This window comes from Leptospira ainazelensis, assembly GCF_016918785.1.
Classification (GTDB): domain Bacteria; phylum Spirochaetota; class Leptospiria; order Leptospirales; family Leptospiraceae; genus Leptospira; species Leptospira ainazelensis.
In genome coordinates, this window is record NZ_JAFFPT010000036.1 from 1 (window position 1) to 56,409 (window position 56,409).

Genomic DNA, 56,409 nt, shown 5'->3' on the forward strand with positions numbered 1-56,409 from the left:
TCCTCCGTTTTGCAACTTCGAGAAAAGTAGGAACTCCTCCGTTTTGCAACTTCGAGAAAAGTAGGAACTCCTCCGTTTTGCAACTTCGAGAAAAGTAGGAACTCCTCCGTTTTACGACTTCGAGAAAAGTAGGAACTCCTCCGTTTTACGACTTCGAGAAAAGTAGGAACTCCTCCGTTTTGCAACTTCGAGAAAAGTAGGAACTCTAACAAAACATCATCCGGATAGAAGATGTCGACCAGTTAGAAAAAAATCGATTCGAATCAGCTTTCGGGACTAAAGACTTATCTCTACTTCAAAAAAGAGGACTCATGAAGAAATTGAAAAAATACGATTTAGAATTTGGAATCTTTTTTGCATTCCTCTTTTTTGGAACCTTTTTTCTCTTATCCTTTCATAAACCTTTTTTAAACTGGGCCTTTTTAAGACATCAAAATCTTCTGAGCTGGTATATCAGACCGATCTTCCTCATCCCTCTTTGTTATTTTTCTTATCTCAGGAGTTTCGGAGGGATCTCGCTTACCTTTTTTTTGCTTCTCACGAGTATGTTTTGGTTTCCGATCCCGGACCAAGTCGGACCTTCCGTAAAAGAATTTCTATCGTTTGAACTTTCTTGGCTTCAAGGAGAATGGAATTTTGAAAAGATTCTTTTGAGTTTTTTTCCTCCGGCTTTACTTTTCGTTTTATCTTTTGCTTTTTGGAAAAAGAATCTCTGGGCCGGTCTGGGAATCCTCGTTCTGATCCCATTCTTAAAAATAACTTGGAGTATCTTCTATGGAGGTGCATCGGGCGCTTCCATCCTCAAACCGGCAATATTCGGCCTCGTAGTTACACTTGCGGGTTTGATTCTTTTATTTTTCAAAAACAAAAAGAATTCGAAAAGAGAATCTTTATGAACGAAGAATAGGAATTTTGTCGAAAAGACAAGTTCGCCTTGCAACTTCGAAAAAGTAGGAACTCCCCGTTTTGCAACTTCGAAAAAGTAGGAACTCCCCGTTTTGCAACTTCGAAAAAGTAGGAACTCCCCGTTTTGCAACTTCGAAAAAGTAGGAACTCCCCGTTTTACGACTTCGAGAAAAGTAGGAACTCCCCGCTCCCAATCACAAACCGATTGCAAAAAAAGAGAAACCTCACAAACTGCAAAGACAAGACAATGAGAACTTTTTCCTTTTTCCAAAACTCGGAACGAACTGCCTCCTACAACCTTGCCATCGAAGAGGCGATCGGACTTCATCTCGTCTCATCCGGATACGGAGCCGGGCTTCGAATTTGGAAAAACCCATTCTCCATCGTAGTGGGACTTTCGGAAAAACCGGAAGAAACGGTCTTACCGGAAATTCTCAATCCATTCTTAGAATCGGAGAAGAATGCGGGAAAAGAATCCCTTCTCAAAAACAAAAAGATTTTTCGAAAAAATTCTTCTCCGGCGATCGTAAGAAGGGCCAGCGGCGGCGGAACCGTGGTTCATCATCCGGAAGAGAATCTCAACTTCACATTCTTCATTTCCTTGGATGTAAAACCGGAACTCTACAAGGTAAAAGAGTCCTACGATTATTTTTTGAGCCTTGTCATCGCATCCCTAAAAAAACAAACGTTAGACGCTTCTTTCCGAGGAAAATCGGATCTCGCGGTGATCGATCAAGGATTGGAAAAAAAAATCTCCGGAAACGCACAATTCCGAAAAAGAGGAGCCGTCGTTCATCACGGGACGTTGATCCTAAAACCATCCCTTATAGAAAGAGTTTCAGGACTTCTCAAACATCCTCCCGAAGAACCGGAATACAGGAAGAATCGAAAACACTCTGACTTTGTGACCGCCCTTCCCGAACATTTTTCGACCCTAAAATTTGGCCAAGACCTATCTCATGTATTTGCCGAATCCCTGGGCCTTTCCAGAATGGACACAGAGAAGGATCTCCGATTTACAAAATTGATTCTCCGAGAAGCAAAAACGCTCCTCGAGAACAAGTATTCGAGGATGGATTTCATCCTCAGAGACTGATCGGGTTCCATTCTACTTCATTAATCCGTTAGAAAAGAAGGCCACGATGCAGTTTCTTCCGAAAGCAGATCCAGAAATCTATGCAGCGATCAAAAAAGAGGACGAAAGACAGGAAAATAACCTGGAAATGATCGCCTCTGAGAATTTTGTTTCCAGACCGGTTCTGGAAGCTTACACTTCCACTCTCACCAATAAATACGCGGAAGGATATCCGGGAAAAAGATACTACAACGGATGTGTCAATGCAGACGCGGTCGAAACTCTCGCCATTGAAAGAGCCAAAAAACTCTTCGGCGCGGAATACGCAAATGTGCAGCCGCACTCGGGCGCCCAAGCAAATATGGCAGTCTTCTTGGCTTGTTTAGAACCCGGAGATTCTTTCCTCGGAATGAATCTCGCACACGGCGGTCACTTGACCCACGGTTCTCCCGTGAATATCAGCGGCCGTTATTACAAACCGATTCCGTACGGAGTGGATCCAAAAACGGAAACGATCGACTACGATGAAATCGCAAAACTCGCGAGAGAACACAAACCGAAGTTGATCGTTGCCGGCGCTTCCGCTTACGCGAGAATCATCGACTTCGCAAAGTTCGCCGAGATCGCAAAAGAAGTCGGAGCCAAACTCATGGCAGACATCGCCCATATCTCGGGACTCGTTTCCACCGGATATCATCCTTCTCCCGTCGGTCTCTTCGACTATGTTACGACTACGACTCATAAAACTCTAAGAGGACCGAGAGGCGGACTCATTCTTTCTACATTAGAAAATGAGAAAGTACTCAACTCTCGCGTTTTTCCCGGAATCCAAGGCGGACCTCTGATGCACGTCATCGCGGCAAAAGCCGTGGCCTTCAAAGAAGCGCTTCAACCCGAATACAAAACCTATATCGAAACCGTATTAGAAAATGCTAAAACTCTCGCCGAGGTTTTCGTAAAACGCGGGTATCGTGTCGTGAGCGGAGGAACCGACAATCACCTCGTTCTCCTGGACGTTTCCGTAAAAGGACTTACCGGCGCACAAGCCGCAGACGGACTGGATGAAGTCGGAGTCACCGTAAACAAAAACGCAATTCCTTTTGATAAGAATCCTCCGGCAGTCGCTTCGGGAATTCGCCTGGGAACTCCGGCTCTTACGACTCGCGGGCTCAAACCGGCGGACATCGAAGTTGTTGGAAATCTGATCTGCGATTTTCTCGACAATCCGAACGACGAGAAGAATCGAACCAAAGTAAAGGGTGGAGTCAAAGAAGTGACCCAAAAATTTCCTATGGATCGATTCCGTCTGGATTGAAAAAACTTTTCTCTTCGCTTGAGAACTAAAAAAAGGCGCTCATCCTCGGGCGTCTTTTTTTAGTTTAGGCCCGTTTCAGGACGTTTCCGGACTTTCTTTTTTGTGGGATTTCCAAGCCTTCTCGATCATACAAAAACGTGAGAGTTCCTACAAATTACGTCTCATCCTTTTCTTTGTGGGATTTCCAAGCCTTCTCCATCATCCAAAAATGTGAGAGTTCCTACGAATTACGTCTCATCCTTTTCTTTGCGGATTTCCAAGCCTTCTCCATCATACAAAAACGTGAGAGTTCCCACAGATTACGTCTCATCCTTTTTTTGCGGACTTCCAAGCCTTCTCCATCATACAAAAAACGTGAGAGTTCCCACAAATTACGTCTCATCCTTTTTTTGCGGATTTCCAAGCCTTCTCCATCATACAAAAACGTGAGAGTTCCTACATTTTTAGATTTTCGAAAAGTCCTGATTTACATTCGGAGATCAAAAAAGTTTTTTTCTCGGAAACAAACTTTCAGTCCCGACAATTCTTTTTCGAAAAAGAATCTCTTTGTCGGAACAACGACAAAATCGAATCTATGAAAACAAAATTCTTAAGAATTTTTTGTTTTAAGATTTTCGGCGGAAACTGATTTTCCCTTTGGAATCGAAAACCAAACGCGGCTTCCTTTCCCCCATTCACTTTCGACTCCGATCTTCCCGTTGTTCTTTTCAATAAATTCTTTACAAATAATCAAACCAAGACCGGAACCCGGTTCATTCTTTGTGCCGGAAGAGGAGAACCTTTCATCCAAACTAAAAAGTCGAACTCGATGAGATTCCGAAATTCCGATCCCTGTATCGATCACCGAAATCAGAGTAGAATCCTCCGATTCTTCCAATTGAATCGTGATCGACCCTCCGGATTCCGTAAACTTAATCGCGTTTCCGATCAAATTTCTCAAAACGAGTTGAATCATGGAAGGATCCGCAAACGCCAAAAAATCTTTGCCGGGTTCTAAAATGAGTTGAATCTCTTTTTGTAAGGCTTGGTTAAAAAGAAGTTCTTTTGTATCTTCGATGGATTTGCGGATCGAAAAATGTTCCCTCTGAATTTTGATCTCCCCTTTTTGATTTTCAGCCCAAAAAAGAAGGTCTTGCAAAAGTCGATACGTTTTGTGAATCGAAGAACGAACCTGTTCAAGGGTTTCATGATTCAGATCGTCCGGACTTCGGATCACGTCTTGAAACAAAAGATGAATGGTTCCGATCGGACCTCGAAGATCATGAGAAATGATCGCTAAAAATTTGTCCTTTGTCCGATTCGCTTCCCTCGACTTTGTTTCGCTGATTTTAAGATTTCGGTTGAGATAACCGATGTAAGAAGCGATCAGAACGACGACGATCGAAAACAAAAGTATCCCGAAAAGAGTTCCATACAACCAACCTGGGTATGTTTTCGGATTCGGATCGTAAACAAAAGATTCCAGATCCAGACCCGGTTTGAGCATTCCTTGTTCTTCATAAATTTCGGCGATATGTTTCCAACGATACAAATTCATGTGACCGATTTCTACGATATCGGGTTGAAGAATTTTCATCTTCTCTGCTTCAAAACGAAGGTGTTCGATAGAATGACGTTTGCTGTATTTATGATAAATGAGTTGAACGATTTCTTCCGGATTCTTCTTTGCGTATTCCCAACCTTTCATACTCGCGCTTCGAAACGTTTCTACTTCTTCCGGAAAGTCTTCGATTCTTTTTTCCGTGGTAAAAAGAATGTCGCTGTAAAAATCGATCCCCGCCGCTCTTGGTGAAAAGATAAGATAAGGAATTCTATTTTTTTCCAAAGCAAAGGGTTCGTCGCTGAGATAAACCGAAATTGCGGAAACCTTCCCGTCCTTTAGATCTTCGATATGAAAAGAATGCGGTTGGACAAAAATTTTGCTCGCGTTGATCCCCTCTCTTTCGAAATAAGCAAAGAGCTCCGCGGAATGAGGTTCGATCATCACAGTCTTTCCTACCAACTCATGAAGAGTTCGTATCTCGGAATCTTTTCTAACCAGCAGGGACAAAGGAGAATGTTGAAAGATCGCAGCAAGAGCGATCACCGGTTTTTTTTGTTCCCTCATCAGGAGAAGGTCGGTGGTCCCCACTCCGTAATCCGCGTTGCCGTTTAAGACTTGATTGATCGGTTCTTCGTTGAAGTTGGATTCTAAAACCTCGACTTCGAATCCCTGATCACGATAAAATCCTTTTTCAATCGCGGCGTAGTAACCTGCGAATTGAAACTGATGTCTCCATTTTAGCTGCAGTTTGATTTTTTTTAAAGGTCGCGAATTTTCAGCTTCGGAACGGAGCGAAGAAATCGCGAGGATAAGAATCAAAAATCCCGTAAACAAAAGTCCGCGCCTTTGCAGACGTGTTATCACTTCGGCAAAAGCGTATCGAATCTGTTTCATTCTCAAGCGATTTAGTTTCATTTATATTACCGCTCAAAGGGCCCAAATCAGGATAAAAATTCCGAATCGAGAAACAAGATTATTTTTGAGAATCGCTTTCGGATCAACAAATTTTATCCCAAAGAAAGGAGAACAAGATAGAAGTTTCGCAAAAAAGAGAACTCAACTTTCGGTCCAAGGATTTTAAAATATATTCTGTTTTTATTATATTCTCTTCATTCTCCGTTTTTAGTACAAAAGGTTTTTTAAAAAACTCAACCGTTTGAAATCGATTCAAAACAAAAAGACGGCGAAGTCCTGAAAAAATCATCAATTCGATCCTAACGGGAGAAAAAGGTTCTGTTCGCATTCTGAATTCCGCAGTAAAACAAAGATTCCGAACTTATAAGACATATTTTCGAATTATCATTTTCTTTATCCTACATTTTGCTTTACAAATTTATACTTATCATTAGAATAGTATTTATGTTTTTGGAAACGACAGCACTTCCGCCTTCCAGTGCAAACCTCTATCAACCGGTTCTTTCCTGGAATCGAAAGGGTTTGAGTATGCTTACGGGAATGTCCGGAATTTATCGTCTCGCGCTTCAATGGGAATACGTTTTTGCGGTTTCGGGTTTTAAAGTTTTCAATCTCGATTGTGCGATTCGTTTTAATCCGTTCGTAATCACGGAAGAAACGAGAAGGAGACGGATTCCTCCCGAATCCTTGCTCGAAAATATTTTAGTTCAAAGGGCGTTTACACCGTATCAGATCTTGGATGCGTTAAAAGCCGTCGCGACAAAAAGATCGCCGGATACGATCTACTTTCTTTTGGCTCCTTGCAAACAATTTTTCGACGGAGACGTTCAGGAGGAAGAAGGAAGATTTTTGTTGGATAAGATGCTCTTGATCCTGGAAAAAATTCATTCTTTGGATATTCCGATTCTTGTGATCGAATCTATGAAATACAAACACCCTACTTTTCAAAATTTCTTTCCAAAATTGGCGGCCGCCTCTTCGGATCTCTGGGAACTTAAAATCGAAAATCAACTCTCCTATCTCAAAGTAAGAAAAAAGTCTCCTCCTTCGATCGAATCCTTTGAAGAAAATACGGAGATTTAGAGGAAGTTTATGGGCAGAACCGTCACGCCGTATTCGAGACAAATGCAACAGGTAGAATCGGGGCTTCTCGAGTTTCGACGCGGGCTTCGTAAACCGGATCAAGAAGTTTTTGACGATTTGATACGAACTGCGAAGTTACAAGTGCAGGCCGGAGTTATGGCATCGGCTCCTTATCCGATCGATACGATGCTTCTAACCATGATGATCGATCTTAAAAAAGAAATACAAAAACTAAAACAGGAACTGAATACGACCAAGGTATTAAAAGGAGATGGCTGAACTACACTGGATCGAAGGAACTCTATTCGATATTTATCATATAGAAGATAAGATCCATCTGTGGGTTCTGGATAAAAATGGAGAATCCTCCCTTTTTTACGATTTTTATCAACCCGTCATCTATGCCAGAGGAGAAGAATCCATCCTCAAAAAACTGGTACAAAGACTCTACGAACTCAAAGCGCTCGCGGACATTCCGGTTTACGAAGAAAAAATACTCTTCTACGAAAACCAAACGGTTCCCGTTTTAAAACTTACGATCTCGCGTCCTTCCGTTTTGTCGAAGGTTTCGCGAAAACTCTACGCACTCTACGGAAAATTCGATATCTTTCATTCGGACATCGAAGTGCCGACGAGTTATCTCGTGGAAAAAAAATTATTCCCTTTGTGCAAATTAAAACTCTCTTACACGGAAAAAAAAGACGGTAAAAAAATCCAAGAGATACAAACTCTGGATAAAATCGAAAACTTGGACTATGAAGTTCCTAAGTTCAAAATTCTTTCTATGACACTTTCTCAGAGTCATAGAATCGAGATGAAAAAAAATTCTCTCATCTTCAAAAACGCCGACAACTCCTGGGAATTTCCCGGTTCCGATCCCAAGGAACTTTTATATCGGATCGATCGACTCCTCAAACAGGAAGATCCCGATATTATACTTTCCTCATACGGAGATCAGATCATCTTTCCATATCTTTTTTCACAAGCTCAAAAGTTTAAAATTTTTCCTGCCTTTGATAGAGACGGCGTTAGTCCCATCCGAAGAAACATTCAGACCAAAGGTACGAGTTTTAACACATACGGTACGATCGTATTCCGCGCGCCTTCCTACCCTCTTTTTGGACGCTGGCATATCGACTCCGAAAACAGCTTTGTTCACAAGGAAGCCGATCTTTTGGGAATTGTCGAATTGGCAAGGCTCTCTCGACTTCCGATTCAAAAGATGGCGAGAGCTTCGACTGGAAAGGCCCTGACCGCAATTGAAACCGACGTGGCGTTGAGAAGAGGTTATCTAGTTCCTTGGCAAAAAAGCGCGATCGAATCTCCAAAGACGGCTCTTCAACTTTTAGAAGCGGACAAAGGCGGACTTGTATTCCAACCGGATATTACGTTCGGAATGACGGCGGAGAACGTAGCACAACTCGACTTTGCACAGATGTATCCGAGTATTATGGTTCTTCACAACATCTCTCCCGAATGTGTGAACTGTTCCTGCTGCGAAAACGATCCTACAACCCCGGTCGTTCCCGGATTAGGATACAAAATCTGCAATCGACGAGACGGGATCGTTTCCGAGGCTTTAAAACACGTTTTAGAGCGGAGAGAATATTATAAATATGTGGTAAAGAATACTAACGATCAAAGGAAACTTTTAGAATGCGGACTCAAACAATCCAGCTTAAAGTGGATGCTCGTAACTTCCTTCGGATATCTCGGTTATAGAAACGCGAAGTTCGGCAGACTGGAAAGTCATGAAAGCGTAAACGCATTTGCGAGGGAAAAACTTCTAACCGCAAAAGAAATTTCGGAAGAAAGAGGTTATGTTTTTCTTCATGCGATCACTGACAGTCTTTTTATACGCAAAGAGGATTCTTCCTCTTTCTCACAAGACGAATTGAGTTCTCTCTGCGCCGAAATCACCGCGAAAACTTCGGTTAAAATCGACGTGGACGGAATTTATACATGGCTTTTATTTCCTTCTTCGAGTCAGGATCCAAAGATGCCCGTCGCCAATCGGTATATGGGCAGATTTGCTTCGGGAAACTTAAAGTGCAGAGGAATCGGTTCGAGAAGAAAAGACATTCCTATTTTTATCAGAAACGCTCAAAAGGAAATGTTGGAGTGGATGCGGGGAAAAGTCACGATTCGGGAATTGATCGACTCCGAGAAGGAAATTTTGCAAATTTTCGACCGTTATGATTACCAACTCAGATCCGAACAAGTTTCTCTGGAAGAACTTTTAGTTCGAAGATCGACTTCGAAGGATCTGGAAGAATACGAAGTACACGGAGCCGCTTCTCTTTCCCTTCTCCATCTCAAAGAATTGGGTATCGAAGTGCAAGCCGGTGAAAAAATCCGTTACTTAGTACTCAACCGAAATTCGAAAAGCAAAGACCGATGGTATCTTCCCGAAGAAGCGCTTCCGATTTTTAAACAGAAGAATAAAAAAATCCACTGGGACAAACCGTTCTATCGTAAACTTCTGACTAACGTCTTTCGGGAAATCTGGTCGGAATTTGCCTCTTTTAAAGACTTCAATTCACTGATAGACGAACAAAGATGGCTTCCCTTTGAAGATCGTTATTGGGAAGAATATCAAAACTTCTTAATGGAAAAAAGGATAATCGCCTGAATATTTCGTAAGACTAATCCTCCTGAATTTCTCATTAACTTTATTTTTTTTAATGCGAAACTCGATTCTTATATTTTAACGTATGAGAGAAGGAATCCATCCTACACTTTCAAAGACGATCAACGTGCCTCCGATAAAAAATCCGGCAAGAAAGAACCGATAACTCCACCGAATAAATCGATATTTCGTAAAGTAGATACTCCTTCCCATCTGATAGATGTCAAAAGAGATCGCTTTGTAGAGAGAGGCGTCCGTTTCCAAAGAAGACTCCATATTCTTAAAAAAAGTTTCTTCGTCGTCGTTCGCAAAATCGCCGAAAAACAGCGGATTTTTTCTTTTTACTTTTGACTGATTTGAAAACGGCATCACCGCAAAAATCGCCAAAGATGCAGCGACCGCGATAAAAGCCATCAAGATGATCATTCCGGTTACGTATGTTCCACGCTGAAGAAATCCGAGCGCTAAAGAAAGAATCACAAAGGACGCGGCGATCAAGATATTCGCCTTTTGATCCGCCATGAGACTCAGTTGCACATGGTGTTGATGAACGGTTCTAAGTAGATAATCGACGGAGGATCTGGCTTTCGTTGTGGAAAAGTATTCTGGCTGCATTTGGGGATATCTAAAGTCAAGGTCGGAGACCCGGGCGAATTCGAAAATCAGTTTCCAAAGAGAAGGAGCGAATTTTTATCTTTGGATTATCCCAAAAAAGGAAAAAAGTCTGCCGCTATTCACCACAACAACAGCAGATACCAAAATGGAGAAGCTTTGAATGAAAATTTTTAGCTAAGAGAACAAAAACGAAATAGAATAGTAATATCCCGATCCGAGTTCCGGCTCCGTAAAAGAGAAAGAGTTGGTATCCATAGAAGTTTCGCATTTCCCCAAATGTGAAACTTCTATGGATCCAAAATCCGAATTCTCCGGAGATTTTCTTAGACAAATTATAAACCCGAAATTCTTCGGATTCAGTAACTTAAATAACAAGATTCACTTCAAAAGTTTGATAGTTATAAGAATTGAATTTCCTCGTTGTCCAAAAAACCTCGTTCAAAATCGACTCTTAATATCTTATCATAAAAACTAATAGAAACAAATTCCGTCGTTCCTTAAGAAGGCGTCCTATTCCTCAAAGAAGACTCTTCAATCCGAATCTAAATCCCGGAAAGGTAAACACGACTGACTGGCACCTGACTTTTCTCCTCGTCCTTCATATAAGCCACGTGAGAACCGCCGCTAAAATATTCTATATGCGCCAAATATTCCATATTGATTATATATTGCTTATGGACTCTTCTAAATTTTCCGAAAGACAGCCTGGGTTCGATATCCTTAAGAGTTCCGATCACTTCGATTCCGTCGTCTACGGTATGAAGAACCGAATGTTTTCCGTTGGAGGAAATGTAGACGATGTTGGAAAATGTAACAAATACATTACGATCAACACCTTTAAATTTGGTTCCATAATCGTGAATGGAAGTTTCTCGAACCGATGAAATCTTATTATAGGCCCTGTCTAACGCCTTTACCAATCTTTCCGGAATGATCGGTTTCGTAACGTAGTCAAGATTTCCGTAATCGAAAGCCACTTTTGCATTTTCTTCGTGACCGGTAACGGAAATCGTTTCCGGGGGTTCGTTCAATTCCTTAAGAAGGTCGAATCCGTTAGTATCCGGAAGTTCGATATCAAGAAGCAAAAGATCGACCTTATTCTCGGATAAAAAAAGCAAAGTTTCCGAGCCATTGTCAAAAGATCCCACGACCTCGAATTTACCGTGGTTCTCGACTTCTCTTTTTATAAATGCATTTACTGCGGAATCATCTTCGACAATCACAGTTTTATAAAGTTTCCCCATTACGATTTGCCCTAACGTTTCGTCTTTAGAAGATCTCTGTTCTAGATTTATTAAATCGAACAGATTGTCTATTCGTTTAATAAAACAAGCCCGAGTTTCATTCCCCGTTTCCCCCCTTTCATTCCTTAGGGCAAAAATGACTCAAAAAAAATGAACGAGGTTGTAGCCCATTTATAAACCAACAAATCGCTTTATATACAGAACCGAGCTTTCAAAAAAAGATTCCGAATTTCATTCCCTAATTTTTATGTTTCATTCCCGCGTTAAAACCGCTCCTTCTTTCGCCTAAAAAGCGGTCAAATATTACTTTTAATCTCGTAATTTTCTGAAACGTTTCACGTCGAATACAAATAAATTTACAAGTTATATTATGCTTTATTAATATAACTATTTCCGGAGGATTTTGGTGGATCACAACAATTACAAAACAAAAAACGAAAATTCACCGATCAAAATACTCGGAAGAGTATCCAAGTTTCGATTTGCAAGAGTAACGTTGATTTTTTGCATCACTTTTCTCTTTCAATTCTGCCTCATGGACGATCCCAAAGGCGGCATGTTGCTTTTTTCTCTACTTCGAGACAAAGAAAACACGGCAGCAACGGATTCTCCATCGCCGCCGCATACGCCTGCCGTATCTGCCGCTTCCGTTCACAGTATCGTAATAGAACCAAGTACGACGCCGAACGAATACATAGGAGGCACGATTCAGTTTCGAGCCTATCATTATATCAACGGAGTTATGAATTCGGAAGTTACGGAGAGCGTAGATTGGACCTCTTCCAATGCAACCGTCCTAAGCGTATCAAATACTCCCGGAACCAAAGGCCTTGCGACCAAGGCGGCAATCGGATCGAGTGACGTCGAAGTTCTACCTATTGCGGCCTTGATTGCAACGTTACCGTCGTCCTTTGCAAACGAAAAGGCGATAGCAACCATTGCGGCCGTTCCGGACACTACGCAGCCCACGATTACTTCCTTTACCCCGATCAACGGCTCGTCCGGATTTCAACCACTTCTGACATTTGCAATCGACTTGTATTTCAGCGAAGCTATGGACACTAGTTTAACGCCTGCTCTGACCATAGAAGATAGAATTGCAACCAGCACCTTTGTTGCAATTCCCGGTTTCAGTTTTACTCACACTTGGGTTTCAAGCACACATTTGACAATTAGGCTCTCTCCTTTGCCCGATAACTTTTCTTTTCGCTGGACATTGTCGAACACGAGTTTGAGAGACCTCGCTGGAAATGCTCTGAATGCGAGCTATTCGGCTACGAGCGGAACTCTTGCGGAACTTTCCGACTATCCTCTATCCGATACAGGCCAAACCGGTTGCTGGGATACTGCCGGAAATCCCGTTACATGTGTTGGTAGCGGAATGGATGCTTCGATCATAGGGCAGGCGCCTTCCGCCACCTTTGTTGGACCGAGTTTAAACTCCGGTTACCTCAACGATCCGATTACCTTTCACGGATTGACGAACAAAACCTGGGCCTCCTGCGTAAACGGTCAGGTTTGGAACGGCAGCAACTGCACCGGAACCGGAAGTGCGAGCACCTACGGTGCGTTAACCGCAACCTGGGGACAGGCGGTTCAAAGATGCCGTGACTATAACAATCTGAATTCCGGAGCCGGTTATGCGGGTAAAAAAGGTTGGAGATTACCGACGATCAAGGAGATTCAATCCCTCTTCGACTATTCTTACTTTGGAGATGACTACTTGATCAACCCTGCCTTCTTTCCTAATACCATTGATGGGAACACGAACTACTGGTCTTCCACGGTTCGCGCTTCGAGTGCAAACAAGGACAAGGCCTTTAAAGTAAATATATACGCCGGAAAAACCCAGAACGTAGACAAATCTTCAGCAATGTATCATTATTGCGTTACGAGTGAGTGAGGAAATATGAATAAAATAAAATCATTAATCGTTTTGGGTTTTCTTTTTTGGGCTGCCACCGCGGGATTTTCGATCGGGCCTTTCAACCCGGGAGGAACTCCGGGAACGATCGTCGATACGTCCACTGGTTTGACCTGGACTCAGTGTAGTATGGGACAAACGACGACTGCCCCCTGCACCGGAACGCCGACTACGAGCACTTGGAGTGCGGCGCTGAATTACTGCAACACCCTAACAACGGGGGGGCTTGTCTGGAGGCTTCCGAACATCAAGGAAATTTATACGATCCTAAACTTTGCATTCGAAGCGCCTTCCATCAGCACCGGCTCGTTTCCCAACACTCCGAGCGCGAGCGACTCGTATTATTGGACTTCGACTACCCACCCTTCTCCGGATGGTTCCGGCGGACGTAACAGGGCGATGATTGTGGATTTTAGAGAAGGTGGAAGCGACGATGACCTAAAGACAGGCTTACACTATGTTCGTTGTGTAACCGGTCCTTAAAATAAGACTATTCACAAAGGAGATCGTTTCGATTTCTCTGAAGATCCAATCGACCAAAGGGGCCGTGAATCCCATTTTCCGAATTCTGATTCAAACGACTTCGCTCTGTTTTATTTTCTTTTGTCGAGAATCATTTGCCGATACGATTCTATTGAAAGATCATACGACCTTGATCGGCAAGGTTGTCGAATACAAAGAGCGCAGCGTTCGAGTTTCGAACGCTTACGGAATTAGGGAAATTCTTTCGAATCAGATCGTCAGCATCGAAATCGGCTTCAGCGGGATACGAACGATTCTCAAAACGAAATCCGATCCCGAGTTTTACAATCGTATCTTGATACATTCCGAATCCGAAGGGAAATTCACGTTTTATGATAAGAATAAATCGGATCTATTCATCGTAGACTTTAAAGATATCGAATCCTTAGAATATACGTTCCCTTTCGATAAAAAGAAATTTAAGAATGTAGTCGGCGGATATAAGGTCGACGTATTCCTCGAACAAGGCAAAAAAGAATCAGGGATTCTTTCTGAGATCGGATCAAACAAAACTATCCTGATCTCAAACTCGAAAACAATTTCGATCTCCAATTCGATAATTTCAAAAATCGTATACAACTCGAAAGACGTTCAACACGAAAACAAAGAGTATTTTAAACATTACAATATCAAACTTTACGATTTTATTGTTCCAGGTTTATACCAAATCCGGACGGGACGAAAATTCACAGGAACACTCTTGTTGTTTTCCACGTTAGTTTCAGCAATGGCTTCCCAATACGAATATGAAAGGGGAAAAAAAGAACTCAATAAACAGAGGGAGTTCAACGAGCGTAGTATTTTATTCGGAGAAGAATTGGGTTTATTAGGCGCGGATTTCAGTTACGAAGCCTACTACGAGCATAAAAATAACAATCGGTCCTTATTGATTCTTACTTCCTTATTTTATATGATCAATCTTTTCGATCTATGGACCTGGAGACCGATTTCGACAAATCAAAAAGACTCCGGTTTCAGCGTTCTTCCGTCCTTCAGTTTTCCTATCGTTGCTGATCGTTTACATTCGACAGCCGAAACAAACGCACAGATCCAATTTCAATGGAAATTTTAATCGCTCAAAGGGGCGCGGTTTCCTTAAGATAAAATATTCCGATTCCATCTCAGATTCGAAAGCTAAAAACTCTATGATCGGTATTTTCATTTTTTGACTTGAGTCGCACCGTTCGGTTCACCGCTTTTATGGACCATGGACTGCTACGAATAAAACGTCAGATACACGGATTCCTGCTTGGAAAACAGAAACTTAAATACTACTAATTCATTGAATACAGACAACGCATCATATTCCTCTAATAAACACTTTCCTTCCTTTCTCTTACGGAGGACTCGTTATAAAATGAAATTTCCGTCTTAAAGCCGTTTCCGATCTCGCTATGAATTCTCAATTCCGCGTCCAAACAAATCTCGTTCAGTCTTCTTCTTAGGTAAAAAAAAGTTCCCTTCGTAAAGTCGTCGACAATCGCGGCTCCGGGACCGTTGTCCTTTACGACAATCCGAATATGATCGGAATGGGTTTTACCGATTTCCACTTCGATCAAGATCGATTCTTTCGATTTCAGAACCGCGTGTTTTACGGAATTTTCTACGAGTGTCTGGATCAAAAACGGCGGGATATACACTTCGCCGATTTCGACGTCCACTTCCTTTCTAAGAATGATACGAAAAGGAGCCTTCGCTTTGGTTTTGACGAGATCGAAATACGAAAGGGTAAAATCCAGCTCCTCACGAAGCGAGACACGATCCTCCCCTGCAAATCGAAAAGAATATCGAAGCATATTTGCAAGACTATCCAAATAATCGATAGCTCCTTCGCTATCGTTCTCCATGCGGATTCTTAAAGTCATCAGGGAATTAAACAAGAAATGCGGAGTCATTCTTAGATTATAAACTTGTGAACCGATAAAACCTTTCTTTTCTTTCGGTAAACGAATCGTCGGTTCGGTTTGGAAATCCAAATCCGCTTGAGTTTTTTCAATCAATAATCGTCTGCAAAAAAGACAAACACCTAAATACTGGGAATATAGAATAAAAACGATAGCGAATATTCTTATTTTAGAATATGTATCCAAAGGATGGGTTACGGGAATATAAAGACCATAACCCAAGAGCGAACAAAAAACGCAGCTTAAAAGAAGAAGACCTCTATAATCGGATAACAAGAAAAATAATGTTTTATTTTTTCCCATTGAAACCATGTTCCAAACTGTGCTTTATACAAGCATTGAGAAAAAAATAAGAAGATTTGAAAATCGCAGTCTTACATTCCCCATTCGATAGCGTTCATTCCGTATTTCACCCGGTTTAATCCGCGCATCATTGGGGTTCATTCTCCCCGACTATTTAATACTTGGCTTTTGCGACGCTTTCATTAGGTTCATATCTCTGGCCTGCCCGATATACGATGCAAAACCAATATTCAGAAACCGATTCGAATTTATGTATCGATACCGATGAGTCGAAGGAAGTCCTTTCTTGGAGCGAGTATCGACATTACAGAATCCGAATCGATTCTTCCCTAAGAATTAAAAACGGAATCGATTTTTTCCTTTTGGATCTTTCGGGCAAAGAGATCGATCTTCTTCGATTTAAAAAAAATCAGAAACGGCAAAAAGCGATCTTTTTGTCCAGTCGCTGGATCGCCCTCGGTGGTTTTCTAACATTGGATGAAAATCAGAATGAAATCGTTTTCGAAAGTGATTTTGAAGTTTATACCGGTAGGAATGAGTCCGATTTAATCGTATGGGATCATAAACAAAAAATAAATCGTAAAACTTATTTCTGGAAAGATCCCTTCTCAAACAACCCCTCGGCTTCGAAAGAATCCACCTTTGAAAAGGAAGACGCGGATTTTGCCGATGACTTTTTTAATCTTTATCGATCGATCCACCGATTTATTGCGCTCGATCGTTTCGAAGGCAACATTCTTCAAATTCTCAGCAAAGACAAAAAGGGGAACATCGTCTTAAACGGGAAACTATCTCGCGAAAACTTCGAAAGTTCTTTCCGGCGTTTAGATCTGTTTCCGCTTTCTTCCGGATTGATCCAAGTTTTCCTTGGATTAAAAACGAATAAGAGCCGGAACCGACATTACCTTTCGACCAAACAAGGCGACATTCTTCTTTCCAATATTTCCCTTACAACCGAGGAAAAAATTCCCTCTCTCTTTTTTTCGAATAAAATTTTAACGATCACAAACGGAGAAGGAACCTATAAAAGGTTTTCCAGATTTAAGACCGACTCTCAAGGAACCGTAGTTTTTGAAACGATAGCGATCAAAAAAATCTATAACGCGTTTCGATCCGAGGAATTTTTTCATACCATACACCGTGTTCAAAAGAATATCCCCGTTTTTCTCATCCGCAAAGACCTTCGATACGACCCGAATTCCATCTCCGAACAAGTACATTCAAAATCCTTAATTTTGCAGAATGATAAAAACTTATATACGTTTTTTCTCCGACTTTGGACTTCGGAAGAATGCGAAGAGGATTTGACGATTCTTTTAGTCGGCGCCTGTCTTGAAAAATTCTGCGACTCCAAAAATATCGTCTATTCCTCCTTTACGGAAGGGACGTTCGTTTTTCTTTTTAACTTTTTAGAAGATAAGAATCAAATCGAAAAAATCAAAGACGATCTTGGAAGAATATTCTCCGCAAAACACGAGATCGGGACGAAGGAAATTTCCTTCATTGTTTCGATGGGAATCTCCGCTGTAAACTCCAACGAAGAATCCGGTATTCGAGAATCTCTGGAACGTTCGCGGCTGATTTTGGAAAACAATCCGATCCGAGGTAAGATGAACTTTGATCGGATGAATTTGCTTTCAATCGATAGACCTTCGCCGCTCTCTTCTTTTTTTCTCGGAAAAGAAAGCTCGGATCAAACGTTGTTTTACGAATATCAGCCGATTATAGATCTTCGAACCGGAGAAATCGCACTGATAGAATCTTTGGCCCGGATGAAAATCGGAAATAGAATCCTGTTTCCTAACGAATTTATGAACAAACGGATGGATATCGACACTCTGATGGAGCTCGGTAGACGGTCCTTTTTGGATGCGCTCAGATTAATTAACACTTTGATTCAAAGAGGCAATTTTCACACCAAGATCGCGATCAATATTTCACCGGAAGAGCTCGGCAATATAGAATTTTCAAAATCGATCATCGATTCGGCGAAAACTTTTTCTGCGGATTGGCGAATTCTACTTTCAAGAATCGTAATCGAAATCACCGAAAATTCGGAAATAATCGATCATGAAATCAGCAGACATACCTTGAGTGTACTTCACAGTCTCGGGATCACTTTTTCTCTAGACGATTTTGGAACAGGTTATTCTTCTTTTATTCTCTTAAAATCTTTTCCGGTCGAATACGTTAAGATCGATAAGGCGTTTATCAAGGGTGTTACGGAAAACACTTTGGACAGGCTGATCGTAAATTCCATAATCGACATCGGCGGAAATATGGATTTGAAAGTAATCGCGGAAGGAGTTGAAAACCAAAAACAATTCCTTTACCTTTTATCGGTCGGAGTAGAATTGATTCAAGGGTATCATGTTTTTAGACCTCTTCGAGAGGAAAATATTTTAGAACTGCTGACATACTCGTAAGTTTAAACATGAAGCCGGAAATTTTTAGAAAGTATTTAGAGAAAAAAATCTTCGAAGAATCCTTGTCTCCGTTGGATTCCCCCGTCGATAAGGATTCCGAAAAATACTTTATCGAGAATCCGGATGAAATTCAAAAATACGCCGCTTATACGGAATATTCTTCCTTTCGAAAATACACGGCAAAATCAACTCCGAGTCTTTTCTTTCATCCGATCCAAAGTATCGTTCGTTCAGCTAAACAAACGCGAAAACGGCCGCGTTCCCTTTTTTTCCAAGATCAATTGATTTGGATTTTGAGCGCTGCTTTCGGAGTAATTTTTTCGCTTTTTGTCGCCGGATTCTATCAGACCTCGAATTTGCCTAACGTCGTTGATAAACGAATTCAACTTATGGAAAGTGATTGTTCTTTCAGTTCTACGAGCGATCGAGTTTGGAGAATCGGGGAACAGGACAAAAGATGCAGCGTCAAATTTGCCTCCGCATACGGACCGACTTCCATATTCTTATTTCCGAATACGGAGATTATTTTAAACGCCTCAGGTTCAGAGTTTTCCGATTTGATCGTAGAACTTCAAAAGGGAAAAATCTATCTAAAGGAAACCCTTTCAAAACGCACTGGAACAAAATTTCAAATCGCGTCTTGGAACGTTCAATTGACTGGAACCGTCGTTCTTTCGGAAGTTCGAAATTCAAAAGTATACTTTACGTTGATAGAAGGATCCGTCGAATCACAATACGTCGGTCTCGACTTTCATAACGAGAAAAATCCAAAGGATCTTCTATCACCGGGAGATACGATCGAACTGGAAGGAAACGCTCCCAAGTCCAGAAAGATTCATTTAGAGATAAAACACCTGGATCGTCTTAGGCAGAATCTAAATCATTGGAACTTAAAGGATCACCGGCAAACCGAAGCCAGCATCGCCTCTTTTTTTAACGACGAAAAGAAGGTTCATACCGAGGCGGGTTGGATAGTACGATTGAAAGACGGAAGATTTTTTAAAGGTAAAATCCAATCCGATACCGGAAAGATCGTAATCTTCACACAAAACGGCACTATGATTTTTAACGAAGACGAAATTCTTTCGATCTCCAAGTAGCCAAGATTCTCCCCGACGGAATCAAAGCCTCTTCACAAAGAATGAAACAAAACCCTTTTTGCAAGTGAAACTTCTTCTACCTGTTGATAGTGACAAGACTTACTTTAACAATCCACATGGAGTATCACAATGGATCTTTGGTATATATGGCTTATCGTAGCTTTTTTTATTTCTTTCGCTTTGGTTGAAAAAGTATTCAAAGCAAAAGATTATCCTCATACGAGATTCTGGGAAATTCGCGGCGTCATTTCAACAATCTGTTATCTCGCCATATCCGTTTACGCTCCGTTATTATGGGACTCATGGCTTTCCGATCATTCTTTATTAGATCTCACCGCATTATCCGGCTGGATCACTTTACCGATCGCGTTTTTCTCGTATGAATTCTCGCAATACGTCTGGCATCGAAGTATGCATACGTTTTCTCCTTTGTGGAGATTCTTTCACCAGATGCACCATTCCGCTGAAAGTTTCGACGTCTACGGTGCGTTCTATTTTAGTTTGGCGGATATGATAGGATTCACTTTTTTAGCGAGTTTCGCTTTAGTGTTTCTTATCGGTATTCCGGCTAACGTAGTTATTTTCGCCGCTTTGATGCACAGCTTCTTGTCTATTTTTCAGCACGCAAATCTCAAAACTCCGAGATGGCTCGGTTTTTTGGTTCATCGTCCTGAAAATCATGCTTACCATCACGCAAGGGAAATACATTCCTCCAATTACGGTAACACGCCTGTATTCGATTTTTTATTCGGTACGTTTCAAAATCCGGAATCCTTTCCGAATGAAGTCGGTTTTTACGACGGCGCTTCATTGCGTGTTTTGGATATGCACTTAGCAAAGGACGTATCAAAAGCAATTCCGAAACAGATACAATAAGGAAATATCAAAGTAGAATCGCCGCAAAGACGATTCTACTTTTTATCAACGCACGATTCCGCCAAACAACATCGCAATTCTGGAAACAAGACCGATACTTTCCAGGGAATCGTCGGATTTCGCAATCTCGTAATGGGCAATATTCACCGACTTCGTTTTCAGACGAAACTCGAAAGTAAAGCCGGGCCAGAGCGTAGTATTTTTACCGTTTTTGGTTCGATACCAGCTCATACAACCGCCCGTATTCCAGATCGATTTTTCCAATCTCGTTTGAATCTTTCGGTTATAAAGATCCTGAGCTTCTTTCAAGACGTTGATAAATTTCAACTTTTTCTTACGCAAGGAAAGAATACACTGAAGAGTATAGTTGATCTGGGATTCTATCATCAAAACCATAGAACTGTGCCCAAGCCCCGTATTCGGTCCTACGATCAAAAACATATTAGGAAAATCTGAAACAGTAGTTCCAAGATAAGCTTCGGCGCCGTTCTTCCAAACCTCGTTTAAATCCTTACCGCCGAGACCTTTCACTTCAAAAGGAGCCGTCGCGTCCGCAGCCTGAAAACCAGTCGCCAAAATCAAAACGTCGAGAGGATGTTCTAAACCGTCCTGAGTAACCACTCCATTCTCGCGAACTTCCCGAATGCCGGTCGTAACCACGTCCACATTCTGTTTTTGTAATGCGTCGTAGTATTCGTTCGAAATCAGAACCCTCTTACAACCGATCGTAAAATTCGGAGTTACCTTTTTTCTTAGAACGGGATCCTTTACGCTTTTTTTGAGATAACCCTTGGCAAAAAATTCCAAAACTTTCATCAAACCGGGAAAAATCGTAAACGCGATCACTCTAAATTCCAACATCCAATAGATTGCAAAACGGAAAAGCCATTGTGCCGGAGGAAAAAAACGAAACAGAGACCTTTCAAAATTGGAGATCGCACGATCCGGTTTTGCGATCACCCAAGGCGCCGTCCTTTGAAAAAGATTTATTTTTTTTACAACCGGTTGTATAGCGGGAACGATCTGAATCGCGCTCGCGCCGGTTCCGATCACGCCGACAGTTTTGCCTTTGAGATCGTAGGAATGATCCCATCTTGCGGAGTGAAACATCTTGCCCTTGAATTTTTTTAAACCCGGAACATCCGGTAAAACGGGACGACTCAAGCCCCCCGATCCGTTGATCAAGGATTTCGCCTTGTATACATTTCCGTTCACCGATCTTACGTTCCAAAAGCCGGCCTTCTCGTCAAAGACCGCCGACTCTGCGGAAGTATTAAAATGAATATGAGATCTGAGATCGTATTTATCGGTGCAGTGATTGAGATATTCTAAAATTTCGGATTGAAGACCGTACATCCTCGACCAGTTAGGATTTCTTTCAAAGGAGAAAGAATAGAGATGCGATTGAACGTCGCAGGCCGCGCCCGGATAATGGTTGTCTCTCCAGGTTCCGCCCACACCGTCCGCTTGTTCCAAGATCACGAACGAATGAATCCCTTTTTCTTTGAGACGTACGCCCATTCCCAAACCGGCAAATCCGGTTCCCACGATGACGGCGTCCAAGATTTGATTTTCAAAAGTTTTTGTTTTCGACTGGTTATCTTTCACATTCTGAGTCATTTCCTCATTCTCCAAATTAGAATCGAAATCGTAGAAAAATCCCTGGACGGAACCTTTCGTTTTTCGAAAAGAATCATAACCTAAAGAGAAATTGGATTCGACCAGACTTATAATTTTTGACCGAAATCGGTTGGCCGATTCCGAAATCGGAAAGGATTTTTTATAAGCCTTTTTTAAGTTCGAGCCAAAATCGGAAAATGAAACGGATATTTTCCGAGATCGTCAAAACCCTTTACGAACAAGGGAGCAACGGATTCGTAGGAAAGGGTTTCGATCTGACAAACGGAAGCGTTCGCGAACGTATTCCTCCCGTCCATCAGACGATCGAATTCGGGGTTCGTTTTTAAAAATCGGAAAACGGTTTAATTCTTTAAGAGAGAATGAAGAATTTCCCGAGTTGCCGAGCCGGTCAGAGAAAAATCGCGACCCGTCTCTTCCAAAAGATGATCGGCTTTTTTCGGATCCAAGGTCGGAAAGATTTCTTTCATCTTGGTTCCGAGTTCCTTTTCCAAATCATATTCAGGATTCATTGTATATTCCGGACCGAAGGTGTCGATGATGGATTCGTTGATATCCGCCGCGTGGGAAGAAGCGCGTTTCCCGACGAACTTCATCAAATCGCCGTTTGACGATTCCCGCGGAAAACCCTCGAATTCCTTCGTCAAAAAACCGGTCAGAGTGGAGGTCACAGGAGTCGGACTTTTGTAAAACTGGATCAAACCGTAGGAAACGAAGTCCTCGTATAAAAAATGGCGATTGGTTACGAGTTGTGTGGTCTTTGCCTTCATTTCCTTTTTGGTATCCTTGGAGGAAAAGACAAACTTCAAATAGTAAAAAAAGCCCGCGTCGGGAACCGCTTTTGAATGATAAGGTTGGCCTATGTCCTGGAGATAATGACAGGCCCAAGCCGCAAATCTGTATCTCCAATATTCGTGCCCCGTTTTCCCCGCTAATTTGGAAAGATGGGAAAACAATTCGATACGATCCAACATCATTCCACCCTCCACAACTTCGGGAGCAAACATGGAGATAAGCCAGTTTTCATTTTGAAACTGAATATGAAAAGGCGCTTTGCTACCTTCTCCTTCGGGCTTACCATAAGGTTGTTTCCCATATCCATATTCCGAAATTCCCCAGAGACTGTGATCCATTCCCCAATCGGGTTCGTCGATATAAGTATAAAGAACAGATCGGATCGGCATTCTACCTCCTGCTCTGGAAATAAATTTCGCAGGCAAATCGGGCAAATCGGAAAGATAAGGAGAAACCGTGGAAGCGGGAACGTTTCCTTGTTTCATAGGAATGCTCGGAAGAATTCTTTCCACCTCTAAAAACTTTGTGGCCGGATTGAGCCGCGCCGCTCTTAAAAATTCTAAAACGCTCGCGTGATCGGGGCGGAATTCCACTTTCTGAAAACGTTTGGATCCTCTTGTTTGCTCCCATTCGGCAAACTCATCAAAAAGAATTTTTAAAGAATCTTTTTCCTTTTTGACAAAGGACTCCAGCGATTCAGCGGCCACTTCCTGAGAAGTAAAACTCATACTCGGATGTTCCAAGGCACGATCCATTACGAGATAATGGGTTCCCCAGGAAAACAAGGTTCCGGGGAAAAGAAGAATGATAAAAAGGGCGATCGCCTTTTTACCGATGTTTGCAACGCGAGGAATTGACTTTCTCGAATACGTAGGATCATTCTGATTGAAAAAAATATTCTTTTTATTTTGAATCATGGTTCTCTCTGTAATCTCAGTTCTTACTTCCAAAAATACTAAGAAACGAAACTAACGCAATCAAAGAACTGAATTTTGGACCTTCTATCGGAAAGATCCGAGAACCAAGATCCTCCCCAAACGAGCGGGGCGAATTATAAATAAAAACGGAAACTTTCCCTAAAAAATTCCCGTTTATAGAAAAGCGTTAAAACACTACCGTTTCCTGCTCCTGCTTTCAAAATCGTAGGGTTTCTTAAAAACCGCTTTGAAATTGAATCCGCTGGCCGAAACTAAAAAGCGTTTTAACCCTGAGTTTCTTTGATCCGAACCGAAAGAAATGAACAAACAAGATTGCCCAAGGTATTATCAATAAGTCAATACAAAGCCGATTCTTAATTCGCGATCTATCATCCTCGAACTTTCCAACGTCGTTTTCGCAAAACGAAGAATCAGTTTCGACTTAGAGTCGTTAGAAACTTTTATCTTTAACCTGAAAAAGAACAAATCCAATTGGACGTTCTAAGAATCGGAAGCCAACAAGGATATGACCGGCATCACAACCCCTATACAAAGACAAACGTTTGATTACAGAAATGTGATAGCCCCTCCATTTCATCCAAATTGTTTACCTAAAAATAAATCCCGTTAACACACGACCGTTTCGATCTTTTCAAGGAGATTCTTTTTTTTATTTTTTCTCAAACGATTCAAAATTGTTTTTTCGATTTGGAAATTTATTATCTCGATCTTGATTTTCATTTTTTCCTTGCTCCTAAAAAAATAAACCTGTGAAAAAGGAATCAACGTCATCAATCAGGGAATGAACAGCTAACCTAACTCACATTATGCGAAACGCCGTGAAAAAAATATTTTTTGATCGGTTAGTGCTGAATAGGAGACGGAGAGGAAATATGATTCAAAGTAGAATTCACGTTATGCATCTTCTGAGGAAGTTTCATACGGATTCAAAAAAAATAAAACAAATCCGTATTTCCACTCTGAAACCGCGCGGATCAAATCCGCGTTTGCTTATAAATTTGAGATCCGAATTTAGAATCGAGTAAATTGGAAAAAGAAATTGAAAAATGAGTTCAAGATTGAGCGGAACAGGATTTTTCCGAAAACAAACACAATCGGAAGAGACGTTCCACTCGACAAACAATAGATAGGAGTTTTCCGTTGAAAACAAAACAAAACAAATTTAAAATCGTATCGATCCTGTTCGTGCTGATCGGATTATCCGTCGGCGTTGCAAATTGTGAAGAAGAGAAAAAGAACGACAATACAGCGTTAGTCGCCTTGGTAGCCGCCGCTACTGCCGGGCCTGCGCAACCCGTGGATCTTCCTCAACCGGCGATCAACACGGCGATCATGAAGCTCGGGGAACAGGCCTTTGTCCTGACCGATTTGCAGATTTGCCGCACCGGAGTCGGCGGAGTCATCATCTCACAAACGGTGGCGACCCCCCTCCCTGTTTTGAACATCCACAATATTGATTTCTCTAAAACAAGCGGAATCACTTTAGGCGAAGGCGGATCCGCATTGGATATCGACACGGCAGGTGGTGTTTATGGAGCCGGAAAAGGTGGAGTTAAGGGAACTTGTTCCGCAACCGTAAAGGAAACCACCGCTACTACTTACGATCTGCAGGCGCTCGATTGCCCGATCACAAAACAGTCAGCGGCGTATAATATCCCGGACGTAAATCTTTCTTTCCGAGTTCGTTGTACAAAACAGTAATTTCCACATTCCCCTCGATTTCGTTCGAGGGGAATCTTCTTTTCTATTCATTCCATCGTTTGAAAAGCCACGCACCTAACACAACCGCTACGATTTCCGTCGTCATGCTGAAATAGATATACTCGTTGCCAGGTCCGTCCAAAAGAAGAGTATAAATTCTTCCCAAAAAAAGACCTCCTGCAGTCGTAATGGAAAGAAGAATTCCGGTTGGAACCCATTCCTTTTTAAACAACCCGAACACAAGAACGGCGCCCACTCCAAGACAAAGCCCTCCGTACATAGCGCGGAAGTCGGCAAGTGCGGCGGTGGTCTGAAGTTCGATCCCGATCCAAGATGCGAGTTTGATCGGAACCAAAAAAAATCCGACCGCAAAGGCATCATAAACTGCGATGTTCGCGAGGAGAAAAATTTTTGAAACGAGAGATAGAATACGATCCTTCTCTTCGGATCGGTCTATCGTAAGGCCACTGGTCTGCATTCCTACCTTCCTTGTTGACAAACGCAACAAGAAGAGTTTGGATCACTTTTTCGATTTCATCGACCGGAGTTATAACGGCTTACATTTTTTTTTGAAAACGTTTATAAAAGCTTACTATAAAACGTAAGAACCGATTTACGTCGCGTCCCAAAACCCAATTTTACTTTATCAGGAAGATCAGGCTGCAAGAACCTGTCCCAGTTTTTGGACAGGTTCTTATAAACGATAAGAAAGCGAAGTATCTTGGCGGGAAGACTTACGAAAGTCAACGGGAGTTTTTTGGGCGAATTTCAAAAAGGCTTCGTTAAAAGAAGAACGGTTGTTAAATCCGACTTCCATCGCAATTTCGAGAACGGTCTTGTCGCTTTCCAAAAGTAATCTTTTTGCCTCTTCTATCCTGTAATGATTCAGCCAGGAAAAGAAACTTTTGTCGAGTTTCCGGTTGATCAGTTCCGAAAGTTGATGAGTCGAAAGAGAAACTCTTTCCGCAACGCTGGAAAGGGAAATATCATCGTCTCGAAAAAGTTTTTCTACTTTCATCATTCTTTCCAATTCGGAGAGAATTAAGTCCACTTCCAATCCGCCGAGACGAGAACGGGAATACTTGGATCTTACGAGTTCCACGTGAATCGTTTCTTCCAGATCGGCGTATTTTTTTCTTACGTAATAAACGAGACAAAGAACAAAAGTAATCACCCAACTGGAAACTTTCAAAAAGAAAAATTCCAAACCGATTCCGAGAATTCCCAAAATGGCGACAGACGAAAAATCGAAAAAGCAGATCCAAATGAAAAGTCTGAGTCTTTTTTCCCGAATCGACGATAACATTCTAAGAATGAGAATTCCGAAAAAAAAGGAATACAAGGCTGAAAAAACCGAAAGCGCCGTAAAAAAAAGTTCAACTCCGTTTTGATTGGAAAAGGAAACGCTCCAGGGAAAAGAATTTACCCGCGGAGCCAAAAACAAAAGCGGGATCACGACAACAAAGGCCGGCAAAAACGAAACCCAAGTAATAAGACGAAATCGAAATTCTTCTTCTACCATCGTTTGCACCGAAAGATAGGCGATCGGACCGAGCAAAAAAACAATGGGGAGACTCAAAAAAAGATAGAGTGAAGGATTTTGAAATACGCCTTGGAATGCAATCGCATTCAGAAGTTGTAATATTCCGATCAAAATCAGAGTGATTGAAAAAAAGATCTGAAACCTTGTCCTTCTCGGATTAAGGATTTCGGAAACCGCGAGTAGAAACGCTAAAAAACCTCCGAAAATCGCAAAGGAATTTCCAAACCAATCCAAGTAAACCATATCATTTACGAAACGCGGGTTGGGACTGTATATAACTTACGATATCCGTTTCAAACGTCGGCCCCAATTCTTGATAAACGAACTTAGGAGGAGAACTTACCTGTTTTAAAGCGTTACACCCCATTCTTCCGCATTCCTCGGGAACGGAAGAAGCCCAGACCGCTCCCAAAACAGAATAACTGTTATCGTATTGAATGGACGTTAGTCGGTTTAGATTCTTATCGAAGATTCGAATTTCGGTCTCCGCTTGCAAAGACGCATAACTTGGAACAAGACCGAAAGTTATCACGGAAAACATCGAGGAAAAAAGCTGAACAAAACTTCCTCCGAAATTTTTTGTCGATTGAAAGGCCGGGTTGTGAATTCCGACTACGTAAAAATCCGCGCCCACGTCTTTTAGTTTATAAATTCTTTCGGTCCCTTTTTTTTCGATGCTCGTCACGTATGTAAGTTCCAATACCCCGCTCTCTTTTACTTCGTTGAGATATTCCTGAACGAACTTTTTTACTTTCTCGGAAGGAACGTCTTTTCTAAATCCGAAAGATCTCAGATCCGAAGCATAAAATCCATTTTGAAACTTTGGAACGGTACGATCCGGATAAACCAAATTCGCCGTATAAATTCTTTCTTGAGCGTTTGATGTGGTCATCTCCGACGTAAACGGGCGAAAACCGATATAGACGATTCTGACTTTGGACACGTTCGGAATCGACCCGGTTTGAGGGGCGCTCTTTTGGACGTAGTAGTGGTAATTACAGTTTAGAATGAAAAAAAGAAGTAAAACTAAGAATTTTAAATTTTGATCGTATCTCATACTTTTTCCGAGAAAGATAGATTCGATAAAGATCGAACCTATCTTCAGTATAAGATTCTTATAAGGAATTCTTCTTTGCAATCAAAAAGAAAAATGATTCTCCGTCGAATTCCTTTTTTTTAAAATCTGAATTCGATTCCGAAATTCAAATAGGGAATCTTATTCTTATTCGCCTCCAACGCTTGTTGTCCGTTGATATACATATACTGTGTCTGCGGGTTTGCGCCGGGCGCATGCGGAAAAAGGGGAACAAAAGTGCCAGTTCCGGACGCGATTCTGTTTCCGGTTACGTTGACGAGCTCCAGATAAAGGGTCATTTTTCCCCAATCCGTATATATAAACCGATCAAACCGAATGTCGAGTTGTTTGTAATGAGGAAGTCTCGCCGAACGTTGCATATCCGAGTAGATCGGCTTATACATCGGAATCGAAAACGAACTCCCTTCTGTTCCGCTGGTTGGGACCGGAGGTAAATCCGGGAAGGCTTCCGCGATATTTTGACTTAAGGTTGTCCGGCTCGATCCGGACACGGGAGTATATGCGTAATTTGTTAAGTAGGTGGTTTTGATCCCGATCTGCCCCTTGTCAGCAAATTTCCAACCTAAGACCATCGCAAAAACGTGGGTCCTATCGAAGTCGTATAATTCTTCTTTTGAATTTTTAAGAAGAATATCGTAACTCCCGTCTCCGTAATAATTTGCGTAGTAGTGTTTTGTATCCTCCTGATGGAGCAATTCTTTGGAAGAACTTTGAGCCGACCAGGCGGCATATTCCTGATCCGTCATGGACGGTAGATTACGATTTCTTTTTGTAATGGATTTTGTATAAGAAAGCCAACCGTAAAATCCGGATTCGGTGGAGGGTTCTTTTTTAATAAAAAGTTCTACTCCTCGAGAATATCCGGTCATGGAGTTGGAATAGTTTAGGCGATTTGCGCGTAACAAGGACGGGTCCGAATTCGGATTCAAGGTCTCTCGAAAAAGATCCCGGTCCCTGGAAAACGGATCCATCGCATACGGATCTGCAACCGATAGATTGGAGAACGTATTCTGATATCCTTCCACTTTTACGTTCCAGAGATTACCGAGCTTCTGATCCCAACCGATTTCCATATGATCCGATTCCTCCATCTTCAAATTTGGATTTCCGGTCCTCGCGGAATATCGGCTAACGTCGGCCGGCGCTTGAAAGTGTTTTCCGATTCCCGCAAAGATCCTGGACTTTGTGTAAGGAATTTCCTTACTGATACCGAAACGAGGAGAGGTCTTCCATTCCTTAGCGCGATCGTAGTAGTCTCGACGAACTCCTAAGTTCAAGTTGAAGTTGTCGAACTTGAATCGATTCTCAAAAAAATAACCGAACTGTCTTGTTCCCACGGCATCCCCTTCCAGCACCGCATTCGTTTGTGGAGAAGAAAGAAGTTGTTTATGAAAGAATTCGTAAAAAGGATCGGGATTGAATTGGCTAATTCGACCCTTATAACCCGCTTCGACCTCCCTGTATTGGCCTCCAAAAACTACCTTCCAGTGTTTTTTGAAAACCTCCAGTTCTGAAACGTTTTCCAATTGTTTCATATCGTTAAAGGATTCGTTCTGAACGGTGTGAACCCTTTCGAAAAGAGATAAAAGATTCGCCTTTTTAGAAACGTCCAGGATGAGAGTGTCGAGTCCGTTTTCCGTGGTTTCTTGAAAGTAATTTCTCGAAACGTTTAAGGTATTCGTAAATCCGCTCATTGGTTTCCATATGTGCGACATCCCGTCGGTCCTAAAAATACGGTCCAATCTCGCGGAGTCCGAAGGAGGTTGAAAAGCGGACTGCCCGGCTTCCTTTGGTGTGTATTGACTATATTCCTTAAAAGGATATCTTTTGTCCTTGGCTCCAAAGGTCTGGATGGAAATCGAATGCTGGTCGTTGATATCCCAACCGATTCTTGCCTGATAATCCGTATAATCTGCTAAAAACGTTTCCGTCGGAATCAAATGAGGCACTCGTCCGAAAACTACGTTCGGATAGTATTTTTTTCCGGAGACTGAAACGTTTAAGTCTTTTGTAATATTATGGTAAGCATATATATCCGTGAGAAGCGCGTTTAAGTGGGCTACTCTAAGATTGGAATCCCTTTTCTGAAATCCCTCGACATTTACGATTCCCCCGGTCGCAAATCCGTATCGCGCGGAATAGGCACCGGAATACAATTCCATGGAACGGATCGCCTGATTGCTGATCACGGAAGTCAAACCGTCCGCATGAAACGGATAACTCATTGGAAGTCCGTTGAAATAAAATTGATTCGCCCTTGTTCCCGCTCCTCTCATTACGAGAAAACCGGGTTCGCCGTTCGGCTTATCAGGGCCGCCTGAAGTTCCATTTTGATTCAAGGTCTGAATCGCATTTTGAAAACTAGAGTTGGTATATGTCTGAAACAAAGGGGTAATCCCCGGCATTGACTGAACCGCTTTTAGTGCGTCTCCAAATCCGCCCGGCATTTTCACCGCGTCTTCCTGACTCATCGTATAATTCGGAGGAGAGTCCGGTCTTTTTCCGACTACGTTGATTCCGTTACCACCCGGTTTGGCTTTTTGGATAAATTCCAACGTTTTCTGATCGGAGTCTAAAGTAATCGACCTTTGTTCCATAACTCCGCTTTGAAACGTAATCATTACGTCGTACATCCCACGGTTTTCCAAGACTATGTCCAGCTCCGTTTGATTTAAAAATTCAAACACTTTAGAATATCCTTTTCCACGGATCCAGGCTTCTTTGGGAGGATCCGATTTGGAAGCCGAGATTACTTTCAAGCGGAGAGAAGTTTTAGCAAACAAATCGCCCGTTGTAATCAGAGAAAGTAAGAGTGAGGAAAAAAGTAAAATTTGACTTCTTGAAAGATGCAACTTTAGATCACGATCTTGATTTAGAAATTTGTACATGGTCATTTGGACCAATGTTGGTTCCATTTTTTTCTGAAGAGTTTCGATTTTTTCAGGTCAAATTACAACGTGAAACCGCGATGCCTAAGAATACCCAACACCATCGCGAGCGATCGAGGCGATATACTGCAATGCACCACCGTATTTTAGAGATCTATAAATTAAGAAAGATGAAAGTGGTGCTTTGCAGATTCAGCCGAGAGCGCGGTCCGGCGTAAATGGAAAAGGAATATTTTTTTACGCACCGATTGCGCCGGACGCGACCAAAGGCTCCAAGAATTTCAATTCCCTTTTAGCTCGATTTAAAACCTTCGGTCGAGAGATCGTTCGATATCTTTGCGACATCTTAGCGCAGTAGATCGAAGTTGAAATTCAATCACTTGTAAAAAATATGTACCGCACCGGAATTGGATACGCTATCGTCGTCGGTCGATGGGGTCGGAGGTGAATTTAAGGACTTGTTCAAAATTGTTCCGAGTCCGTCGTCGTCATTCATTGCCGCAACCGCCATCAAGTCTCCGTCGATACAAACCGAAAATCCAAAAACGTCCGAAGCCTCCGCGTTAGGCGCTTTTAGATAGGATTGCAAGGCCCATCCGGAAGATAATTTTCGAAACACATAAACCGCACCGGAATTGCTTACGGAATCGTCATCGACAGCCGGACCGGGAAGAGCCGCAGGAGAATGTAAAACTCCGGTCGAGGAGCTGTCTTCCGCATACGCTCCGACTAAAATCGTATCCCCCGAAATGGAAACACTTCTTCCGAAATTGTCATTGGCCTCGATGTTCGGTGATTTCAAATACGCTTCAAACGCCCAAATGTTTCCGGTTCTTCGGAACACATACGCAGTACCCGCCGCAGCCGCAGAATCATCGTCTCCAAGCGTAGTCAGATTCGGACCTAAAGAATGCGAAATAGTAGTCTGAGAACTGTCTTCGTTGTAAGCTCCGACTACCGCGACATTTCCGTCTTCGGAAAGATCCAGACTCGATCCGAATGTATCACTTGCATCCGCATTCGGAGCCTTGAGATAGGATTCGAATGCCCAGTTGGGACCGGTTTTTCGAAATACGTAGACCGCACCCGAGCTAGCAAGGGAATCATCATCACCGGCCGAGGTGAGAGACGGCCCAAGAGAATTTTGAATTGTCGTACTTCCACTGTCCTCTCCGGCTGCGCCCACGAGCAAAGTGTCTCCTTTGACTTGAATCTTTGCTCCAAATGAATCGCCCATTTCCACATTGGGAGCTTTGATATACGCGTCCCAAGTCCAAGTTGTCCCGCTTCGTTCAAAGATATATACCGCCCCCGAAGTTGGCGCAGAGTCGTTGTCGGTCGCTCCCGAAAAACCCGGCGCAGGAGCCTGCGTAATCACTCCAAGACCTCCTCGCTCCTGAATCGCGCCAACGGCAATCCTATCGGCCGAAATAGAAACGCTGTACCCGAATTGATCCCCCAGGTCGGCATTCGGAGCTTTTAGATAGGCTTCCAAGGTCCAAGTGGTTCCCGTTCTTCGAAACACATAGGCCGCGCCAGTGCTGATTGAAGTATCATCGTCTCCGGTTGGAGTCAAACCTACAAACGGAGAATGAAGTATGGCGGAATTCCCGCTATCTTCCGTCTTAGCGCCGACAACGATCGTATCTCCCGAGATCCCAACACTGCATCCAAATTGATCATTTGCTTCGGCGTTTGGAGCTTTGAGATAGGCTTCCAAGGTCCAAGTGGTTCCCGAGCGACGGAACACATACACGGCTCCGGCGGCGCCTGCAGAATCGTCGTCCCCCGCCGAAGTCAAACCCGCAAACGGACTTTGTACGATTCCGGTTTGCGCGCTGTCTTCCCCGCAAACCCCCATTACCAAGGTATCTCCCGAGAGATCGAGGTCGAATCCGCCGCTTGTATCGTTGATATCCGGGTTCGGGGATTTTAGAAAACTTTCCCATTCCGCATTGAGGGCATCGACTGAAATCTGGATCGAAACGGAAGAAGAGCCGAACGAATTCGAAGCCGTAATCGTATAAGAAGACGCAATCTGTTTGGAACTTGGCGTTCCCGTAATTTCGCCGGTCGTTGTATCCAAGGAAAGACCGGACGGTAAAGCAGGAGAAATCGAGATGGAAGTATCAGAACCGGAGATCGTGGGTTGAATCGCAGAAATCGCGATGTTTTTAACAAATGAAAACGAACTCGTCGAGTAAGCCAGAGTCGGAGGCGTTCCTGAGGATCTCGAAAGATCCTGGATCGTCACAGACGTAGGATTCCCCAGCAATACCAAAAATGGGCCGGTATGGTGGTCCTGCAAACATCCAAGGAAGGCAAAATGGCAAAGAATGGAAAACCAAAGGATTCGATCACGAAAAAAAACTTTTTTTCTCAACGGTTTTTCCTCCCTTCACTTCAAAAATTTCTAACAACCGATTCTTTAGGAATCATCGTAAGTGAAATTCGATCGAACAACAACCCTGATTATAAATAGGGAAATCTTCGATTATAAGCAACCAGGAACCCCGCGAACGAATATTCAGTTCATTATAAAATTAGAATATTCCAAATTTTTACTTTATTGTTTCGATGATTTCTTGTGCGGCCCCTTTCCTTTGATTGAAGGTAAACACCCGACGAAGCCTTTCTTTTTTTGTGCTCTTCTTCGTTGTGGACCGGACCCTCTGAAGGGATACCTTTTCGAAAGACTCTTCAACGGGAGCCGCATAACCCAACCTTACTCAAGTATATTGAATCTTGAAAAGGATATGTCGTAACAAGGAAGGGCGGCCCCGTAAAACGAAACCCCCGCACTGCGCCAAAATCGGTCCGATCCCTCTCCTTTAGTTTTTATTGGATAGTGGAGAGGAAGAAGGACGGAACACTCCGAACGACTTGGCTCTAACCGAAAGTCAATATCTTGCAGGTAAAAAAGTCCCAAATGTAGGAACTCCTATCAGGATTCACATTGGGATCGTGCTGATTCTCAATCGTTTTTCCGACTTTTTGGATAACGTCGGGCCGCGGACAAAAAAAATCCATGCCCTCCTTTCAGAGAGGCATGGAACTTTCCAATGGTTGTAACGGTTGCTGTTTACTTCTTCAGTTCGGGGGCAAGTTCCGCCAACGGAACCTTATCCTTTGGAAGAGAAGCATAATCCGGGAATTCGTATCCATTCGGATAGTGCTCGTGGTCTTCCGGATTGTAAAAGTGAATATAGTCTTTGCGATATCCCCAAGAGAAAACCGACTTTTCAGGATCCTGTCCTACGACTAAACAACGAGGATTGATCCAACCCTCTGCTTTTTCGGTCTTTACTCGGACGAAAGGTCTCGGGTTCGGACCGTGATTTCTATAGTCATACACTCTGACCACGGTTCCGGGCGCTACTCTCTCTTTCACTGCCGAGGTTGCGTCAGCTTCCGCAAAGATAGGAACCGTAGGAGACAAGGACGGATTCACCAGAGAAGGGTCACAATTCTTATGATTTGTGACCTGCGCCAGTTTGGAACAGGCTCCCAGAAGAAGAGCCGTTCCGGTTAAGAGAACAACAAGTGTTAAATTTCTTTTCATTCTTCTTCCTCTTTATTGATGATGGTGCAGAGCTTGATCCAATCTTGGATCCCCAACCGGGATCAATGGAGCAGACTCGTAACGTTTGAGAACTACAAAGGCGAAAAGACCGATAAAACCGATCACGGCGCCAAAAGTAAGAATCAATCCGGAAAGACTGAAGTGTTCGAAATTTGCCGGGAAAACCAGCCAATAGATTTCGATCACTTGTGTAAAAACGATCCAGAGTGCGATCTTAACGAGAGAATTGATATCTCTTTTGTTCGGACGATTCAGCAATAGCAAAAATGGAATTACGAACTTGATAAAAGGAAGAGCGTAAGTAATCACTTCCCATCCGCCGGTCAATCTCTGCTCATAGAAGAATGTTTCTTCCGGAATATTCGCATACCAGATCAACATAAACTGAGAGAATCCTACATATGCCCAGAAAGTACAGAACCCGAGCATGAACTTCCCTATATCGTGAATGTGATTTTCGTTTACGAGGTTTCCTATATATCCTTTCTTTTTCAGAAAGTAGATCATGATCACGAGACTGGAAAGTCCGGTCTGATACGCGCCCGCAAAACAATACACGCCGAACATAGTCGAGAACCAGTGCGGAGTTAAGGACATGATCAAATCGAAAGACGCAAGAGAAAAAGAAAGAGCGAAGAATACGATAAATCCTCCCGACAATCTTGCGTTGAACTGAGTATGCGCTACGTCTTTGTCTTGATCTTGTTTTGTGGATCTTTTATAAAAAAGCCATCCAAACACGGACCAGACCGTTCCGAAAAGGATCATTCGAACTACGAAAAAAGGAACATTCAAAAGGGGTTTTTTGTGTTGCAGAAGATGATCGTGTGCGACCACGTCTTCGTGACTCCATTCGTAGAGATCGTGAATACCGAAAGTTACGATCAGCAAAAAAACCGCGACAACCGGTAAGAATAAACCGTATCCTTCCGCAAGTCTTCTTACCGTGACCGACCAATGAGAACCGGTGATATGACTGATCGCAGTGAAGAATACTCCTGCAAGGGCGATCCCGGTGATAAAAAAGGTTCCGATCAAAAACGCAGACCATGCCGGATTGGAATGTCCACCCTCGTGTCTTGGAGGTGTGTGTGATAGGGTAAAATACCCGATGAGTAAACTCAAAACTCCGATCCCGATCATCCCGAAAAGGGCGCTTCGAGTTTTGGAGTCGAGTTTAAAGTTAATCAGATTTTGTTCGACTTTGACTTCCATGATTCTTAATTCCTGGCCACGTCTTTTTTAGTTCTGTTCTCGTATTCCTGGAGTTTTCTCACGTAGAGAACGATTTTCCAGCGGTCTTCCGGAGAAATTTGCGAGGAATAACTTTTCATTCTTCCCCAACCCGCTGTGATTACGTGATAGATCTGTCCGTCGGAATATCCTTGGATCTTAGGAGAAATCACGGCAGGAACCGGAAACCCGATTCTTGGCGCCGGTCCTACGATACTTCCGTTCCCTGCTCCTCTTACACCATGGCAAGGAGAACAATAAGTTTGGTATTTCGCCTCTCCTTTTTGGAGATTGGCCAAATCATTCTTATCAGGATTGGAAAGCCCTTTATTCGGTAATTGTGTTACATCCATTCCGAGAAATTCGTAAGGATAATAATTCACGGGAATCGCCCCTTTCGGAGGAATTCTGGAAGCGGCTCCGTTGCTCGAAATCGGATCCGCTTCTTGTGCTTCCCTCGCGGGAGAATCCGCCATGTCCGGAAAGTATTCCAGAGGAGGCGTTTTGGACTCGCAGTTCCAGAATAGAACGGCGGCCAAAAGAAAAATCAGTGATTTAGTAAATTTCATTCTTGTCGCTGCTCCTATTTCACAACCTCGACGTTCTTTCCGCCAAGACCTTTGATAAAGCTTACCACTTCGTCTTCCTTATAACCTTTGGAAGAAGAAGGGATCCAGAGTGCAAACTTGTCCGTGGTAATATCGGGATGTAAAACTCTCCGATTGATTTTAGGAAGTTTGGTTAAGAAGAACATCGCCGCTGCGGTTCCAACACCGGCCATAAAGATCGTAAATTCAAACGTGATTGGGATGTAAGCATACCAAGCGTTTAAATTTTTTCCCGAAATGTTCAAAGGCCAATCAAACTTGTGAGTGAGATATTGCATTCCAAAACCGACGGCGCATCCGAAAAGTCCCAGCAAAAAAGTCACCCAAGGAAGACCGGAACGGGGAACTCCCATCGCGTCGTCCAATCCGTGAACCGGATACGGAGTGAAACAATCGAAGTTCGTATAATTCTTCTCTTTTGTTTTTGCCGCCGCAGAGATGATTTCCGCAGGAGAATCAAAGAGCCCGAATACTCCGGCGCTCGTTTCTTCAAATGTATGAAATTGTTCTTTATGAGGTTTATACATCAGTGGTGTCCTCCGTCTTTGCTCGGCATAACGGTCTTAACTTCCGCGATCGCGATAACCGGCATGATTCTACAGAACAGAAGGAACAATGTGAAGAAAATTCCGAAGGTTCCGATGAGCATCATGAAGTCGTAAACGGTTGGGATATACATATCCCAGCTGGATGGAAGGAAGTCCGCGTGAGTCGTCATAACGATTACGTATCTTTCAAACCACATCCCGATGTTTACGACGATGGAGATGATAAACATAACGGGAATGTTAGTTCTGAGTTTTTTCCACCAGAAAACCTGTGGAGAAAATACGTTACAGCTAAACATAATAAAGTAAGCCCAACCGTAAGGACCGAAGGCTCTGTTTACGAAAGCAAAACCTTCGTATTCGTTACCCGAATACCAAGCCATAAAAAACTCGGTAGAGTAAGCGAGACCTACGATCAAACCGGTGACCATGATGACCTTGTTCATGTTTTCCAAGTGTTTCATCGTGATATAATCTTTGAGGTTGAACACTTCTCTCGCGATCACCATCAAAGTCACAACCATCGCAAATCCCGAGAAAATCGCCCCGGCCACGAAGTATGGAGGGAAGATCGTAGTATGCCATCCGGGAAGAATGGAAACCGCGAAGTCGAAGGAGACGATCGTGTGAACCGAAAGAACCAGAGGAGTGGAAAGAGCCGCGAGGATCATCGCCACCATCTCGAGGTGAGACCAAGCTTTGTTCGAGCCTACCCAACCTAAAGAAAGAATGTCGTAGATCTTACGTTTCATCTCTCCTTTGGAACGGTCTCTTACGGCCGCGATATCCGGAATCAGACCGATATACCAGAACACGAGAGAGATCGTTAAGTAAGTCGAAACCGCGAAAGTATCCCAGATCAGAGGAGAACGGAAGTTGACCCAAAGAGGTCCTCTTTCGTTCGGATAAGGGAACAACCAAAATCCCACCCAAGGTCTTCCGATGTGGATGATCAAGTTGGAAGCGGCGGTTAACACGGCGAAGATGGTCATCGCTTCCGCGGCGCGGTTGATCCCTGTTCTCCATTCTTGACGGAACAGATAAAGGACGGCTGAAATCAAGGTTCCGGCGTGACCGATCCCGATCCAGAAGACGAAGTTTACGATAAAAAATCCCCATGCCACGGGATTGTTGATCCCGAGGATATAAAGACCTTCCCACATTAGATATCCGATGATACCTAAATCGACGACGGTAATGGTAAGAACCAGAAGAAAGGCCTTCCACCACAAAGAAGTGGGGAACGCTTCGACCGGTCTAAGGATATCTTCGGTAACGTCTCGAACCGACTTACCGCCGGTTACGAGAGGCTGGATATCCAGGGCTTCTTTGACTGCGTTGGACATTGACATAGCTTTTTACGTTACTCCATTAAATTGAGCTTCTGACTCGGGTCAGGTACGCAACCTGAGGACCGACGTTCAGATATTCGAGAACACGATACGATCTTGGATCGGAAGAAAGTTTCGCAACTTCGGAAGTTTTGTCGTTTGTATTCCCGAAGCTGATCGCATCCGCGGCACAACTTTGTTGGCAAGCGGTTTTGACTTCTCCGTCTTTTAGAACACGACCTTCGTTCTTAGCGGCGATCTTCGCTTCCGCGATTTTGTGAGAACAGAAATTACATTTTTCCATTACCCCGCGACCGCGAACCGTAACTTCAGGATTGAGTCCCAGATAACGAGGAGCCTTCGCGCCTTCCGCACCGTTATACCAGTGTTGCATCCAGTTAAAACGTCTCACTTTGTAAGGACAGTTGTTCGAGCAGTAACGAGTTCCCACACAACGGTTGTAAACCATGTCGTTGATCCCTTCGGAACTGTGAACCGTAGCAAGAACCGGACAAACGGTTTCACAAGGAGCGTTGTCGCAGTGCTGGCAGAGCATCGGCTGGTGAGCCACTTGGAGAGTTTCCGGTTGATCCGGTTCGCCGATATAATAACGGTCGATCCGGAGCCAGTGCATCTCGCGACCCACACGAACTTCATCGCGGCCAACGACCGGAATGTTGTTCTCCACCTGACAAGCGATTACACAGGAACCGCAACCGGTGCAGGAAGAAAGATCGATGCTCATTCCCCATTTGTAACCGGGGTAAGAATAATTCGGGTTCGCACCGACTGCATCTACGAGTTTTCCGTCTTTTAAGATTTTAGGAATCTCGGAAGCGGCCTTGCCGGAGGCAGGGTTTTTACGGTATTCTTCGATGGAAGTGGATTGAACAAGAGGACGATCCGGGTAGTTAAAACCGGGAGACAACATGTGGTGATGCTGAGTGCAAGCCAACTTGTAAGTTTTACCGGTTTTCTCCAGAGAAGTGACTGCGATTCCGGAATAGATCCCGTTTTCGGAAAGAACGTACGCATTCTTACCAACTCCGTTTCCAACGGCTCCCGCAGAAGTTCTTCCATAACCGACCGCAACACCGATCGCTTCCTTGTGCATTCCGGGTTGGATCTGCGCCGGGAGTTCGATCGTTTTGTTACCGGTTTTTAAAACCAGAACGTCGTTGGAAGAAATTCCCTTTTCTTTTGCAAGAGCGGGAGAAAGAAGAATGTAGTTGTCCCAGGTAACCTTGGTCACCGGGTCCGGAAGTTCTTGAAGCTGAGAATTGTTAGCGGCTCTACCGTCTCCGATCGCAGAGGTTTCATACAACGCGAGTTTGAGGCCCGCAGAAGGAGAAGCGATCTTTTTCAGAGCCGAACGGTTGAAGTTTCTGGAAGAACCCGCAGATTTCTTGCGATCGGAAGCCTTTACAGTGGTTCCGATTCTTAAGAGGTCTTCCCACTTTTGTTTAGAACCGAGTTTTTTGGTCCAAGAATTTTTTACGTATTCGTAAAAGCTCGTTTCTCCGCCGAGAGATCCGCCCGCAAAAGCGATCAAACTGTCTTCAAAAGAACGAGAATTGAAGAGAGGGCGAACCGCAGGTTGTTGGATCGAGAAAATTCCTTTTGTAACTTCGGAATCTCCCCAAGACTCGAGGAAGTGAGTGGTAGTCGCAAGAACGTTAGACGCAAGCGCAGTCTCGTCCGCACGATCGCTCAAAGAAACGACTAACGCAGCTTGGTGAAGAAGATTTTTCCATTCTTCTCCCGCTTGGTAAACCAGGTTGACGTCGTTTACAAAAAGGACGCCTACTTTGGTTCCTTTGAGTTCGGAAGCTAAAGAATTCAAATTGCCGGAATAATCCGCAGAACCTTCTTTTTTCGGATTGGAATGATCGATCGTCTTACCGTCGTTACCCAAAAGGTCGTTGATAAAGTTTACAAGAACTTGGAGATCTACCGCGTCTTTTGTAGTCGCGGCGAGACTTCCCGCAACCACGAGTGACTTGCCTTTGTTGGACCAAAGGGCCTTTGCGGTCTTACGGATGTTCTCTTCGCTGACTCCAAGCTGACCCGCGAGATCGGAAACCGATTCTCCGTAAGGAGAGGCTTTTACGGACGCGCCAAGTTCGCCTAACGCGGAAATAATCGCAAGAGCGAGTTTGGTTTGATCCCCGGGACGAATCGGAAGACGAAGATCCGCATTGGATCCCGACATTGTAGGAATCGATTCCGCCGCGACGAAGAAGTTTACGTCCTTCGCACCGTTCCGAAGATTTCTTCTTTTAGAAAAATCCTTTTGGTGTTCTTCGGGAGAAAGCCAATTGCCCATAAAGTCGCAATCGATGGAAAGAATCACATTTGCGAGATCGAAGTGATAGTTCGGAATCAGCGCCTTTCCGTAGGAAGCGGCCTGTCCTTTCGCAACAACTTCTTCGGCAGAAGTGAGGGAAATTTCGTAGTGTTTTCCGCCGCCAACTGCGCGAAGAAAGTCACCGATGATCGACTTTGTAGAAGGAGAATCGAGCGGTTTTGTAACGACAACCGATTTACCTTTGTTAGCCGCAAGAGCCGCTTTTACTTTTGCATCTACGGTCGCCCAATCCGCTTTTACTTCAATACCACCTTCGATGGTAGCAGGGGTTTGCGCTCGATCCGGATCGTAAAGATCAAAGATAGAAGCCTGACCAGCGGCGCCGAGCGCACCTTGAGAAACCGGATGATCCGGATTTCCTTCGAGTTTGAGGGGGCGGCCGTCTCTTGCTTTTACAAGAATCCCGGTTCCCGCATAAACGGAAGCGTAGTAGTAAGAATGTCCGTGTTTTACGAAATCGTATTGAGCGTTTTCGTCCGGTTTATTGAGATCCACATAAGGAACGATTTTCTCGATCGGTTTACGAACACAATTGAGAGAGGTCATCGCGACCCCGGCGCCCATCAATTTGAGAAAGGATTTGCGGTCGAATTCTCCCGACTTAATTCTCGCGATCAGAGGATCCGGAGAAGTAAAGAATTCAGCTTTTTGCATTTCCTTAACTTCTTCGTCTTTGTCTCTAAGATCATAAGAGAGCCAGTGAGCCTTCTTTTCTTTTTGGAAATTTTTTTGATCCATGCTTAGTATTACTCCCGGTTATCTGTGGCAGGTTGAACAGTCGGTCGGTGCGTTGTTCTCTCTGTGACAATCCACGCAGTATCCCATGTTTAGGGACGCTACTTGTTTCACTTTGACCATCTCCGCTACGTTTCCATGACACTGAGAACAATCCACTCCTCTCGAAATGTGGCGAGAGTGATTGAACTGAACGTGATCCGGCATATCGTGCACCTTCACCCATTCGAGCGGCTTGTTTTCGTTATACGATTTTGTCAGCGTCTTGATGAGAGGTTTGGAAGTTGCTACAAGAGAGTGGCAGTTCATGCAAGTTGATGTGGAGGGGACTGTGGCGTGTGCTGAGGTTTCTACCCCGGTATGACAGTACTTACAGTCTATCTTATTATCTCCGGCATGTATCTTATGATTGAAGGGTATAGGCTGATCGGGCGCATACCCAACATACTTGGAGGGAGAGAAAATCAGATACGCTACGGCCGCGATGGCAATGAGCGGTACCGAAAGTTTCAGTGCTCTGTTATTCATTCGTATGAAGTCCCTATGAATCCAATATTGGTATTGGTAACAGGATTTTTGTCTCTGTGAAAAATTGCAAGTAAACGAAGATCCAGGGCCTTTTCTTTGCGTTTATTTTGAAGGCTATTTGAGAATTAAAATCAATTACAAAAGTTTCATCTGTTTTAGAAAAAGTTCCGAAACTTCAAAAAAAAATCTTTGAGCCGCAAGGGGAATTCGGAGAAAAATCTTCTTTTTTTGATAAAACCTGGATTCAAAAAATGGAAAGTATTGAGAGCTTGACCGTCTAAGGAGTTCCCTTCTCAATGTTTCACTCTCAGATCCGCGATTCCTTTCGAAATTTCTGGAAAATTCTTCTCTTTTTTGCGGCGCTACTCGGCGCGGAATCGCTCAAGGCACAGGATTTAAAACTAAAGCTCGCGAGTTTTAATGCGATGTTTCTCTACGATGAGGTAGGGGATGAGAAAAAATTTCCAAAAGGAAGAATTCCAAGAAAAGAATCCGACTTTGAAAAGATCAAAACTCATCTTTCCAAGATCGATCCCGATATCTTAGCGCTACAAGAGGTGGAGAATGAGACCGCAGTTCGCAAGATTCTTCCCGATTCTTATTCCTGCGCCGTTACAAAAACTCCCGGATATCAGCAAGAAGTCGGAATCTGTTGGAAAAAGAAATTCAGATCTCTCGAAATTCTTCTTCATCCTAAAGTATCCGTCGAACCCGGCACGAGGAGCGGAATCGAACTAAAAGTCTCTATCGGCGAGAAAATTTATTCTTTTTTAAACGTTCATCTCAAAGCGGGACACTCGCGAAGAGATAGGGATCTCAGATACGAACAACTCAAAACGTTAAACGAAATTCTCAAAGATAAAAAGAACTACTTTTTGCTGGGGGATATGAACGTTCCTTTGGGGAAGGACAAAAAATCTTGGAAATTTCTTTCAGAGGATTTGGATCTGGAAAATCCGGGACGTTATACGAAACAGATCTGCTGGGGACACAAGTCTCTGATCGATTTCATTTTGACCGATCTTCCCGTCGAAGACGCCAGCTTCAGACAAATTCCATTTTCGGAAGACGACGGAGACTTCGACGGAATTCCGGAGCACGAGAACGGGCTTTCCGACCACTGCCCCGTAGTTCTGGAAATCGCGCTTGAATGAGATTTTTTTTTCGGATTTCAAGTTCGATTTTTCGGATTTCTTCGTTGTGACAAAGGAATTCTTTCATAAGAAGAAGGGGTTATTACGGGCGGAAAGTCCGCTTTTCCGGTAAAATCGGGTTTTGTTTTTTGCAAAAAGAATTTCTCGGAATGTAGGAACTCCCATAAGAATTCATCACAATCAATCTTTTAAAAAGTGAATAAACCGGTTTAAGCGACTTAATAAGTAGGAACTCCATCGTTTTTATTTCGAGCAGAAGAGCGTTTTTATACGGGGATTTTTGGGGTTAGAATTCGCTCTTAAAAGTAAAAATGATTCCTTTTGTGAGAGTTCCCACATTGGAGACTTTCGACTCGACAAAAGAAAAATTTTCCGATTGAGCAAGAGTGCCCGGAGCCTTTTCGCTTTTCACCGCTCGCCACCCAAAAAAAGAAATCCATTCGGACGGGAAAACAGATTTCGAAGCGAATTCTATGTCGAAAGAAAGGAAAAAGTAAAATTCTTCACATCCGATTTTCGTTCGGAAAACTGTTTCATCCTACTCTTGCCTAACGAAGAACTACGAATCATAATTCAAGACCGCTATTATAAGATAGATTCCCTATTCTTTAAATAAATGGCATAAAAATCGTTTCAATCTGTTTGAGAAAGTATGAAAACAATACTCAAGAAACTACTCACCCTTCTATTCGTTTTCCTGAATGTGTTTTGTTCGGGAGAAAGTAATTCCAAAGATTCCGATTTGATCGCGTTGCTACTTTTGAATCAGAGTCAAAGAACTCAGTCATCCGAATCCAATACGTTCAAGTATCTTTTTGTTACTGCGGACGCGCATAACGGAAACTTCGGAGGAATCAGCGGAGCCGATACGTTTTGCAGAACACAGACTCCGACCGGATTGGGAACTACCGGAAGTTTTAAGGCGCTTATAAATGCCCAAAACGGCGGGGCTGGGAATACGAGGATTGCGTCTTTGAATGCGGACGCAAACTTTAACGGCCGAGGAGACGGGCAAGTGGAATGGGTCCTAAAAGCGGATACGGAATACAGAAGGACCGACGGAACAACGATCGTATTCAGAACCAATAGCAGACGTCTCTTCGACTTCAACCCCGCAAACTCGTTGTTAAACGCATTTACTACGGCCGCTGGAGGAGCCCGAATATGGACCGCCTTAAACGCGGACTGGAGCCCCACCAATTCCTGTGCCGATTGGACTTCCGCCGATGCCGGCGATCAAGGTGAAGTCGGTATACCGACTGAAAGGGATATTCAATCGATCCATATCGGAACTATCAATTGTAATACGACTGCGAGAGTACTTTGTATAGAACAGTAAAATCGAAAAAGGGATTTGTCTTAGGCTTTCGAACAAATCCTTTTTTAAAAGATAACAAAAATAGATCCGGATGTGTAAATGAGAACTTCGACGATTGCACAGTTGTTTTAGAAAAGACCTATTTTTACGTTAGTCGCCTCCTCCGCGTAGCATAACCTTACCCACAAGTTAAAAAGCTATTTAGAATAAAGAAGGATCCCAGTAAGATTTCTTGTAGGAGTTCCTACAAAAGCTCTGAAAGAGAATATTCCTTGCAAAATTATGATTTTGTGATATAGAAAAATCTCCCGGAATTTTTCCGCCCCCCGCCCCACCACCCAAAAAATCAGGGTGGGGCTTTCGTTTTACGGAGGACTGTCGTTGTTACGACAGATTTTTCTTAAGATTCAAAGAGCTTTGTGGGAAAGGTCATATGTCCGTGCAGGGAGGATATGTATTTCAGTTCAATTCCGTATACAATCGCGGAAAAAACGAGGAACAAAAATAGAATTCCGATTTTTAAAAGTTTTCTCCATCGAGATTCGTTTATTCTGTAAGAAAGAATGAGAAGAAGAAAACCTACACAAAAACAAATCAGACTGTATTGATAAAACAAAAATCTCTCCGCCCTCTCCAATTCGGTCGCACCTCCGGCGGCGGAGGGAAATCCAATGTATTGAGCCGTCAAATTAAAATAAAACCCGATCCCTAAGATCACGATCCCGTCGCAAAAGTATATCATAAGAATTCGTCAGGCGTTTTGTAACTGGTGTTCGTTTTGAGTAATGAAGATTTCTTAGATAAGTCGTTTCGATTTCCGAGACTCGAACTTGGCAAATCAAGGAAAAAAGGGATTTGTCTTAGGCTTTTCGGGAGCGCCTAAGACAAACTCGAACTCAATCGATCAGTAAATGGAAATTCTTAAATGGTAATTATTTTTTAGCTTCCGGTAAAATCGCTCCGCTCACTTGTCCATCCGGACGACCGATCGTTCGGATAAGAATATGGAGTTTTCCCTCGCTCAACGCTTTCTTTTGTTCCACGTTTAAGTCGCAAAATCCCCAATCTTTCCAAGGACTGTTGGTCGCGTTGTAAGGAGGTTTGAAGGAACAGATCGCAGCCTCTCCTCCTTCCACTTGAACTATAATTTCGGTTCCGTTGGTTCCAAAGTATTCATAGGAACCGGAAACTTTCAGTTTGCCGGTTTCATCGTCCAGAACGGCGTCCACACTTCCCCTTGCGTTTACGTTCTGTTTTGTCGAGTCCTTCAAAGACGCCACGTATTTCGTTTGTCCCTTTCCATAAACCAAAACGGGAAAGAGAAAAATGGAAATCGCCAATAAGATAGTTTTCTGTTTCATTATAGTCCTTCTGATATTTTTCAAAGACCCTGTAGAACTCTCCAAGACCTTCCTGCAACGAGGCAACAATAGAGTTCGAAGAATTTGCGGATTAATTTTTAAAATTTAAAAACCCGCTCTGGAATCATTGAATTACAAATATATTATATACTCATTTCGGCGTTATTAGGACAAAAATCGGAGAAAGACAGAATCTACATTATAAGCAGATCATCACGATTATCATTCCATTCCCGATTTAAAAATCGAAAACAAAAGAACGAACCATGGACGTCGTGAAGGTTTTCCCGAGGAAAATGAATAAGAACCTATCCCAAAACCGGGACAGAACCTTGGAGCTTGATCTGTCTGATAAAGTAGAATTGAGTTTTGAAAAGCGCTCTAAATGAAACTTTCTAAGGGCGGAAAGAATTCTGAAATTCAAACCTTATAGAATCCAGGATTTCCCTTTCTTCATTGTCTAAATTTTTCCAATAAGATTCCGTCTTGAGAACGATCGGATAAGAAATTTCGACGTCTATGTAACCGATCAATTCGATGATTCTTTTTTGAAGCGAAGGATTTTCCCGAATGGACCGCAGTAAAAACCAAGAAACCAACGCGGGATTTTTCTTAGCGGCCTTCGAGATCATCAAATTTACGGAATGATCCCAAGCTTCGGATCTTCTCGTCGCCAAGTTTTCGTAAAACTCCGTGGGTTTGGTTATAAAAACTGAAAACAAGCGAGAGATGGTTTCGTTGAGATCGGAAGAAGACAAAAATTGTTCGATATAACGGTCCTCAAGCTCGAAAACGTCCACGTCTTTGGATAGATATTCTTCTTGGTATTGTGAACCAAAACCCGCAAAGACAAAGGGATCCATCGGGCAGGTCAAGTCGGCGAGAAATTCCAATAGTTCTTGTTTAGACATTACTTTTAATTTTCAGATCGGTTGATGGAATCAGAATCCAACGCCGATTCCAAAACGCGTCTTCGAAACGGAAGAAGAATCCAGATCATCAGATTCCAATCTTCCAAAAACTTCAATAACCTTCGATCAAATCCAGACAAATCGGGAGAGCGTTTAGAGCATAGGGAGGTAAATTAGAAGCGATCTTTTTATCATCTACTTCGTTCCAGAGTTCTATAATACTTTTAGGTTTTAGAATTACGACGCCTGTTTTTTCGTAGACGTCCGGAGTCGATGGATTCCGTATCCTTCCAAAAATCGAAATCGGATCCCTAAACAGAGGTTCTTTATAGTTGAGGTATTTGTATCTATGATTCGTTCCTTTTTGAGGAATCCAACCTACGTTGACCAACACTGCGTCTAACGCATACCAGGAAGGCCAACCTAAAGAGGGATTCGATTCTCTGAGAAATGAAAAAGGTTTCAAAACCAGATAGCCTCTTTCTCCTTCTTTTGTTGCCTCCTCCAGTATTTCCAGTTCGTGAAAAAAACCGGAGAGAGAAACGAATCCACCTCGTTTTCCAGCGGAGGAAACTTTTTTTTGGGTAAGAATTTTTGCCTCCGAAGGAGTTTCAGTTTTAAGGACGATCCTTTGAGGATCGTAAACGATACGATCGCAGGAAAGAAAAAAGAAATTGGTTACGATCCAAAAGAAGACCAAACTTCGACGTAAACCCACTTTCATTTTTCAAAGCCTAAAAGTTTGAGTAAATTCTTCCGATCCATCCTGCGGTCCGCGGACTTCTCCATAAAATAATTTAACTGCCAGGTTTGAGTTTTTTGAGCCTGTTTGTTAAGCGAAATGTCCCAGGAAGGATAGATTCTAAAACCACGCTTCCCTTCCTTCTTACCGGAGAGAATTCCATTCTTATATAAAACCTCTTTTGGAAAAATAAATTGTCCGGAACGGTTTGGAAGATTTGCGGCAATGATATAATAATCGATATCGTCCCGAATATGATACGGTTCGATCGGATCACCCGTCTTATTTCGTTTCCAAAGAGTAACAAATTGACCGGCCTTTGTCGGGGTGATCTTGGCGATGCGGAATGCAATCTTTCTGTTTTCGAGTTCGAAACGGCAAGCGCCGTATTCTATACTTTCTTTTTCGATCCGTAAATTTGCGACTTCTAAATCCAGAAGATCAAAAAGTTTCCTCTGAATCTCTTTGAGCGTTTCCCGCGGAATGTTATTTTCCGACGTTTTCCGTTCTTCCATCGTTAGAGAGAGAGGATTCCTTTTTTTGTTTGTCATCGATTTTTTTTCGCTTTATACGATGTAAATATTTTCACTTCTTCAAACCAGGAGAAAACAAAATAAAGCAAGCAAGAACGTAAGAGGCGTAAAAAGAATACTCTCCAGACCGTTGAGAGAATTCAAGTTCCCGATCGTATTCAAAGAAAAAAGAACGATCATTATCCAGAGAATGATCTTAAGAACCGAATCTGAAAAGTATCTTCGAATATATCCGCGTTCCATAAGAATTACAAAAAGGAAGAATAGATTTAAAGAAATGGAAACGACTTCGAATCCATACATCTGTTGTGAATTCTGAAGCCGACCACCCCAAACAATCGTATAAGGAATGATCCCGATCAAAACGAGAAAATGAAAAACAAAAATAATCGAAAAAATCCCGATCAGGATTCTTCCAATATTTTTCTTCAGTTCCGGATCCTGGAGAAACATGGTTCTAATTCCTTTTTAATTCTAATTTTAATTCTAATTTTAATTCTTTTTCGAATTTTCTCTAAATACAAGAATCGAAAAATCCCTTTCGAAGAGAATTCCTCATGTATCTAACGATTTAAGAATCGGGTCGCTTTTTTAGGTAAACAGAAGTTACAGAAATCGCGGGCCTGTCAATTTATTTCAGTTCGATTTCTTTTTGTTTTCTTCAACCCTCAATTTTACGATTTTTGAAATGAGAGTTTTCGGCAATTTTCGATCCAAAGGAAATTGTATCGCCCCTTTCGAACATTTATACGGAGCCAAGTCCTTTTCAAATTCTATCGTTGCAATCGATGTATGATAAAATCCGAGATGCTTTTTAAAAGCCGCAAAATACACCAAATTACCGTTATATTCAAATGCCGGCATATTATAACTGATCTTTTCCTTTGCCATAGGAGCCGATTTTTGCACGATGTCTCTCATTTCGCTTAATATTTCTCGAATTTCCTTCGGGAAAGAAGTTATGTATTCTTCGATTGTTTTAAACTTCACACCAGACATAGGACTGTTTTTTTTCTCGGGTTCTTTAAAACTCACTTTGAGAGATTTCATTTCCTTTTCAATCAGCGCGATCGCGTTAGGTCCGATTCCGTGAAGTTGTGAAATTTCTTTCTTTGTATACTTTGTAAAGTCCTCGACTTTTTTTAACTTTAACGCGAGGATCGCTCGTTTTGCAGGGTTGGAAAGGTTTTCTAAGAGAGTGTTCAGCATTATACGATTTTCCCGTAACTAATCTCAGGCGGTCTTTCAATCTGATTTCAAGCTTTTTTTGACTTCATTTACTTTTGTGATAATTCTAATCTTAAAAAAGCAGAACTTTTCTCACCGCTTTTGCGGTTACAATTGGGGAAGCCATCAGTTCATCAGTCACGCCACGGGGCAATCTTGCTCGGGTTTAGCGCACGTTAGCAATAGTTGCCCTGGATCCGATTTCTTCCAAATTTATCAGTCAGTTGAATGATTTTCAACATTCTATCCGAACCTAAGTGGCCATTTGATCCATCCCAATAGTACGTAAACACCTTCAGGCTGAATTGAAATGTTCGACCTACAACAGTTTACTTCATGAAACGTTCAATGAAAGAGGTAATCTTTCTAATTTGTGATCGATGTTTCATTTCCGAACTTTTCTGAAACACCATATAATATTGCATAATATAGTTTACAACCTCGACTCTACTGTTTCTAAGTTGTAGCCGATAGTCCAAAGGATCCATAAGGTAATGAAGGGCCAATACTGGTTTAAAAGTTAGGCGGCTAAGCAAAGGTAATTGTCTCTTCGCAATAAAGTGACTTCTTAAAACCATCGCTCGCGTTTGAAAAGCATCATATTGCAGAATAGCAACCGCCCAAAAGAGCGTGGATGGTATCAGTCCTAGCGAAGATAAATACCCTTTTGAGATTCCGAAAAAAGGTAGAATATATACAAATAAAATTGAAACCAAAAGACCAACGGATGTTCCTAAAAGGAGAAGAGTGAATCGAACCCGAACCGCTCCTCTTGAGTTCCATGCTTTCTTATACATTAAATAAATAGAATTTCCAACGTATAGTATCGAATAGAAAATTAGAATATGATAGGCGAAATAAGTCTTATATACTGAGGTATCGTAATTTTTAACTTCAATTGTCTTTAAAAAAAGACATGATAAAACTAAATAACCAACTAAAACGATATCAAAACTTTTTCGAAATCGGGACGGTCTGTATTTTTCATCAATGATAAAGTTTGTCAACCGATTCATGAGAAAGGGAGCTAACGTGACGGATATCAACGTCCAGTTTGGAGCGATTGGCCGAAGGGAATCTGGGATAAAATAACGAATCCCCGAGGCAAACACCCAAATGCTTAAGACAGTCGATAGAGCAAAAAAATAGGAACGGACGTATGGAGGTTTGACAACACTCGACTTAAAAACATAGATTCCCAAAGATAAGACAATAAAAGAACAAAAAAGGTTTATATCCAACGAAACATTCATATTTTTTCCTGAACATTACGATCTTCTTGCGGCAATTTTTTGTAAACTTGTTTTATTTATTTCAATTGGGTTTAAAAGAACAAGCTCGCCATTCGAATAGTCGCCAGGAAAATAGATCGGAATTCTGAATTGAGTCGATTTTTGAGCGCCCGCTGAGAAATAGATTCTCTCAATCGCTTTTGATCTTTGCGGATACATGCCGTAAACTTTTTCATAACCTTGCTCTATGCAATGTTTAGCAACCATTTGGAAATTTTGCAACGCCGCCCTTCCACCTTTCGGAGAATTTATAAAAGCAACGTTATTCCAATCGGCCACTTTCTTTTCAATTACAGCATAACGCTGGGGAGGATTCGATCCTAAAATAACGCCTAATTCTAAAGGAATAAAGTTATTCGGCTTTTTTTCCACAACACGCATTGCTGATAAAATGGCCCCTTCTTCATCCATTACGTAAAACCACGTCGACCATGGGTCTAAATTTACAGACGCGTATTCCGATTTGTTATAACCGGCGGTAGTAAACACGAAACGAATAAAATTCTTCACTCTCGCCAATTCAATGGGATTTTCTACGCCCTGAATGGACTTTTCTATAAATTGGTTTTTATGATTCGATCGTTTGAGCTTAGGTTTCTCTACTGCTATATGTGACATAATTTCTAAATTATGTCACATATAGCGATCTGAATCGAGCAATTTTTTGAAATCTCCCTTTTTTGTACTTAGTGGTAGTATTTAAAATCCCCCCAAGCTTTCACATTTAAACAGATCCTGTTGTCTCAGCAGAGGCTATTTGGTATTCTTGAATTTCAGAAGTTTCTCAATTTTCGATCGGCCGACGGGTTTTTGCAAATTTTGGAGCCAATCTACTGCGTTACATTCGTTTCGCATTTTATAGTAAACCTTCAACGAACTCAGCTCGCGTTGATTCAAAGTTTCGTAGCTTCATTTAAATCCCTACAAATCAAATCGCTCGCATACCGTCTATTTAGAGCAATTTTATAAAAGATAGTCCCACATACCACCGTGATTACGCCCTACCTATAAGATCCGGGACTCCAAATTCGGCTGCGTTTTGACCCCCATGGATTTGATCTTCTCCGAAACGTTTCTTCGAATTTATTCTGTCAAGTTCATCCTGTTCCGATCACCCGCGCTGGTGACAATCGGATTCTGCTTGAGGTAAATAATCCTTGGTAAAATGATTTTACCAGTCCGGAAAAATCGAGACTGTAGTTACCCCACTTAAAACCGTACACCTGAGTTAGCTCATAAACAAAAGGAGCAATACTATGAATAGTACTAGTATGAATGACACGGTTCACGTCATCACCTCTGTTCAGCGAAGAAGAAGATGGTCTTCGATAGAGAAGGAACAGATAGTAAAAGAGACTTTTGAACCTGGAAATTCGGTTTCTTTAGTTGCGAGAAAGTATAATATATCCCCCAGTCAACTCTTCCAGTGGAGGCTGTTTATGGAAAACGGTGCAAGCAAAGGAATCGAAGGTTTCCAATGACAAGAATCGCGTTCTCCGAACAAAACATTCGATCAGCGAATTTAAAGAGCATATCTTGCAGACGATCAAAGATGTCTGTCATGATAGACCCACCTACAGGCATCCAAGAATTACAGCGATCGTCAATCGGATCAATAAAAGCAGGGATTTACCGCGAGTGAATCATAAACGGATCTACCGAATCATGAAGGAACAAAACCAGCTTTTACAAAGAAATGCACCAAGATTAAAACGGACCCATGAAGGGAAAATTATCACATTAAAAAGCAACGCAAGGTGGTGTTCCGATATCTTACGTAACTCCAAAGACAACGTGCTTTTCGAGCCACTTAAGAGAATATTAACCGCTATAGAATTAAATTTAGAAATCTAATTTTTAGAGAATTAGAAAACACAAGAAAGTTTGAATAAAAGCTCTATGTATCCTTCGTTAAGCTGGAAATTAGTCTACGCGCGATTTCAAATTCCTTCTTCGGTAAGTCCGATAAAGTCTCTATTAATTCTTTAAGAACTTTATTTGTGGAAATTTTTTTCAAAACCTCTGAATTCAGTTCATGTTTGTTCAATTTGGATTGAAAGCCGGGCTTCGGTATTCTTTCCGGATTTTCACCTCTCAAAGTCCATTCCCGACGAAAGCCATGGACCATTTCAATAGTAATGGCTGCATCTTCAGGGATAGGAAATCGACCACTTAACCAACCGCTGACGGTTTGTTTGGACTTACCAATCGTTTTTCCAAATTCCGTTTGATTGCCTTCAAAATGGTTAAGTATGATTTTAAGTCTTTTTTTTTGTTCGTTCAAAATATGTCCGAAAATAATACTTTCCAGTAAACGAAAGTATTGTAATAATACCTTATCTTGTCAAAAAGTTGGGCTAAATTTAAAAAAAATAGAAACTGGCTGGCAAAATGCAACACAAAAGCTATAGAATAAAAAGTAAAAAAAAATCGTTTTTAAAATACCATATTTTCATAACGGATATAAAAGTTAGATGAACGTAAATTAAAAGCGATGAAAAATTATGAGTGTTTTTATTCTATAGGATAGGACCGAGCTTTGAATCCAAATATTTTTTTCCCCATTTTAACTGGCCTACTCCATTTTTCATTTGGTGTATACGTTTTTAGACTAAAGCCGAAACAACATATTCAAGGCAGCTTCTTAATACTCAGCTTACTCCTATCAATGTGGTTGATGATATTAGGTTTTAGAGAATTCCTGCCGATCAGTTATCGAAATATTGCTCTCAATATCACATTTCTTCCGATTTCATTCGCCCCTTTTGTTCTCTATTATCTTTGTTCAAAGTTAGAAAATCCTCGAAAAAAAATTCCGATTTGGGCAATCGTAACGGCTTCATTCGGGCAATCATACATAGTCTTCACCTGTATTTCACAAAATATGGCTACTCTCAAAGATCCGGAAAATTTCATTTTCGATTTCAACGCAAATTATCACATACTTGTTCTCTATTTAGTTTTCTGGGTGGTTTTATCGATTTATACCGTGACGCGAAAAATGGTAATTCAAAGAGGTGAATTTAAAGTTCGATTGTTCTTGGTCTTAATCGGTGCGTTGCTTGCATTACCACTAACGACACTATTCGTTTATTTCCTACCTTTATTAGGATTTTATAAACCGTATCTCTCTTCGATCGGGCTTATTATTTCTTCCATATTTTGGGCGGTCGCGATTTTACACTACGATGCATTCCGAATCAAATCCGGTGTATTAAAAGGTGAAAAAGTAACCTTCATTAACAGGTTAGCATCCGGGGGATTTTTGAAACTCCTGCAGAAACTTGATCCGATGCGTTTTATCCAAAAAAGATCGAAAGAAAAGGCGGAAATCACCAAGGAAATTCTAATTCATGACTATAATCTCGCCATTAATCGAGGAGAACTTTCCGTTGAAAAAAGAGCGGAAATACTTTCTAAAAAATTCGGCAAATATTTTAAGTAGGATTGGAGTAGCTCTTTGAAACAGCTTGGATCATGTGATATATTAATGCTCGAGATTCCGGCGGTATGTCTCGGTAAAGAGAGATGAGTATTTCTTCCGCTTTATCGGAAGAAATTTTATTCCAAAGGAAATCCCTTTTTTTCATTTTTGTAATTGTGTCAGAGTTATTTTCTTCATGTGGTGAATTTAGTTCGGGATTTCCGGTCCCTCTCGTTAACCAGAGTCCGGAAATGCGGTGAACAGTTTCGATTTCCGCAGCAATTTTATCCAATAAAGGACGTTTATCATTGCATATATAGCTAATGTAATTTTGAGATTTACCAATAGAAATAGCAAAATCTTCATCGTTCATTGCTAATATATTTTTAATAACGTAACGAAGCCTTTTTCCTGGAGTGGAAAAATCGACATTTTCAAATGAGATTGTGATAATTTTATTTGACATAAATCACAAAATGATTCAGCCTCATTTTATGAAATCCTTTGGAAATTCAATAAAAAAAATAAGACCGAACTTCTAATTCTAACTATTCTAAAAGAAGAATCATAAAAAGAAACTTTGTTTTCCGCCGATTTTCGACCATATTAAGATTTTTTTAACATAAAGAAGAAATAATTAGAATATCTGTAATCTCCGTATTCTTATCAAATGCGGAGAACCATCTAAGCCGCTTAATAATTTTCTTTTAAATCTATCAATTGATAACATTGTATTGTCGTGATTCTTAGAGATATTATAGCTGTCTAAAATTGGAAGACTTCCTTTGCCCCCGATTCTTTTTGTAGAAGAAAATTACCCAAAGGACAAGTATAAAACAAATGGAAAGCACACTTGAAATTACCAAGGAGATATTTCCGTTCTACAGCAAAAAATGAATTGGAGAATATGAGATTTTTTAGTACCAGTGTAATATATAAAAATCCTCTTAAGCAGATCTCCTTAAATATTCTTCAGGAGTCAATTCCCTAAGCGAACTATGCGGCCTTTCTGAATTGTAGAAGTTTCTCCAATCTTCGACAAGCTGCTGGGCTTCTTCAATATTTTGGGATCAGTTTTCGTTTAAACATTCGTTTCGCATTTTTCCATTAAAACTTTCTATAAAGGCATTATCGGCTGGCTTTCCGGGAGTTATGAAATGAATATCGACTCCTCTTTCGGAGGCCCAATTTAAAAAGTTTTCGATGTAAATTCAGGCTTAGTTGCTCTACCGCTAAACGTCCGTAGTCATCAATGATATTCAGAATTCTGAATATTCTTTCCGAATAAAATGAATCCGACTGAAGTCCATGGACCATCGTTTTCCTGAATTCTTAGGAAGAAGCTTTAGAACCGTAGGCAATGAGATTCTCTTTCACTTTCGCTTGATTCGATATTTAAGCCCAATTCTGAATACAAACGATAGATTCGCTTATGATTGACCGGTCCTCTTGTCAGATGAAATCATGGATCTGCGGTAACCGACCCTTTTATATTTATATGCTAAAAACGGATCCGGTCCTTTAGTTCCCTATCTTTTTCAAAAGTCTTAGAAGGATGCCAAAAGCCAGTTCTGGAAATTTGTAAAAGACGACAAGATTTGCGTTCTCCTAATTGCGGTTTGATTAACATGATCGCATCCTGTTTATGCTCTCGGCTTACCACTTTTTTTCGAGCAGCATTTTGATGGCTTCGTTTTTCAAAGCAAACTCCGCATAGAGATTCTTGAGCATGTTATTTTTATCTTCTAACGATTTCATACGTTTTAAATCGTTTAGTTCCATGCCTCCGTATTTGGATCGCCATCTATAAAAGGTATTCGCACTGATCCCATGCTTACGACACACCTCTGAAGTTAAAACTCCTGACTCCGATTCCTTTAGTATCTTATAGATCCGATCTTCGTTAAAGTGCTTCTTCATATTTTCCTCAAAAGTTAACATATCTTTGGAGGATTTTCAACATTCTAATTGGCACTAAATTCCGGAGCTAGGTCAATTTTAAGAATACTCTTTTTCATCTTCCTTAAATTCTCCTAAATTAATAATTTCGAATAAACGATTTTCTACTATAGATTCAGAATTTGTTTAAAGCTGTTTTTTGACAACTGTTTTCATTTTATAAAATGGGATTTAAAAGAGTGTACAGTTAATCTGATTAGGGTTTCAATCACACCTTTCTGGCGGGTGAAGTCTTTCAATTTCTTTACCTTCGCTTCTTTATATTCAAGATCAAAAACGACAAAAAAAACTGATGATAATCGCACCAAGCATGTCCCTTTTCAAAGCTTTTTCCCAAGCAACGTATGTGGAAACCAACCGCATACGATTGAGTCAAACTGAGATGGGATAAAAATACGAGCCTGGTCGCTGACTTGTCCTGAATTGCATCCGTGAATTTTTTAATCTGAGGACTATATGCTTCTTAGCAATTTGCCTCGAATCAAATTTAGTATATTCACTTGTTTTCCACAACCGAATCAGCACTCGTATATTCAATACCTTCTTCCACACTTCCTAATTGGGACGGACTTCCA

Annotated in this window: 47 protein-coding genes and 2 pseudogenes; 19 read left to right on the plus strand and 30 right to left on the minus strand. The window is 42.0% G+C overall.

Annotated features, from left to right (window positions below):
• Positions 1-311: 311 nt before the first annotated feature.
• The 3 genes from JWG44_RS09770 (at position 312) to glyA (ending at position 3,296) form a co-directional block, all read left to right on the plus strand.
• Positions 312-896 carry a hypothetical protein gene (locus tag JWG44_RS09770; protein WP_205274771.1) on the plus strand — a complete coding sequence of 195 codons (585 nt, stop codon included), beginning with the start codon at positions 312-314 and terminating at the stop codon, positions 894-896.
• A gap of 257 nt (positions 897-1,153) precedes the next feature.
• Entirely contained in the window at positions 1,154-2,002 is an 849-nt protein-coding gene (locus tag JWG44_RS09775) for a lipoate--protein ligase family protein (protein WP_205274772.1), read from the plus strand.
• A gap of 46 nt (positions 2,003-2,048) precedes the next feature.
• Positions 2,049-3,296 (plus strand): serine hydroxymethyltransferase, encoded by a 1,248-nt coding sequence (gene glyA, locus JWG44_RS09780; RefSeq protein ID WP_205274773.1) that lies wholly within the window; start codon positions 2,049-2,051, stop codon positions 3,294-3,296.
• A 589-nt stretch (positions 3,297-3,885) separates the two neighbouring features.
• Here the strand turns inward: glyA and JWG44_RS09785 are convergent.
• Positions 3,886-5,754 (minus strand): ABC transporter substrate-binding protein, encoded by a 1,869-nt coding sequence (locus JWG44_RS09785; RefSeq protein ID WP_205274774.1) that lies wholly within the window; start codon positions 5,752-5,754, stop codon positions 3,886-3,888.
• A gap of 444 nt (positions 5,755-6,198) precedes the next feature.
• Here JWG44_RS09785 and JWG44_RS09790 point away from each other — a divergent pair, with 444 nt between their 5' ends.
• Genes JWG44_RS09790 through JWG44_RS09800 form a run of 3 tightly spaced genes read left to right on the plus strand, consistent with a single transcriptional unit; the run spans position 6,199 to position 9,469 of the window.
• Positions 6,199-6,837, plus strand: a complete 639-nt coding sequence (locus JWG44_RS09790) for a P-loop NTPase family protein (RefSeq protein ID WP_205274775.1) — start codon at positions 6,199-6,201, stop codon at positions 6,835-6,837.
• Between the two features lie 9 nt (positions 6,838-6,846).
• Positions 6,847-7,116, plus strand: coding sequence for a hypothetical protein (locus JWG44_RS09795; RefSeq protein WP_205274776.1), 270 nt, complete (start codon positions 6,847-6,849; stop codon positions 7,114-7,116).
• Entirely contained in the window at positions 7,109-9,469 is a 2,361-nt protein-coding gene (locus JWG44_RS09800; RefSeq protein ID WP_205274777.1) for a DNA polymerase domain-containing protein, read from the plus strand. The genes JWG44_RS09795 and JWG44_RS09800 overlap by 8 nt, the downstream gene beginning before the upstream one ends.
• Positions 9,470-9,544: 75 nt before the next feature.
• On the opposite strand, the gene JWG44_RS09805 is transcribed toward JWG44_RS09800, so the two are convergent.
• The gene (locus JWG44_RS09805) at positions 9,545-10,081 is read right to left on the minus strand and encodes a Pycsar system effector family protein (RefSeq protein WP_232371581.1); all 537 of its coding nucleotides are present in this window, start codon (positions 10,079-10,081) and stop codon (positions 9,545-9,547) included.
• Between the two features lie 542 nt (positions 10,082-10,623).
• Positions 10,624-11,325, minus strand: a complete 702-nt coding sequence (locus JWG44_RS09810) for a LytR/AlgR family response regulator transcription factor (RefSeq protein WP_205274778.1) — start codon at positions 11,323-11,325, stop codon at positions 10,624-10,626.
• A gap of 535 nt (positions 11,326-11,860) precedes the next feature.
• Here JWG44_RS09810 and JWG44_RS09815 point away from each other — a divergent pair.
• The 3 genes from JWG44_RS09815 (at position 11,861) to JWG44_RS09825 (ending at position 14,843) form a co-directional block, all read left to right on the plus strand.
• Positions 11,861-13,228, plus strand: a complete 1,368-nt coding sequence (locus JWG44_RS09815; RefSeq protein WP_205274779.1) for an Lcl domain-containing protein — start codon at positions 11,861-11,863, stop codon at positions 13,226-13,228.
• A gap of 6 nt (positions 13,229-13,234) precedes the next feature.
• Positions 13,235-13,732, plus strand: coding sequence for an Lcl C-terminal domain-containing protein (locus JWG44_RS09820; protein ID WP_205274780.1), 498 nt, complete (start codon positions 13,235-13,237; stop codon positions 13,730-13,732).
• Between the two features lie 64 nt (positions 13,733-13,796).
• The gene (locus tag JWG44_RS09825; RefSeq protein ID WP_205274781.1) at positions 13,797-14,843 is read left to right on the plus strand and encodes an LB_137 family protein; all 1,047 of its coding nucleotides are present in this window, start codon (positions 13,797-13,799) and stop codon (positions 14,841-14,843) included.
• 238 nt (positions 14,844-15,081) lie between these two features.
• Here the strand turns inward: JWG44_RS09825 and JWG44_RS09830 are convergent, their stop codons facing one another.
• Positions 15,082-15,978: a sensor histidine kinase gene (locus tag JWG44_RS09830; RefSeq protein WP_205274782.1), complete on the minus strand. Its 897-nt coding sequence runs from the start codon at positions 15,976-15,978 to the stop codon at positions 15,082-15,084.
• A 215-nt stretch (positions 15,979-16,193) separates the two neighbouring features.
• On the opposite strand from JWG44_RS09830, the gene JWG44_RS09835 reads away from it, so the two are divergent.
• The 3 genes from JWG44_RS09835 to JWG44_RS09845 all read left to right on the plus strand — a co-directional run bounded on the left by JWG44_RS09835 (position 16,194) and on the right by JWG44_RS09845 (position 20,380).
• On the plus strand, positions 16,194-18,404 hold the full coding sequence (locus JWG44_RS09835; protein WP_205274783.1) for an EAL domain-containing protein: 2,211 nt from the start codon (positions 16,194-16,196) through the stop codon (positions 18,402-18,404).
• A gap of 8 nt (positions 18,405-18,412) precedes the next feature.
• A complete protein-coding gene (locus JWG44_RS09840) occupies positions 18,413-19,504 on the plus strand; it encodes a hypothetical protein (RefSeq protein ID WP_205274784.1) in 1,092 nt (363 codons plus the stop codon).
• A 129-nt stretch (positions 19,505-19,633) separates the two neighbouring features.
• Positions 19,634-20,380, plus strand: coding sequence for a sterol desaturase family protein (locus JWG44_RS09845; RefSeq protein WP_205274785.1), 747 nt, complete (start codon positions 19,634-19,636; stop codon positions 20,378-20,380).
• 45 nt (positions 20,381-20,425) lie between these two features.
• Here JWG44_RS09845 and JWG44_RS09850 read toward each other — a convergent pair whose 3' ends face one another.
• Positions 20,426-22,000: a flavin-containing monooxygenase gene (locus JWG44_RS09850; RefSeq protein ID WP_205274786.1), complete on the minus strand. Its 1,575-nt coding sequence runs from the start codon at positions 21,998-22,000 to the stop codon at positions 20,426-20,428.
• 197 nt (positions 22,001-22,197) lie between these two features.
• On the opposite strand from JWG44_RS09850, the gene JWG44_RS09855 reads away from it, so the two are divergent.
• Positions 22,198-22,347 carry a hypothetical protein gene (locus JWG44_RS09855; protein WP_205274787.1) on the plus strand — a complete coding sequence of 50 codons (150 nt, stop codon included), beginning with the start codon at positions 22,198-22,200 and terminating at the stop codon, positions 22,345-22,347.
• A gap of 15 nt (positions 22,348-22,362) precedes the next feature.
• Here JWG44_RS09855 and JWG44_RS09860 read toward each other — a convergent pair whose 3' ends face one another.
• Positions 22,363-23,730 carry a phospholipase C/P1 nuclease family protein gene (locus JWG44_RS09860; RefSeq protein WP_332460785.1) on the minus strand — a complete coding sequence of 456 codons (1,368 nt, stop codon included), beginning with the start codon at positions 23,728-23,730 and terminating at the stop codon, positions 22,363-22,365.
• Positions 23,731-24,891: 1,161 nt separating this feature from the next.
• Between JWG44_RS09860 and JWG44_RS09865 the strand changes: the two genes are divergently transcribed.
• Positions 24,892-25,452 (plus strand): hypothetical protein, encoded by a 561-nt coding sequence (locus tag JWG44_RS09865; protein WP_205274788.1) that lies wholly within the window; start codon positions 24,892-24,894, stop codon positions 25,450-25,452.
• A 43-nt stretch (positions 25,453-25,495) separates the two neighbouring features.
• Here the strand turns inward: JWG44_RS09865 and JWG44_RS09870 are convergent, their stop codons facing one another.
• The 12 genes from JWG44_RS09870 to JWG44_RS09925 all read right to left on the minus strand — a co-directional run bounded on the left by JWG44_RS09870 (position 25,496) and on the right by JWG44_RS09925 (position 41,913).
• The gene (locus tag JWG44_RS09870) at positions 25,496-25,930 is read right to left on the minus strand and encodes a DUF4345 domain-containing protein (protein ID WP_205274789.1); all 435 of its coding nucleotides are present in this window, start codon (positions 25,928-25,930) and stop codon (positions 25,496-25,498) included.
• Between the two features lie 216 nt (positions 25,931-26,146).
• Positions 26,147-27,238: a helix-turn-helix domain-containing protein gene (locus JWG44_RS09875; RefSeq protein WP_205274790.1), complete on the minus strand. Its 1,092-nt coding sequence runs from the start codon at positions 27,236-27,238 to the stop codon at positions 26,147-26,149.
• A 1-nt stretch (position 27,239) separates the two neighbouring features.
• Positions 27,240-28,052 carry an Lp29 family lipoprotein gene (locus JWG44_RS09880; RefSeq protein ID WP_205274791.1) on the minus strand — a complete coding sequence of 271 codons (813 nt, stop codon included), beginning with the start codon at positions 28,050-28,052 and terminating at the stop codon, positions 27,240-27,242.
• Positions 28,053-28,171: 119 nt separating this feature from the next.
• Positions 28,172-30,985 carry a TonB-dependent receptor plug domain-containing protein gene (locus tag JWG44_RS09885; RefSeq protein ID WP_408611944.1) on the minus strand — a complete coding sequence of 938 codons (2,814 nt, stop codon included), beginning with the start codon at positions 30,983-30,985 and terminating at the stop codon, positions 28,172-28,174.
• Between the two features lie 370 nt (positions 30,986-31,355).
• On the minus strand, positions 31,356-33,362 hold the full coding sequence (locus tag JWG44_RS09890) for a putative Ig domain-containing protein (RefSeq protein WP_205274792.1): 2,007 nt from the start codon (positions 33,360-33,362) through the stop codon (positions 31,356-31,358).
• 699 nt (positions 33,363-34,061) lie between these two features.
• Positions 34,062-34,541, minus strand: coding sequence for an E-cadherin-binding lipoprotein adhesin Lsa16 (gene lsa16 / locus JWG44_RS09895; RefSeq protein ID WP_205274793.1), 480 nt, complete (start codon positions 34,539-34,541; stop codon positions 34,062-34,064).
• 12 nt (positions 34,542-34,553) lie between these two features.
• On the minus strand, positions 34,554-35,777 hold the full coding sequence (locus tag JWG44_RS09900; RefSeq protein ID WP_205274794.1) for a cation-translocating P-type ATPase: 1,224 nt from the start codon (positions 35,775-35,777) through the stop codon (positions 34,554-34,556).
• A gap of 5 nt (positions 35,778-35,782) precedes the next feature.
• On the minus strand, positions 35,783-36,364 hold the full coding sequence (locus tag JWG44_RS09905; RefSeq protein WP_205274795.1) for a c-type cytochrome: 582 nt from the start codon (positions 36,362-36,364) through the stop codon (positions 35,783-35,785).
• A 14-nt stretch (positions 36,365-36,378) separates the two neighbouring features.
• A complete protein-coding gene (locus JWG44_RS09910; protein ID WP_205274796.1) occupies positions 36,379-36,930 on the minus strand; it encodes a DUF3341 domain-containing protein in 552 nt (183 codons plus the stop codon).
• Positions 36,930-38,297, minus strand: coding sequence for an NrfD/PsrC family molybdoenzyme membrane anchor subunit (nrfD, locus tag JWG44_RS09915; RefSeq protein ID WP_205274797.1), 1,368 nt, complete (start codon positions 38,295-38,297; stop codon positions 36,930-36,932). The genes JWG44_RS09910 and nrfD overlap by 1 nt, the downstream gene beginning before the upstream one ends.
• Positions 38,298-38,322: 25 nt before the next feature.
• Positions 38,323-41,388: a TAT-variant-translocated molybdopterin oxidoreductase gene (locus JWG44_RS09920; protein WP_205274798.1), complete on the minus strand. Its 3,066-nt coding sequence runs from the start codon at positions 41,386-41,388 to the stop codon at positions 38,323-38,325.
• An 18-nt stretch (positions 41,389-41,406) separates the two neighbouring features.
• The gene (locus JWG44_RS09925; protein ID WP_083244061.1) at positions 41,407-41,913 is read right to left on the minus strand and encodes a cytochrome c3 family protein; all 507 of its coding nucleotides are present in this window, start codon (positions 41,911-41,913) and stop codon (positions 41,407-41,409) included.
• Positions 41,914-42,209: 296 nt separating this feature from the next.
• On the opposite strand from JWG44_RS09925, the gene JWG44_RS09930 reads away from it, so the two are divergent.
• Together JWG44_RS09930 and JWG44_RS09935 are read left to right on the plus strand one after the other, a co-directional pair.
• A complete protein-coding gene (locus tag JWG44_RS09930) occupies positions 42,210-43,067 on the plus strand; it encodes an endonuclease/exonuclease/phosphatase family protein (RefSeq protein WP_232371582.1) in 858 nt (285 codons plus the stop codon).
• Positions 43,068-43,719: 652 nt separating this feature from the next.
• On the plus strand, positions 43,720-44,406 hold the full coding sequence (locus tag JWG44_RS09935) for a DUF1554 domain-containing protein (protein WP_205274799.1): 687 nt from the start codon (positions 43,720-43,722) through the stop codon (positions 44,404-44,406).
• A 379-nt stretch (positions 44,407-44,785) separates the two neighbouring features.
• On the opposite strand, the gene JWG44_RS09940 is transcribed toward JWG44_RS09935, so the two are convergent.
• The 9 genes from JWG44_RS09940 to JWG44_RS09980 form a co-directional block, all read right to left on the minus strand.
• Positions 44,786-45,127, minus strand: coding sequence for a hypothetical protein (locus JWG44_RS09940; RefSeq protein WP_205274800.1), 342 nt, complete (start codon positions 45,125-45,127; stop codon positions 44,786-44,788).
• A gap of 190 nt (positions 45,128-45,317) precedes the next feature.
• Positions 45,318-45,746, minus strand: a complete 429-nt coding sequence (locus tag JWG44_RS09945; RefSeq protein ID WP_205274801.1) for a hypothetical protein — start codon at positions 45,744-45,746, stop codon at positions 45,318-45,320.
• Positions 45,747-46,141: 395 nt separating this feature from the next.
• A complete protein-coding gene (locus JWG44_RS09950) occupies positions 46,142-46,657 on the minus strand; it encodes a hypothetical protein (protein ID WP_205274802.1) in 516 nt (171 codons plus the stop codon).
• Positions 46,658-46,769: 112 nt separating this feature from the next.
• Positions 46,770-47,381 carry an SURF1 family cytochrome oxidase biogenesis protein gene (locus JWG44_RS09955; protein ID WP_205274803.1) on the minus strand — a complete coding sequence of 204 codons (612 nt, stop codon included), beginning with the start codon at positions 47,379-47,381 and terminating at the stop codon, positions 46,770-46,772.
• Positions 47,378-47,914 (minus strand): MepB family protein, encoded by a 537-nt coding sequence (locus JWG44_RS09960; RefSeq protein ID WP_205274804.1) that lies wholly within the window; start codon positions 47,912-47,914, stop codon positions 47,378-47,380. Before JWG44_RS09960 ends, JWG44_RS09955 begins: the two co-directional genes overlap by 4 nt.
• A 78-nt stretch (positions 47,915-47,992) precedes the next feature.
• A complete protein-coding gene (locus JWG44_RS09965; protein ID WP_205274805.1) occupies positions 47,993-48,385 on the minus strand; it encodes a hypothetical protein in 393 nt (130 codons plus the stop codon).
• Between the two features lie 183 nt (positions 48,386-48,568).
• Positions 48,569-48,931 carry an iron chaperone gene (locus tag JWG44_RS09970; protein WP_205274815.1) on the minus strand — a complete coding sequence of 121 codons (363 nt, stop codon included), beginning with the start codon at positions 48,929-48,931 and terminating at the stop codon, positions 48,569-48,571.
• A gap of 557 nt (positions 48,932-49,488) precedes the next feature.
• The gene (locus JWG44_RS22650; RefSeq protein WP_205274806.1) at positions 49,489-50,412 is read right to left on the minus strand and encodes an LIC10906 family membrane protein; all 924 of its coding nucleotides are present in this window, start codon (positions 50,410-50,412) and stop codon (positions 49,489-49,491) included.
• Between the two features lie 15 nt (positions 50,413-50,427).
• Entirely contained in the window at positions 50,428-51,069 is a 642-nt protein-coding gene (locus JWG44_RS09980; protein ID WP_205274807.1) for an LBL_2463 family protein, read from the minus strand.
• A gap of 710 nt (positions 51,070-51,779) precedes the next feature.
• Here JWG44_RS09980 and JWG44_RS09985 point away from each other — a divergent pair.
• Positions 51,780-52,023, plus strand: a pseudogene (locus JWG44_RS09985) (transposase); the annotation flags it as partial.
• The gene (locus JWG44_RS22655; protein ID WP_408611945.1) at positions 51,997-52,305 is read left to right on the plus strand and encodes a hypothetical protein; all 309 of its coding nucleotides are present in this window, start codon (positions 51,997-51,999) and stop codon (positions 52,303-52,305) included. The pseudogene JWG44_RS09985 and the gene JWG44_RS22655, both read left to right, overlap by 27 nt.
• A gap of 43 nt (positions 52,306-52,348) precedes the next feature.
• Here JWG44_RS22655 and JWG44_RS09990 read toward each other — a convergent pair whose 3' ends face one another.
• Complete coding sequence (locus JWG44_RS09990) at positions 52,349-52,735, minus strand: helix-turn-helix domain-containing protein (RefSeq protein ID WP_205274808.1); 387 nt, start codon at positions 52,733-52,735, stop codon at positions 52,349-52,351.
• A gap of 255 nt (positions 52,736-52,990) precedes the next feature.
• On the opposite strand from JWG44_RS09990, the gene JWG44_RS09995 reads away from it, so the two are divergent.
• Complete coding sequence (locus JWG44_RS09995) at positions 52,991-53,896, plus strand: LIC10906 family membrane protein (protein ID WP_205274809.1); 906 nt, start codon at positions 52,991-52,993, stop codon at positions 53,894-53,896.
• Here the strand turns inward: JWG44_RS09995 and JWG44_RS10000 are convergent.
• On the minus strand, positions 53,889-54,341 hold the full coding sequence (locus JWG44_RS10000) for an XRE family transcriptional regulator (protein WP_205274810.1): 453 nt from the start codon (positions 54,339-54,341) through the stop codon (positions 53,889-53,891). The two genes, JWG44_RS09995 and JWG44_RS10000, sit on opposite strands and share 8 nt — an antisense overlap.
• A 481-nt stretch (positions 54,342-54,822) precedes the next feature.
• Positions 54,823-55,795 (minus strand): annotated as a pseudogene (locus JWG44_RS22660) (integrase core domain-containing protein).
• Positions 55,796-56,409 lie beyond the last annotated feature (614 nt).

Bases quoted from the DNA above. Each gene is read 5' to 3' on its own strand.
- lsa16 (WP_205274793.1), bottom strand. From the start codon at position 34,541: ATGAAAAGAAATTTAACACTTGTTGTTCTCTTAACCGGAACGGCTCTT.
- JWG44_RS09840 (WP_205274784.1), top strand. From the start codon at position 18,413: ATGAAGCCGGAAATTTTTAGAAAGTATTTAGAGAAAAAAATCTTCGAA.
- JWG44_RS09960 (WP_205274804.1), bottom strand. From the start codon at position 47,914: ATGGAAGAACGGAAAACGTCGGAAAATAACATTCCGCGGGAAACGCTC.
- JWG44_RS09835 (WP_205274783.1), top strand. From the start codon at position 16,194: ATGCAAAACCAATATTCAGAAACCGATTCGAATTTATGTATCGATACC.
- JWG44_RS09810 (WP_205274778.1), bottom strand. From the start codon at position 11,325: ATGGGGAAACTTTATAAAACTGTGATTGTCGAAGATGATTCCGCAGTA.
- glyA (WP_205274773.1), top strand. From the start codon at position 2,049: ATGCAGTTTCTTCCGAAAGCAGATCCAGAAATCTATGCAGCGATCAAA.
- JWG44_RS09805 (WP_232371581.1), bottom strand. From the start codon at position 10,081: ATGCAGCCAGAATACTTTTCCACAACGAAAGCCAGATCCTCCGTCGAT.
- JWG44_RS09940 (WP_205274800.1), bottom strand. From the start codon at position 45,127: ATGATATACTTTTGCGACGGGATCGTGATCTTAGGGATCGGGTTTTAT.
- JWG44_RS09770 (WP_205274771.1), top strand. From the start codon at position 312: ATGAAGAAATTGAAAAAATACGATTTAGAATTTGGAATCTTTTTTGCA.
- JWG44_RS09830 (WP_205274782.1), bottom strand. From the start codon at position 15,978: ATGGGAAAAAATAAAACATTATTTTTCTTGTTATCCGATTATAGAGGT.
- JWG44_RS09955 (WP_205274803.1), bottom strand. From the start codon at position 47,381: ATGAAAGTGGGTTTACGTCGAAGTTTGGTCTTCTTTTGGATCGTAACC.
- JWG44_RS09785 (WP_205274774.1), bottom strand. From the start codon at position 5,754: ATGAAACTAAATCGCTTGAGAATGAAACAGATTCGATACGCTTTTGCC.
- JWG44_RS09965 (WP_205274805.1), bottom strand. From the start codon at position 48,385: ATGTTTCTCCAGGATCCGGAACTGAAGAAAAATATTGGAAGAATCCTG.
- JWG44_RS09845 (WP_205274785.1), top strand. From the start codon at position 19,634: ATGGATCTTTGGTATATATGGCTTATCGTAGCTTTTTTTATTTCTTTC.
- JWG44_RS09935 (WP_205274799.1), top strand. From the start codon at position 43,720: ATGAAAACAATACTCAAGAAACTACTCACCCTTCTATTCGTTTTCCTG.
- JWG44_RS09860 (WP_332460785.1), bottom strand. From the start codon at position 23,730: ATGATTCAAAATAAAAAGAATATTTTTTTCAATCAGAATGATCCTACG.
- JWG44_RS09945 (WP_205274801.1), bottom strand. From the start codon at position 45,746: ATGAAACAGAAAACTATCTTATTGGCGATTTCCATTTTTCTCTTTCCC.
- JWG44_RS09920 (WP_205274798.1), bottom strand. From the start codon at position 41,388: ATGGATCAAAAAAATTTCCAAAAAGAAAAGAAGGCTCACTGGCTCTCT.
- JWG44_RS09875 (WP_205274790.1), bottom strand. From the start codon at position 27,238: ATGGTTTACTTGGATTGGTTTGGAAATTCCTTTGCGATTTTCGGAGGT.
- JWG44_RS09775 (WP_205274772.1), top strand. From the start codon at position 1,154: ATGAGAACTTTTTCCTTTTTCCAAAACTCGGAACGAACTGCCTCCTAC.
- JWG44_RS09880 (WP_205274791.1), bottom strand. From the start codon at position 28,052: ATGAGATACGATCAAAATTTAAAATTCTTAGTTTTACTTCTTTTTTTC.
- JWG44_RS09885 (WP_408611944.1), bottom strand. From the start codon at position 30,985: ATGACCATGTACAAATTTCTAAATCAAGATCGTGATCTAAAGTTGCAT.
- JWG44_RS09900 (WP_205274794.1), bottom strand. From the start codon at position 35,777: ATGGAAGTCAAAGTCGAACAAAATCTGATTAACTTTAAACTCGACTCC.
- JWG44_RS09970 (WP_205274815.1), bottom strand. From the start codon at position 48,931: ATGTCTGGTGTGAAGTTTAAAACAATCGAAGAATACATAACTTCTTTC.
- JWG44_RS09790 (WP_205274775.1), top strand. From the start codon at position 6,199: ATGTTTTTGGAAACGACAGCACTTCCGCCTTCCAGTGCAAACCTCTAT.
- JWG44_RS09930 (WP_232371582.1), top strand. From the start codon at position 42,210: ATGTTTCACTCTCAGATCCGCGATTCCTTTCGAAATTTCTGGAAAATT.
- JWG44_RS09950 (WP_205274802.1), bottom strand. From the start codon at position 46,657: ATGTCTAAACAAGAACTATTGGAATTTCTCGCCGACTTGACCTGCCCG.
- JWG44_RS09980 (WP_205274807.1), bottom strand. From the start codon at position 51,069: ATGTCACATATAGCAGTAGAGAAACCTAAGCTCAAACGATCGAATCAT.
- JWG44_RS22650 (WP_205274806.1), bottom strand. From the start codon at position 50,412: ATGAATGTTTCGTTGGATATAAACCTTTTTTGTTCTTTTATTGTCTTA.
- JWG44_RS10000 (WP_205274810.1), bottom strand. From the start codon at position 54,341: ATGTCAAATAAAATTATCACAATCTCATTTGAAAATGTCGATTTTTCC.
- JWG44_RS09815 (WP_205274779.1), top strand. From the start codon at position 11,861: ATGGACGATCCCAAAGGCGGCATGTTGCTTTTTTCTCTACTTCGAGAC.
- JWG44_RS09800 (WP_205274777.1), top strand. From the start codon at position 7,109: ATGGCTGAACTACACTGGATCGAAGGAACTCTATTCGATATTTATCAT.
- JWG44_RS09795 (WP_205274776.1), top strand. From the start codon at position 6,847: ATGGGCAGAACCGTCACGCCGTATTCGAGACAAATGCAACAGGTAGAA.
- JWG44_RS09820 (WP_205274780.1), top strand. From the start codon at position 13,235: ATGAATAAAATAAAATCATTAATCGTTTTGGGTTTTCTTTTTTGGGCT.
- JWG44_RS09850 (WP_205274786.1), bottom strand. From the start codon at position 22,000: ATGACTCAGAATGTGAAAGATAACCAGTCGAAAACAAAAACTTTTGAA.
- JWG44_RS09870 (WP_205274789.1), bottom strand. From the start codon at position 25,930: ATGCAGACCAGTGGCCTTACGATAGACCGATCCGAAGAGAAGGATCGT.
- JWG44_RS09905 (WP_205274795.1), bottom strand. From the start codon at position 36,364: ATGAAATTTACTAAATCACTGATTTTTCTTTTGGCCGCCGTTCTATTC.
- JWG44_RS09855 (WP_205274787.1), top strand. From the start codon at position 22,198: ATGAAACGGATATTTTCCGAGATCGTCAAAACCCTTTACGAACAAGGG.
- JWG44_RS09925 (WP_083244061.1), bottom strand. From the start codon at position 41,913: ATGAATAACAGAGCACTGAAACTTTCGGTACCGCTCATTGCCATCGCG.
- nrfD (WP_205274797.1), bottom strand. From the start codon at position 38,297: ATGTCCAACGCAGTCAAAGAAGCCCTGGATATCCAGCCTCTCGTAACC.
- JWG44_RS09910 (WP_205274796.1), bottom strand. From the start codon at position 36,930: ATGTATAAACCTCATAAAGAACAATTTCATACATTTGAAGAAACGAGC.